Source organism: Streptomyces sp. Ac-502, from assembly GCF_045222935.1.
Classification (GTDB): Bacteria; Actinomycetota; Actinomycetes; order Streptomycetales; family Streptomycetaceae; genus Streptomyces; species Streptomyces monomycini.
Genome location: NZ_JBHFFO010000001.1, coordinates 5,454,592 through 5,512,262, shown reverse-complemented (window position 1 = coordinate 5,512,262; position 57,671 = coordinate 5,454,592). Strand labels below are relative to the sequence as shown.

Sequence of the window (57,671 nt, the reverse complement as noted above, 5' to 3'; positions counted from 1 at the left end):
TACACCCTCGAACTTCAGCGGCACGGCATGGAGTCCGTGGAACGCGAGGTCCGGTGGCTCAACGAGCTGATCGAGAGCGAGCGCGCCGGGCGCGACCAGCGCGCCGTCGACCCTGCCGAGCAGCACCAGAAGGACACGTCAGGAGACGCGGACGGCCTGCCCCGGCGTCGGGGTGGTTCCCGGCCGGGCCCGTCCGATGACACCACCACATGAGGTCCCGCAGTCAGCGGAACCTTGTCGAGATCACAGGGAGCAACCGGAATGGGTTCGGTTCGCGTAGCCATCGTCGGCGTGGGCAACTGCGCCGCCTCGCTGGTACAAGGCGTCGAGTACTACAAGGACGCAGACCCGGACACCCGCGTGCCCGGCCTGATGCATGTGCAGTTCGGCGACTACCACGTGCGTGACATCGAGTTCGTGGCCGCTTTCGACGTCGACGCCAAGAAGGTCGGCCTCGACCTGGCGGACGCCATCGGTGCCAGCGAGAACAACACCATCAAGATCTGCGACGTGCCGAACTCCGGCGTGACCGTCCAGCGCGGCCACACCCTCGACGGCCTGGGCAAGTACTACCGCCAGACCATCGAGGAGTCCGACGAGACGCCGGTCGACATCGTCCAGGTCCTCAAGGACCAGCAGGTCGACGTCCTGGTGTGCTACCTGCCCGTCGGCTCCGAGGACGCCGCGAAGTTCTACGCGCAGTGCGCCATCGACGCCAAGGTCGCCTTCGTCAACGCCCTCCCGGTCTTCATCGCCGGCACCAAGGAGTGGGCGGACAAGTTCACCGAGGCGGGTGTGCCGATCGTCGGTGACGACATCAAGTCCCAGGTCGGCGCCACGATCACGCACCGCGTGATGGCCAAGCTCTTCGAGGACCGGGGCGTCGTCCTGGACCGCACGATGCAGCTGAACGTCGGCGGCAACATGGACTTCAAGAACATGCTCGAGCGTGAGCGCCTGGAGTCCAAGAAGATCTCCAAGACCCAGGCCGTCACCTCGCAGATCCGCGACCGCGAGCTGGGCGAGGACAACGTCCACATCGGTCCGTCGGACTACGTCGCCTGGCTGGACGACCGCAAGTGGGCCTATGTGCGCCTGGAGGGCCGCGCCTTCGGCGACGTCCCGCTGAACCTGGAGTACAAGCTGGAGGTCTGGGACTCCCCGAACTCCGCCGGTGTCATCATCGACGCCCTGCGTGCCGCGAAGATCGCCAAGGACCGCGGCATCGGCGGCCCGGTGCTCTCCGCGTCCTCGTACTTCATGAAGTCGCCGCCGGTGCAGTACTTCGACGACGAGGCGCACGTGAACGTCGAGAAGTTCATCAAGGGCGAGGTCGAGCGCTAAGCTCCGCGCCCGCCCCGTGCTCACAGGCCCCCGGAAATTCCGTCCGGGGGCCTGTGAGCTGTGTGAGGCTGGGCCTCATGCCCGTTGTGCGCGACCTCCGCATGCTGCTCCAGCTGCGCGACTTCCGCTCCCTGCTGGCCGTGCGGCTGCTCTCCCAGGCCGCCGACGGCGTCTACCAGGTCGCGCTCGCCACGTACGTCGTCTTCTCACCCGAGAAACAGGCTTCTCCCGCCGCCATCGCCTCGGCCATGGCCGTCCTGCTGCTCCCGTACTCGCTCCTCGGCCCCTTCGCCGGCGTCTTCCTCGACCGCTGGCGCCGCCGGCAGGTGCTGCTGTACGGCAACCTGCTGCGCACCGCACTGACCGTCGGGACCGCGGCCCTGATCACCGCTCAGGTACCGGAATGGCTCTTCTACGCGTCCGCTCTCTCCGTCATGGCCGTCAACCGCTTCGTGCTGGCCGGACTCTCGGCCGCTCTGCCCCGCGTGGTCGACGGTCCGGAACGCCTGGTGGTGGCCAATTCGCTGTCCCCGACCGCCGGCACCCTCGCGACCACCGCGGGCGGTGGCCTCGCCTTCGCGGCCCGGCTCGCGGGCGTCGAGTCGAACGCGGTCGTCGTGGTGCTGGCAGCGGCCCTCTACCTCTGCGCTGCCGGAGCCTCCCTGCGGATGGCCCCAGGACTGCTCGGGCCCGACCCCGCACGACTCCGGTCGCGGTTGGGCACCGCCCTGACGAGCACCGCCCGTGGCCTGGGCGAAGGCCTGCGCCACCTGGCCGAGCGCCGCACCGCCGCGGTGGCGCTGACAGCGATGACCGTACTGCGCTTCTGCTACGGAGCGCTGACGGTGACGGTGCTGATGCTGTGCCGGTACGCCTGGTCCGCCAACGAAGCGGACGGTCTGGCACTCCTCGGAATCGCTGTCGTGGTGTCCGGGGCAGGCTTCTTCACCGCCGCGGTCGTCACCCCTCCGGCCGTGACCCGGTTCGGCCCCCTGGCCTGGATGGCGTGCTGTGCGGGACTGGCAGCCGTGCTGGCTCCCGCTCTGGAGCTGACCTTCGCCTACGTCCCGATACTGGTGGCCGCCTTCGTGCTCGGCCTCAGTACTCAGGCAGCCAAGATCGCCACGGACACGGTGGTGCAGTCCTCCGTGGACGACGCCTTCCGCGGTCGCGTCTTCGCCGTCTACGACATGCTCTTCAACGTCGCCTACGTCGGTGCCGCGGCCGTGACGGCGCTGATACTGCCGCCGGACGGCAGGTCGAGCCTGCTCGTCATCGGCGTGGCCCTGCTGCACGCGACGACCGCCGCGACGCTGGTGCGCTTCCTGCGACGGTAGGGCAGCGGCCTCTTGGCGCTGGACCCTCACGCCACCTTCCCGCCTGACGCGCGGCGCCTGGGCCCCCTCGTGCCCCGAGACGTTACGTGCTTCGCACACACACATGACGCATCGCTCATCAGGGGGACCTCCATGACCATGCCGCCGCCTACGGGCCAGAACCCGTACGGACAGAATCCCTATGGGCAGGGTCCCTACGGGCAGAATCCGCCCCCGCAGGCACCGACCGCTCCGTACGGGCAGCCGCCGCAAGCGCCGAACCCTACGGCCAGTCTCACCGCAGCAAGGTCGTCCTCTGCCTGGAGGACCTCAAGAAGTAGGCGGCCCGACTGGTTTCACGTGAAACACATCCCGCCTTCCGTGCCGTGTTTCACGTGAAACAGCGGACTCAGCTCTGCGCGGCCCACCACTCCCGCAGGGCCACGACGGCCTGGTCCCGCTCCATCGGCCCGTTCTCCAGCCGCAGTTCGAGCAGGTGCTTGTACGCCTTGCCGACCGCCGGGCCGGGAGCGACACCGAGGATCTGCATGATGTCGTTGCCGTCCAGGTCCGGCCGGATCGAGTCCAGCTCTTCCTGCTCCTGCAGACGCGCGATCCGCTCCTCCAGGCCGTCGTAGGCACGGGAGAGCGCGTTGGCCTTGCGCTTGTTGCGGGTGGTGCAGTCCGAACGCGTCAGCTTGTGCAGGCGCCGCAGCTGCGGTCCCGCGTCCCGCACGTAGCGGCGGACCGCGGAGTCGGTCCACTCGCCCGTCCCGTAGCCGTGGAAGCGCAGGTGCAGCTCCACCAGGAGCGAGACATCCTTGATCATGTCGTTGGAGTATTTCAGCGCGGTCATCCGCTTCTTGGTCATCTTCGCCCCCACGACCTCGTGGTGGTGGAAGGAGACCCGCCCGTCGCTCTCGAAACGCCGCGTCTTCGGCTTGCCGATGTCGTGCAGCAGCGCCGCCAGCCGCAGCACCAGGTCCGGGCCGTCCTCTTCGAGGTCGATGGCCTGCTCCAGCACCGTCAGCGAGTGCTCGTAGACGTCCTTGTGACGGTGATGTTCGTCACTTTCCAGCCGCAGGGCGGGCAGCTCCGGCAGCACCCGGTCGGCGATCCCCGTGTCGACCAGCAGCCTGAGGCCCTTGCGCGGGTGTGCGCCCAGCAGCAGCTTGTTCAGTTCGTCCCGCACCCGCTCGGCGGAGACGATGTCGATGCGCTCGGCCATGGCCTTCATGGCGGAGACGACGTCCTCGGCCACCTCGAAGTCCAGCTGGGCCGCGAACCGGGCGGCCCGCATCATCCGCAGCGGGTCGTCGGAGAACGACTCCTCCGGCGTCCCCGGCGTCCGCAGGACGCGCGCCGCCAGGTCCTCCAGACCGTTGTGCGGGTCGATGAACTGCTTCTGCGGCAGCGCCACCGCCATGGCGTTCACCGTGAAGTCCCGGCGCACCAGGTCCTGCTCGATGGAGTCGCCGTAGGACACCTCGGGCTTGCGCGAGGACCGGTCGTACGCCTCGGAGCGGTACGTGGTGACCTCGATGTCGAACGAGTCCTTCTTGCAGCCGACCGTGCCGAAGGCGATACCGACCTCCCACACCGCGTCCGCCCACGGCCGCACGATTCGCAGCACGTCCTCGGGGCGGGCGTCGGTGGTGAAGTCCAGGTCGCTGCCGAGCCGGCCGAGCAGCGCGTCCCGCACCGAACCGCCGACCAGGGCAAGCGTGAACCCGGCCTCCTGGAAACGGCGGGCCAGGTCGTCCGCGACAGGGGAGACCCGCAACAGTTCACCGACGGCACGGCGCTGCACCTGGCTCAGTGCGCTCGTCGGCTGCGAGGTCCGCTCGGACCGCGGGGCGAGGAAGTCATTGTTGGCGTTCGGCACAACAGAACAGGGTACGGGTCCGCGCCCGGCGAGGCGTCCTGTCGCCCGCCTCGCCGGGCATCCCCGGGAAAAGGGGACAAGGTCCGCCGACCGCCCGGCCATCGGGCGATCTTGTGGAGCAGTCCCCAGCACTTCGGCACAGCAGGTCTCGTTACCATGCGTGGACGCACATTCCGACGACCACTGACGACGACGAGGGACGGGCGAACGCGTGGCCGAGGCGGCAGGGTTCCAGGGGAGTGAACGGCCGCGCCGTCGGTGGTTGCGCCGGGCCGCGGCACTGATCGCCGGAGTGCCTTTGCTGGCGGCGACGGCGCAGTTCACGGCCGCACCCGAAGCCCGTGCCGCCGGTCCGCGCACCGTCGACGTCTCCATCGACGCGCTCACGCCCACCGTGCCGAAGAAGGACGACACCCTCACCGTCTCCGGCACGCTCACCAACCGCAGCGACGCACCGATCACCGACGCTCACGTCGGCCTGCGGCGGGGCCAGGCCCTCACCAGCCGCAGCGCCATCGACACGGCCGCCAAGCGCACCGGCTTCTCGTCCGGCGCGGACGGCGAGGAGATCAAGAACCGCACGCAGAAGATCGACAAGCTGGCCCCGGGCGTCAGCCGCACCTTCACCCTCCAGGTCCCGGTCAAGGACCTCGGCCTCGGGGGCGACGGTGTCTACCAGCTCGGTGTCTCCCTGTCCGGCCGCTCCGGTGACTCCTCGTACGAGCAGGTGCTCGGTGTCCAGCGCACGTTCCTGCCCTGGCAGACCTCCGACGTGGCGAAGAAGTCCCAGCTCACCTACCTGTGGCCGCTGATCTCCTCGACACACCTCACCGCGGAGACCGACGCGAACGCGGAGCAGACCCCCGTCTTCCGCAACGACAACCTGGCCGCGGAGATCGCTCCCGGCGGGCGGCTCCAGCAGCTCGTGGCGCTCGGCAAGGACCTCCCCGTCACCCTCGTCATCGACCCGGACGTGCTCGCCTCCGTCGAGGCGATGAGCAGGACCTACAAGGTCGAAGGCCCGAACGGCCCCACGGCGGGCAAGAATCAGGCCGTCGCCAAGCAGTGGCTGGCCCAGGTGGAGGAGGCCGCCAAGACCCACGAGGTCGTCGCCCTCCCCTTCGCCGACCCCGACCTGGCCTCCCTCGCCCACCGCGGCAAGGAGGTCCCCAGCGCCCTGGGCCACCTCGGCCCCGCCACGACGCTGGCCGCCACGGCCGTGGAGACCATCCTGGGCGTCAAGCCCCGTACCGACTTCGCCTGGCCCGCGGAAGGCGCTGTCGACTCCTCGATCATCGATGTGGCCACCTCCGGCGGCGCGCACAACATCATCGCCCGCAGCGACAGCCTCCAGGAGAACGACCTCTCCTACAGTCCGACGGCGGCCCGCCCCATCGGCGGCGGAAACACCGCTATCGTCTCGGACGCCCGGCTGTCCACCGCCTTCGAGGGCGACCTGTCCAAGGCCGAGAACTCCACCCTCGCGGTCCAGGAGTTCCTCGCCCAGAGCCTGATGGTCAACGGCCAGGAGCCCGAGCGGCAGCGCAACATCGTCGTCGCCCCGCAGCGCACACCGTCGGTCAGCCAGGCCCAGGCCATGGCCGCCGGCGTGAAGAGCCTGGTGCCCGGCCGCTGGGCCGAACCGCTGAACCTGGCGGGCGCCGCCAAGGCCACGCCGGATCCCGACGCCAACCGCGTCGTGCCCCCCGATCCGCGTATCCGGCCTCGCTGCGCAAGCAGGAACTGCCGACCGCGGCCTTCGAGGAGATCCAGGAGACCCAGAGCACGCTGGACGACTTCGAGCCCGTCCTGTCCCAGCCCCGCCGCGTGGTGACGCCGTTCGGCAACGCCATCATGCGGGAGATGTCGACCGAGTGGCGGGGCGACGACGCGGGCGCCGCGGTCTTCCGCAGCTCCGTACGCACCTACCTCGACGGCCTGACGAAGAACGTGCAGCTGATCCAGAAGTCGGACGCGACGCTCTCCGGGCGCAGCGCGACCATTCCGGTGACGGTGCAGAACAACCTGGTGCAGGGCGTCAAGGATCTGACGCTGGAACTGTCGTCCTCGCAGCCCAACCGCCTCGACACGGGTGAGCCGCAGGAGATCACGGTCGACGGTGGCCACAGCCAGTCGTTCAAGTTCGACACGACGGCGAACGCCAACGGTCCCGTGCAGGTGACGGCGCAGCTCTACACCTCCGAGGGCAAGCCGTACGGCCTGCCGATGACCTTCCATGTCAACGTCACCGAGATCACTTCGACGATCATGCTCGTGATCGCCGGCGGTGTGCTGCTGCTCGTCCTCGCCGGAGTGCGCATCTACCTCCAGCGCAAGCGTGCCGGGTCCCGGCACGGCGAGGAAGGGACCGACGGCGGCGGGGGCACCGACGGGACCGACGGGGGCGAGGGGTCCGGCGGGGCCGGCGGCGAGGGGGCCGACGGTGGCAGCGGGAACAGCGGCGGAACGGCCGACGGCGGTACGGACGGTGACGGGCCGGTGCAGCCGGGTGACCCCGGGCCGGACACCGGTTCGGGAAGCACGGGCCCGTCCGGATCAGGTGAGAAAGTGGACCGTTGACAGATGGCGGGGCCGGATGGCCGGCGACGGATGAGGTGGGGCAGCGATGAATGCGCCGTACGACGGTGACCGCGGCAGGGGTGCGCGCGGCACTCCTGCGGGTCAGGGACCGCCGACGCCTCAGGGGCAGCCGCCCCAGGACCCGTACGTGCAGGACGCGTACGCCAACGACCCGTACCGGTCGCAGGACCCCACGACCCAGGACCCGGTGAACGACGTCCTCTACGACCGCTCGGCCCACCCCCCGCCGGCTTCCGGCCAGGCCCCGCACCCGCTCTACCAGCAGCCGCCTGCCCCGCAGCACACCCCGGACCCCCAGGTGTGGGCCCCGCCCCCGCCTCCCGAGCCCCAGGGCCCGACCCGGCACCTGCCGTACGGTGACGACGCCGCCACGCAGTTCGTGGGGGTGGACGACCTCATCACGCAGGCCGCCGACGAGCGCCCCGGGCAGGACGCCTTCGCGCACCTGTACCGGGACCAGCAGCAACCGTACGAGCCGCAGCGCCCGCAGGAGCCCCAGCGTCCGTACGAGCCTCAGAGCCCCTATGAGCAGCAGCGCCCGCAGGAGGCGCAGCAGCAGCCGTATGGTCAGCAGCCCCCGTACGGACAGCAGCGCCCTCAGGAAACGCAGCAGCCCTACGGACAGCAGCAGCCTTACGGCCAGCAGCGCCCGTACAAGCCGCAGCAGCCGATGGCGCCGCAGGCGGACCCTCTCGCGCAGACCGCCGCCGTGCCGGAGCAGCCGCCTGCCCCGGTGCCCGCGCCGGAGCCCGCCAAGCGCTCCGGCGGACGCGCGTCCAGCCTGCTGAAGTCCAGCGCCGTCATGGCCGCGGGCACGCTGGTCTCCCGCATCCTCGGCTTCGTCCGCAACCTCGTCATCGCCGCGGCGATCGGCGTCGGCACCCTCAACGACTCGTACCAGGTCGCCAACACCCTGCCGACGATGATCTACATCCTGGTCGGCGGCGGTGCCCTGAACGCCGTCTTCATCCCGCAGCTGGTGCGGGCCATGAAGAACGACGAGGACGGCGGCGAGGCGTACGCCAACCGGCTCCTGACCCTGGTCACCGTACTGATGGCCGGTGTCACCACGGTCTGTGTGCTGGCGGCGCCGCTTTTCATCAGCATGATGTCGCCGAAGATCGCCTCGGACCCCGAGCAGATGGACGTCGCGGTCGCCTTCGCCCGCTACTGCCTGCCGACCATGTTCTTCATGGGCGTGCACGTCGTGCTGGGACAGATCCTCAACGCCCGCGGCCGGTTCGGCGCGATGATGTGGACCCCGGTCCTCAACAACATCATCGTGATCGCCACCTTCGGCGCGTTCATCTGGGTCTTCGGCAGCTTCTCGCACAGCGGCGTGGGCGCGGGCAACGTCTCAGCCGACGCGGTACGGCTGCTGGGCATCGGCACCCTGCTCGGGCTGACCGTGCAGGCGCTCGCGATGTTCCCCTACCTCCGGGACGCCGGTTTCCGGCTCCGTCCCCGCTTCGACTGGCGTGGACACGGGCTCGGCAAGGCCGCCCGGCTCGCCAAGTGGACCTTCTTCTTCGTCCTCGCCAACCAGCTCGGCCTGATCGTGGTGACCCAGATCGCCACCTGGGCCGGTTCGGTGGCCGAGAGCGAAGGCCACTCCGGCACCGGCATCACCGCCTACAACTACGCGTTGCAGCTCTGGCAGATGCCGCAGGCCATCATCACCGTCTCGGTCATGACCGCCGTCCTGCCCCGCATCTCCCGGGCCGCCCACGACGGGGACGTCACCGCCGTCCGCGACGACATCTCCTACGGGCTGCGGACCTCGGCGGTGGCCATCGTGCCGTGTGCCTTCGCGTTCGTGGCGCTCGGTGTGCCGATGGCGACGCTGATGTTCTCCAGCGCCGGCACCGGCGCCACCAACATCGGTTACGTGATCATGGCGTTCGGCCTGGGCCTGATCCCGTACTCCGCGCAGTACGTCATCCTGCGGGGTTTCTACGCCTACGAGGACACCCGCACGCCGTTCTTCAACACGGTGATCGTCGCCGTCGTCAACGCGGCGGCCTCCGGGCTGTGCTTCCTCCTCCTGCCGGCCCGCTGGGTCGTGGTCGGCCTCGCGGCCTCCTATGGCCTGGGGTACGCCGTCGGCGTCGGCGTGGCCTGGCGGCGTCTGCGCACTCGGCTGGGCGGCGACCTGGACGGATCGCACGTCATTCGTACGTACGCCCGTCTCGCCGGCGCCTGTGTGCCCGCCGCCCTGGTCGGCGGCGCGGCCGCATACGGAATCACCCTGGCGCTCGGCAGCGGCGTGACCGGTTCGCTGGCCGCCTTGGCCGGTGGCGGTGTCACACTGATCGCCGTCTTCTTCCTCGCCGCGAAACGGATGCGGGTCGAGGAGATGAACGCCATGGTCGGCATGGTGCGCGCCAAGCTGGGGCGCTGAGCGGGCACAACCATCGACCGCAACCGTGTGTCGTGCATAGTGGCGGACTGTGGGCACAATTGTCTTGGCTCGTAGAGCCTGCAACGGATGGGGAGGCAGGAACGACGGTGGCGGAACGGAGCACGGCTGCCGTCGACGTGGCCGACACGAGCGGTGACGAACCGCTGACCGCCCAGGCGGGACAGGCCACGGACGACGGTGCGGAGGCCGAGAGCGTAACCGGCACGGACCAGGACACCGCACGCACCGGCGAAGAGCCTGCCGCGGTGGCCGACACCAAGCCGCCCGAACTGCACAGCGGTCACAAGCTCGCCAGACGCTACCGCCTGGAGGAGTGCGTCACCCGTCTGGACGGATTCAGCAGCTGGCGTGCGGTCGACGAGAAACTGCGCCGTGCCGTCGGCGTACACATCCTGCCCGCGGACCACCCGCGTGCCCGCCCCGTGCTGTCCGCCGCGCGCTCCGCCGCGCTGCTCGGCGACCCCCGCTTCGTGCAGGTCCTCGACGCCGTCGAGGAGAACGACCTCGTCTACGTCGTGCACGAGTGGCTGCCGGACGCCACGGAACTGTCCGCGGTGCTCGCGAGCGGCCCGCTGGAACCGCATGACGCCTACCAGCTCGTCAGCCAGGTCTCCCAGGCCATGGCCGCCGCCCACCGGGAAGGGCTGGCCCACCTCAGGCTCAACCCCAGCTCCGTGCTGCGGACCGAGTCCGGGCAGTACCGCATCCGCGGCCTGGCCGTGATGGCCGCGCTGCGCGGCATCAGCAGCGAGCACCCGCAGCGCACCGACACCGAGGCGATCGGCGCGCTGCTGTACGCCGCCCTCACCCAGCGCTGGCCGTACGAGAGCGACGCGTACGGCCTGTCGGGGCTGCCCAAGGACGTCGGCATGATCCCGCCGGACCAGGTACGGGCCGGAGTGCACCGCGGCCTGTCCGAGCTGGCCATGCGGGCGCTGGTCAACGACGGTGCCACCGCCTCCCGCCAGGAGCCGGCCTGCACGACTCCGGAGGAACTGGCGAAGGCCGTCACGGCCATACCGCGCATCCGCCCGCCGGAGACGTCCTTCACCGCGCCGCCGCCCTACCAGCGCACCGCTTTCCAGCAGGGCTCGTACGGGCAGCCCCCGTCGCGCAACGGCGGGGCGCCGGCCCGGGCCGCAGCGGTGCCCGCTCCGCCGCCACCGCTGCAGAGCCGCACCGGCCGGGCACTGAAGTGGTGCGTGTCCGGACTGCTGATCGCGGCACTGGGGCTCGGGAGCTGGCAGCTGGCGGACACCCTCATCAAGGGCGAAGGCCAGGAGAGCCAGGAGAACACCCAGCCCGAGAGCGGCAAGCAGCAGAAGCCCGCACCGAAGCCGATCAAGATCGACAGCGCTACGGAGTTCTCCCCCGCTCCAGCAAGCCCGTCGGCGGGGACCGGACCCCGGCGTCGAACGCCGTGGACGGGGACCCGGGCACCGCCTGGGTGACCGGGCTGTTCAAGGGCTGGGCGAACTTCGGCAACCTCCCGTACCGCGCGGACGGCAGCGGTCTGGTCGTCGACCTCGGCAGCGTCCAGGACGTCTCCGAGGTGCAGGCCAGCATGTACCGGGCGGGGCAGACGGCCGAGGTGCTCGCCGCCGATCCCGAGGCGTCCGACCCGACGACGCTCGACGCGTTCACGCAGCGCCTCTCGAAGCTGGAGAAGGCCGGCTCCTCGCTGTCCGCGAAGGTGGACAAGCCCGTCAAGACGCGTTACGTCCTGGTCCACATCACCGAGTTGCCCAGCGACGAGGCGGAGGACGGCTACCGGGGCGGCATCTCGGAGATCAAGGTCAGCGGCTGACCTCTTCGGGCACCCTTCGCGGGGCGCTCGAAGGGCTCGTCCCGGCCCCCGCTCCTGCGGGATCCGGCCAATTCATGAAGACAGGGCACGTGCTGCATCGGCAGCACGTGCCCTGTTTTTTTGCGGAGCGGCGGGTGACTTCCGGCTCGAATTCCGGCAATTACCCGTGAATCCGGCTGCTGTCACCGGGGCAGGCCGGTGAGCAAACCGGGGCTCCGGCCGTCGCATCGGCCGGGGCCCCGGAAAAACGGAACCTACTTACCCTTCAGTTCCACTTGGTGCAATACACCTGATTGTTGCCGAAGTACCCACAGGCCCGCACCGAGTACCCGGGGCCGTCGTTCTGGAGGTTGTTGTTCGCGATCGATGCCGTATCGCCCGGGTCGAGGGTCACCTCGCGCTTCTGCACCAATTCCTTCCAGGTCTTTCCGCCGTCGCGGGAGACGTCCATCCAGAGCGCCCCCTCGCTGTCGCTCCCGTTCGACGTCATGCTGGCCATCGTCCAGTCGTGACCGTCCGTGCAGCGGTAGACGAGGAGCTTGACCGTGGCGTGCCCGCCGTAGGTCTTCACCGACAGCGTCTTGCGGTAGCTACAGCTGCCCTTGGAGTACGCGGACGCCGAACCCGGCATCGCCCCCACGGCGATGACCGAGGCCACCACGACCAGCAGAAGGCGCTTGAGGTTTTTCATACAGAAATTCCTTGAATCTGTGTCGACAGACGAGAAGCGGCCGGCCGGTCCGTTCCACAGCGGCCGATTCCAGCGGTCAGGTTTTGTGCAGCATCTTGATCGTTCCAGTCGTCACCGCGACTCGGCAACTTTCGCATTCCGCACTTTTATGCCGGTGAAGTGATGGCGTGCTCGGCACCGAACAGTGCGCGGCGCCCACGGTGGCCGAGCCTGTCCCCCCATCTGACCGGCGTTTACTTTCGCAGCCCGGCGGGCTTCAATGGAGCCACCTATCCGCTACCCGCCGCGAGCAGGGGGACATGTGGGGCCTGAGACGGGCGGCTCTGACGTGGTGAGCGACGCCGACCTCCTCGCGCGCCACGTGGCCGGCGACCCCGAAGCCTTCGGCGAGATAGTCCGGCGTCACCGTGACCGGCTCTGGGCGGTGGCGCTGCGCACCCTCGGTGACCGGGAAGAAGCGGCGGACGCCGTGCAGGACGCCCTCGTCTCGGCCTACCGGGCCGCTCATACCTTCCGCGGCCAGTCGGCCGTCACGACCTGGCTGCACCGCATCACGGTCAATGCCTGCCTGGACCGGGCGCGCAAGGCGGCCTCCCGCCGTACGTCTCCGGTCGCCGAGACGGAGCGACTGGAGCAACTGCTGGAACCGCACGAGTCCGCCGCCGTGCCGGCCGAGCGGCAGGACCTTTACCGGGAACTGCTCGGCGCGTTGCGCACGCTGCCCGAAGAACAACGTGCGGCGCTGGTCCTCGTTGACATGCAGGGATATCCGGTGGCCGAGGCCGCCGCGATCCTCGACGTCCCCACGGGGACGGTGAAGAGCCGCTGTGCGCGGGGCCGGGCCCGGCTTCTTCCGATGCTCACCCATCTGCGCCCGGGTGAAGGGGATAACAGACCCGTCAGCGGGGGAAGGAACCGGGCGCAGGGGACATCCGTCCCAGAGGCGGCAGGGCCGAAGGACACAGATGCCGTGAAGGGCGGAGGTGGGCGCTCGTGACTTCGACGACCAACACGGACGAGCACCCGGAGGTCTCCGAGATCTCCGCGCTCACGGACGGGCTGCTCTCCCCGTCCCGCACCGCGGACCTACGGGATCACCTCGCGTGCTGTGAGCTGTGCGAGGACGTCCACGCTTCCCTGGAGGAGATCCGCGGCCTGCTGGGCACCCTTCCGGGACCCACGCGGATGCCGACCGACGTGGCGGAGCGTATCGACGCGGCGCTGGCGGCCGAGGCGCTGCTCGACTCCACCGCTCCGGATCAGGAGTCGGCCGTGCGGGAAGTCCCGGCAGCTGTGACCGTTCCTGTTTCACGTGAAACCGACAGCGCTCCCCCCACCGCTCCTCCCTTGTCCGTCACCCGGCCCGCAGGGCATCCGCGGGCGGCTTCCGGCCCTGGGCGCCGAGCGGCCGGTGCCCGGCCCCGGGGCCGGCGGTGGCCGAGGGCACTGCTCGGCGCGGCGGCCGCCGCGGCGGTCATCGGCGTCGGCGGGATCGTCATCCAGGACGCGACCACCGGCAGCGGCCAGGGGACGGCACAGGAGTCGCATACCGAGGCCGCGAAGAAGAGCGCGGGGGGCCCGTCCGGGCTGACGTCCGCCACCCTGGAGTCACGGGTCCACGACCTGCTGGCCTCGTCGCACACCAAGAAGACGCCGGACGTCGGCACGCAGAGTTCCCCCGACACACCGCTGCGGGGTGCGACGGACACCGTGCCGTCCTGCGTCCAGCGCGGCACGGGGCGGCCGGAGACTCCCCTGGCGTCCACGCACAGCACCTATGAGGGCCAGGACGCGTATCTCCTGGTGCTGCCGCACCCGACCGACGCCGACCGCGTCTCCGCCTACGTCGTCTCCGCCTCCTGCGTCTCCGCGTCTCCGCCGGCTCCCGGCAAGGTGCTGCTGGCCCACTCGTACCGGCGAGCCTGAACCGGCGGCAAGGGCGCCGGGGCTCCGCGGGAATGCTTGCCCCGTAGGATCCGTTGGGTGGGGTGAGAGTTCACCGAGAGCCCCAGCAAGCAGTCGGCAGAGACAAGGAAGACACCCGTGAGCGACGTCCGTAACGTGATCATCATCGGCTCCGGGCCCGCGGGCTACACCGCCGCGCTCTACACCGCCCGTGCCTCCCTGAAGCCGCTGGTTTTCGAGGGCGCCGTCACCGCCGGTGGCGCGCTGATGAACACCACCGAGGTGGAGAACTTCCCCGGGTTCCGCGACGGCATCATGGGCCCCGACCTGATGGACAACATGCGTGCCCAGGCCGAGCGCTTCGGCGCCGAGCTGGTCCCGGACGACGTGGTCTCGGTCGACCTGACCGGTGAGGTCAAGACCGTCACCGACACCGCCGGCACCGTCCACCGCGCCAAGGCCGTGATCGTCACCACCGGCTCCCAGCACCGCAAGCTGGGCCTGCCCCGTGAGGACGAGCTCTCGGGCCGCGGCGTCTCGTGGTGCGCCACCTGCGACGGGTTCTTCTTCAAGGACCAGGACATCGCCGTGGTCGGCGGCGGCGACACCGCGATGGAGGAGGCCACCTTCCTCTCCCGCTTCGCCAAGTCGGTCACGATCATCCACCGCCGTGACACGCTGCGGGCCAGCAAGGCGATGCAGGAGCGCGCCTTCGCCGACCCGAAGATCAGCTTCGTCTGGGACAGCGAGGTCGCCGAGCTGCACGGCGAGAACAAGCTCTCCGGCCTGACGCTGCGCAACCTGAAGACCGGCGAGACCTCGGAGTCCCCGGTGACCGGCCTGTTCATCGCGATCGGCCACGACCCGCGCACCGAGCTGTTCAAGGGCCAGCTGGAGCTGGACGACGAGGGCTACCTCCAGGTGGAGGCCCCGAGCACCCGTACGAACATCACGGGTGTCTTCGCCGCCGGCGACGTCGTCGACCACACCTACCGCCAGGCGATCACGGCGGCCGGTACCGGCTGCTCCGCGGCCCTGGACGCCGAGCGGCACCTCGCCGCGCTCTCGGACAGCGAGGACGTCCCGGAGCCGGAGAAGACCGCCTCCGCCTGACTCCGCCCCTGACGCCCCCGAGCCCCATTCCACCCAGTAAGGAGACTGCCATGGCCGGTGCCACGGTGACCGTGACGGACGCCAACTTCGAAGAGGTCGTTCTCAAGAGCGACAAGCCCGTACTCGTGGACTTCTGGGCCACCTGGTGCGGCCCGTGCCGCCAGATCGCCCCGTCGCTGGAGGCCATCGCCGCCGAGCACGACGAGATCGTCATCGCGAAGCTGAACACCGACGAGAACCCGACCACCACCGCCAAGTACGGCGTCATGTCGATTCCGACGATGAACGTCTACCAGGGCGGCGAGGTCGTGAAGACCATCGTCGGCGCCAAGCCGAAGGCGATGCTGGAGCGCGAGCTGGGCGACTTCCTCGCCTGATCGCACTCCGCGACCCGCACGAACGCGAACGGGCCCGCCCCTCCGGGGGCGGGCCCGTTCGCGTTCGTAGCGGCCCGTTTCTAGAGCGGGCGCAGAGCCGGTTCCTTCTGCACCGCTCCCAGGAGACGGTCCAGGGCCATCTCCACGTCTTCCTTCCACGAGATCGTGGTGCGCAGTTCCAGCCTCAGGCGGGGGAAGCGGGGATGCGGGCGGACCGTCTTGAAGCCGACGGCCAGGAGGTGGTCGGCGGGGAGCACGCACGCGGGCTCCGACCACCGGGCGTCGCCGAACGCCTCGACCGCCTTGAAGCCGCGGCGAATGAGGTCCTTGGCCACCGTCTGCACCATCACCCGGCCCAGCCCCTGCCCCTGGTAACCGGGCGTCAGCCAGGCCGTGAGGAGCTGTACGGCGTCGGGGGACACCGGGCTCGTGGGAAAGGCCGTGGAGCGCGGCACGTACGCGGGCGGGGCGTACAGCACGAAACCGACCGGGACGTCGTCGACATGGACCACACGGCCGCAGGAGCCCCACTCCAGGAGGACGGCCGAGATCCAGGCTTCCTTCTCCAGCTCGGGCCGGCCCGCTCTTACCGCGGCTTCACCGCTGACGGGGTCGAGTTCCCAGAAGACGCAGGAGCGGCAGCGTTTGGGGAGGTCCGGAAGGTTGTCCAGCGTGAGCGGTACGAGCCGACGGCCCATGAAGACAGGTCCTCGCTTCCCTCACCCGCCGCACCGCGCGATGCCGTCCGCACGTCCCGCTCTCTGAGCAGGCCACCGACGAAACCACCGACTGCTCCCAGGCCGAAGCCCGCTGCCAGCAGTCCGGTGCGGCTCACCGTTCGCATGGCTTACTCCTTGTTGTGGGGGTTTCCCCGTGGATGTGCGCCATACCCGATCGCATCGTATCCACGGTCCGCGTGTGCGGGTACCGCCACACAGCAAAGGGCGGGCCGTGTTCCACAATCCGCTGGGAACACGGCCCGCCCTCCGGGCCGGAGAACTCGGCTCAGTCCTCGTCGCCGTTCTCCTCGGCGAGGCTCTTGTCGAGCACCCGGCCTTCGCCGGGGGCCAGGGTGCCGAGGATGCGCTCCAGGTCTTCTATCGAGGCGAACTCGACGACGATCTTGCCCTTCTTCTGCCCGAGGTCGACCTTCACCCGGGTCTCGAAGCGGTCGGACAGCCGCGAGGCGAGACCGGTCAGGGCGGGGAGACCCGGCCGCCGGCCCGTGGCTTCTTCGCCTTGGTGGTACCGGCGGGCCCGGAGCCCATCAGCCGCACGATCTCCTCGACCGAACGCACCGAGAGTCCCTCGCGGACGATGCGGCGCGCCAGCTCCTCCTGCTCGTCCCCGTCGTCCACGCCCAGCAGGGCACGTGCGTGGCCTGCGGAGAGCACCCCGGACGCGACCCTGAACTGCACGGACGTCGGGAGCTTCAGCAGCCGCAGGGTGTTGGAGACCTGCGAGCGCGACCGGCCGATACGGTCGGCCAGCTCGTCGTGGGTGCAGCTGAAGTCCCGCAGCAGCTGGTCGTAGGCCGCGGCCTCTTCCAGCGGGTTCAGCTGGGCCCGGTGAAGGTTCTCCAGCAGTGCGTCCAGCAGCAGCTTCTCGTCGTCGGTCGCGCGGACGATCGCCGGGATCCGCTCCAGGCCGGCCTCGCGGCAGGCCCGCCAGCGTCGCTCGCCCATGATGAGCTCGTACCGCTGGGGACCGGTCTGCCGGACAACCACCGGCTGGAGGAGACCGACCTCCTGGATGGAAGTGACCAGCTCGGCGAGTGCCTCCTCTTCGAAGACCTCACGCGGCTGCCGCGGGTTGGGCGTGATCGCATCGAGCGGCAGCTCGGCGAAATGCGCCCCTGCGACCTCCCCCGTCACGTCTGCCACCGCTTCAGGCTTGGCCGGCTCGTCCGTTTCACGTGAAACGGTCCTGGCCGCGATCGAGGTGACCTTGGCCGCCGCCACCCCGCGATCCGGCGGCATCGTCGGCACCGCGGACGGCGATGTCGCTCCCCGGCCCACCACGGGCGCGGCGTTCTCCGCTGCCTGCGGTGCCGCGGGGATCAGCGCACCGAGCCCGCGGCCCAGTCCTCTACGTCGTTCGCTCACTGATTCCCCTCCGACATGCTGTGCTGTGGTTCGTAGTTCACGGTGAGGCCCTCGGTGCCGGTACCGGCCTGGGCGACTCCCCGCAAGGCGATCTCCCGGGCCGCTTCCAGGTAGGAGAGCGAACCGCTGGATCCCGGGTCGTAGGTGAGGACCGTCTGCCCGTAGCTGGGCGCCTCGGAGATACGCACCGAACGGGGGATGCTGGTGCGCAGCACCTCGCTGCCGAAGTGGTTACGCACCTCCTCCGCGACCTGGGAGGCCAGCCGGGTACGGCCGTCGTACATGGTGAGCAGGATCGTCGACACGTGGAGCTTGGGGTTGAGGTGCCCGCGCACCAGGTCGACGTTGCGCAGCAACTGGCCGAGCCCTTCCAGCGCGTAGTACTCGCACTGGATCGGGATCAGCACCTCGGCACCCGCGACCAGCGCGTTGACGGTCAGCAGACCGAGTGAAGGCGGGCAGTCGATGAGGATGTAGTCCAGCGGCTGTTCGTAGGCCTTGATGGCCCGGTCCAGCCGGCTTTCCCGCGCCACCAGCGAGACCAGTTCGATCTCGGCGCCGGCCAGGTCGATCGTGGCCGGCGCGCAGAACAGCCCCTCCACGTCGGGCACCGGGACCACGACGTCGGCCAGCGGCTTGCTCTCCACCAGCACGTCGTAGATGGAGGGGACTTCGGCGTGATGGTCGATGCCCAGGGCCGTGGAGGCGTTGCCCTGCGGGTCCAGGTCGACGACCAGGACCCGGGCACCGTGCAGAGCCAGTGAGGCAGCAAGGTTGACCGTGGTGGTGGTCTTGCCGACCCCGCCCTTCTGGTTGGCGACCACCATGACCCGGGTGTTCTCGGGACGGGGCAGGGCTTCTCCGGTGCGGCCTAGCGTCTGAACCGCCAGCTGAGCTGCACGACCGATCGGGGTGTCGTCCATGGGGGACGGCGTTTCACGTGAAACGTCATCCCCGAGCGACTCGCTACGGGGACCGGGGACCGGGTCGGTCATCGGGCCCGCGATGTTGGCGTCGGACCGCAAGGATTCACTCTCCTCGACATCAGGCTCGCAGTGCTCAGAGCCTGCCATGCTTTCGGTGTCGTGAACCAGTGAGGTCCGCTCTCCTGTGGATGAACCCACCTCTGTGGATACTTCCGTGACCCGTGGGGGTGTCCGGTCACGCGGCGCGGCAGCCGCGCGACCACGGCTGATGATTCCATGCAGCAGAGAACGACGTTTCACGTGAAACACGATGCCAGCGTTGCGTCCGTTTTGTACGCGACACTCCGCTTTATGCCGTTTTGTTAGTTTCGCTGGGGCAGTCAGCTGGGCCAACGCCCCGCTCAGCGGCGCCGCCCCCGCTGTGCCCGGCTGGGCCTGGCCGCCTTCGCGCGCTTGGCCGCGAACCGCACACCGCCCGGGCTTTCGCCGACCTCGACACGGACCACGGTCGACAACGGATCCACGACCCCCTCGCCGACCTGCACGACCGAGGTCTCCACGACACCGAGCTTGCTCAGCGCGGCACGGGCCCCCTTCAGCTCTTCCTCGGCGGTGTCTCCCTTGAGCGCCAGCATCTCGCCGTAGGGACGCAGCAGCGGAACACCCCAGCCCGCCAGCCGGTCGAGCGGCGCCACCGCGCGCGCGGTCACCACGTGCACCTGCGGAAGCTTGCCCATGACCTCCTCCGCACGGCCGCGCACCACCGTGACGTGGTCCAGCCCGAGCAGCTCGACCACCTCCAGCAGGAAGTTCGTCCGCCGCAGCAGCGGCTCCAGCAGCGTGATCTTGAGGTCCGGCCGCACCAGGGCCAGCGGAATGCCCGGCAGACCCGCACCCGAGCCGACATCACAGACGGTGACGCCCTCGGGCACCACCTCGGAGAGCACCGCGCAGTTCAGCAGGTGCCGCTCCCACAGCCGCGGCACCTCACGCGGACCGATCAGACCTCTGCGTACGCCCGCGTCGGCGAGCAGCTCGCCGTAGCGCACGGCCTCCGGAAAAAGCTCACCGAACACCTCACGCGCCACATCCGGCGCCGGTGGGAGCTCCGCTGCTGCGTCCGTCACGGGAAACGCCCTTCCTCTGGACTGTTTTATAAGGCTGACAAGATGTGGCCCCGCCTGCGAGACAGACGGGGCCGGTGACATCAAGGCTGTGCGGGCTCTGGCCGTCAGGCCGGAAGGACCACCACACAACGCTGGGGCTCTTCGCCCTCGGACTCGCTGCGCAGCCCCGCGGCCGCCACCGCGTCGTGCACGACCTTGCGCTCGAAGGGGGTCATCGCCTTCAGCTTCACCGGCTCGCCGGTGCCCTTGGCCTCCTCCGCCGCCTTGGCGCCCAGCTCCGCGAGTTCCTCGCGCTTCTGGGCCCGGTACCCGGCGACGTCCAGCATCAGGCGGCTGCGGTCGCCGGTCTCCCGGTGCACCGCGAGCCGGGTCAGCTCCTGGAGCGCCTCCAGCACCTCACCGTCCCGGCCCACCAGCTTCTGCAGGTCACGGCTGGTCGAGTCGCTGATGATCGACACAGCGGCGCGGTCGGCCTCGACGTCCATGTCGATGTCGCCGTCGAGGTCGGCGATGTCCAGCAGACCCTCGAGGTAGTCGGCCGCGATCTCACCCTCCTGCTCCAGGCGGGTGAGGGTGTCGGTCCCCTCGGCGGCCGGGGTCCCCCCTGTCGACGACGAGGGGCGGGTCGTGTCCGTCACGGAAGGACTCCTTCTTACTTCTTGGACGGGTGCTTGGGCCGCTGCTGGCCCTTGCGCTGTCCGGACTTGGCGTTACGGGAGCCGGAGGCGGAGGAACCGCCCTTCGGCTTGCTGTCCTGAGGTGCCTGCTTCTCCAGCGACTGCTTCTTCGAAGCGTCCGCGCCGGAGGCGTCGGAAGCGCTGGAGCCGGCCCCCGCACGGGTGCGCCGCTGCGCACCGGCACCACCGGCGGGCTTGCTGCCGCCGGCCTGCTTGGCGCCGCCGGTGGTGGTGGGCTGGGTCTGACGCCGGGACTTGCTCTGCCGCTTGGGCTGCTGCCGGTTCTGGCGCGCCTCCTCGGCGACCTTCTTGGCCTCGACCTCGGCCGGGTCCTCCTTGAGCTTGCCCTTGGCGCGCAGACGCTGCTGACGCTCCTCGAAGGCCTTGCTGCCCGGGGTGGGGTTCCGGCGGATGACGAACATCTGCTGACCCATGGTCCAGACGTTGGTGGTCAGCCAGTACAGGAGAACGCCGACAGGGAAGCCGGGGAAGCCGATACCGAAGACGGCGAACATGACCGGGAAGACGTACATCAGCATCTTCTGCTGCTGCATGAACGGCGTCTTCACCGTCAGGTCGACGTTCTTGGTCATCAGCTGGCGCTGCGTGTAGAACTGCGACGCCGACATCAGAACGATCATGATGACGGTGACCACGCGGACGTCGGTGACCGACGCCCCCAGAGACTGGATCTTCTCCGGGGTGTCCAGGAACTTCGCGGCCAGCGGCGCGCCGAAGATGTGCGCCTTCTGGGCGCTCTCCAGCAGCGACTGGTTGATGACACCGACGGTCTGGTTGTTCGCGATGTGGCTGAGGACCTGGTACAGCGAGATGAAGAACGGCGACTGCGCCAGGATCGGCAGGCAGCTGGAGAGCGGGTTGGTGCCCGTCTCCTTGTACAGCTTCATCATCTCTTCGGACTGACGCTGCTTGTCGCTCTTGTAGCGCTCCTGGATCGCCTTCATCTTCGGCTGGAGCGCCTGCATGTTCCGCGTCGACTTGATCTGCTTCACGAAGAGCGGGATCAGGCAGATACGGATCAGCACCACCAGCGAGACGATGGACAGACCCCACGCCGCGCCACTGTTCTCGTCGAAGATGAGGCTGTAGAACGAGTGGAACTGGACGATGATCCAGGAAACTGCGTAATAGAGAGGACTGAGGATCGTGTCCACGAATCAGGCTCCTTGGGCGGTGGGCTGAGTCTCAGGCTGTGCGGCAGGCTCAGGGACGGCGGACCCGCCCAGGCGGCTTCTCAGCCGCTGATGCCAGACCGGACGCTTCCGGGGTGGTACGTGGTCGACGCCACCGGGCGACCACGGGTTGCAACGCAGGATGCGCCAAGCCGTCAGCGCGGTCCCTTTCACCGCGCCGTGCCGGTCGATGGCCGTATAGCCATAGTGGGAGCACGACGGGTAGTACCGGCAGACCGGCCCCAGCAGAGGGCTGATGGTCCACTGGTACAGCTTGATCAACAGCAGCAGCGGGTACTTCACCGCGGCTCCCTCCCCTGACCTCGGGTGGGGGAACTCCATCCAGCAGCCGCTGCAGCGCGGTGTCCAGGTCACGGGCCAGCTGATCATGGTCCGCGTCGCCCGCGCCGGGCAGCGCCCGTACGACAACCAGGCTACCGGCGGGCAGCCGGTCCAGCCGGTCGCGCACGAGGTGGCGCAGCCGGCGCTTGACCTTGTTGCGGACCACGGCACCGCCGATGGCCTTGCTCACGACGAAACCCGCACGCGCCGGGGAGGGCTCTCCCCGCTGCGTGCGGGTCCGTTGCACCGCTGCGTAGATGGACGACGAGGAGCGGGCGCCCGGCCCTGCGTCCCCGGCGTACCGCGGTCGCAAAGTCCTCGCGCCGCCTCAGCCGATGCTCGGTAGGCAGCACGTCATGGACCTAGCTCAGGGCTCAGGCCGACAGGCGGGCGCGACCCTTGCCACGGCGGGACGCGAGGATCGCGCGGCCGGCACGGGTACGCATCCGCAGGCGGAAGCCGTGGGTCTTGGCGCGACGACGGTTGTTCGGCTGGAAGGTGCGCTTGCTCACTCGGGGGCTCCAGAGATGCTTGGTGTCTCCGGGGAGACAGGTGTGGGGCGTCGATTGGCTGTCACCGTGCGCCCACGAGTAGCTCGCAACGCCCGAGTGCACCGCTACTTCGATCACTAGAGCGCGATCTTTGCCCATCGGAGGCAGGCGGCAGCAGCCATCGACAACTCGACCTGGTTACGGTACGCGCGGCGGCGTCATCCGGTCAAACCGGCCCTCGGCCGGGACACACTATGCACAGCCTGTGGACAACAACTTGAATCACCAGGGTCGCCCTGACTACCGTGGGTCAACTCCGATTCCTTCCCGCCCGTCCTGAGAATCACACATTCGTGGGACCAGTGAGAGAGCGTGCTCTGTGGCCGACGTACCTGCCGATCTTGCCGCAGTGTGGCCACGCGTACTTGATCACCTCCTACGCGCGGAGAGCGACAGCCTCAAGCCGAAGGACCAGGACTGGCTGAAGCGGACCCAGCCGCTGGCCCTGGTGGCCGACACGGCCCTGCTGGCCGTACCCAACGAGTTCGCCAAGGGTGTGCTGGAAGGCCGGCTCGCGCCGCTCATCGGTGAAGCACTGAGCCACGAGTGCGGCCGCCCGATCAGGATCGCGATCACCGTCGACGACTCCGCCGAGGAACCGCAGCCTCAGCAGCCGATGCAGCAGTCCCAGCCGTCTGCGCACATGCAGCAGCGGCACCAGTCCCAGCATCCCCAGCAGTCCCAGCAGCAAGGGGGACAACCGGGACAGCAGCACGATGCGTACGGCGGCTACGACAGCCGGCAGAGCGAGGGCTACGACAGCCGTCAGGGCTACGGCCACCAGGACGACGACCTGCCCCACGTACGTCCCGCGTACCCGGAGTACCAGCAGCACCAGCAGCCCCGGCACGAGCCCGGCGCCTGGCCGCAGCACTCCGGCAGGGGCGGCCAGACCGGCCCCGGCCCGCGCGAGGACTACGGATGGCAGCAGCAGCGCCTCGGCGGCTTCCCCGAACGCGACCCCTACGCGACGCCGCCGCCCGCACACCGACAGCAGCAGCACCAGCACCCTCAGCGGTCACAGAACGACTACCGTTCGCAGGCTCCCGAGCACTCCGGCCCGCCGCAGCACCAGCACTCCGAGGGCCACTCCCCGTACGAGCAGCAGCCGCCGCAGCGCCGTGACCTGTCCGAGCACCAGCCTCCCGCGCACATCCAGAACCCCGGCCCCGGCGGTCTGCCCGCGCCCAGCGGCGCCCCCGGCCCGCTCGCCGCGCAGCCCGCGCCCGCGACCGGCCCCGGTGAGCCGACCGCCCGGCTGAACCCCAAGTACCTCTTCGACACCTTCGTCATCGGCGCGTCCAACCGTTTCGCGCACGCCGCCGCGGTCGCCGTGGCCGAGGCGCCGGCCAAGGCGTACAACCCGCTGTTCATCTACGGGGAGTCCGGCCTCGGGAAGACGCACCTGCTGCACGCCATCGGGCACTACGCGCGGAGCCTCTACCCGGGCACCCGGGTGCGCTACGTGAGCTCGGAGGAGTTCACCAACGAGTTCATCAACTCCATCCGCGACGGCAAGGCGGACGCGTTCCGCAAGCGCTACCGCGACATGGACATCCTGCTCGTCGACGACATCCAGTTCCTGGCCAGCAAGGAGTCGACGCAGGAGGAGTTCTTCCACACCTTCAACACGCTGCACAACGCCAACAAGCAGATCGTGCTGTCCTCGGACCGGCCGCCCAAGCAGCTGGTCACCCTGGAGGACCGGCTGCGCAACCGCTTCGAGTGGGGACTGATCACCGACGTCCAGCCGCCGGAGCTGGAGACCCGGATCGCGATCCTGCGCAAGAAGGCGGTCCAGGAGCAGCTGAACGCGCCGCCGGAGGTGCTGGAGTTCATCGCCTCCCGTATCTCGCGCAACATCCGCGAACTGGAGGGGGCGCTGATCCGGGTCACCGCCTTCGCCTCCCTCAACCGCCAGCCGGTGGACCTGGGCCTGACGGAGATCGTCCTGAAGGACCTGATCCCCGGCGGCGAGGACGCGGCACCCGAGATCACCGCGACCGCCATCATGGCCGCGACCGCGGACTACTTCGGGCTGACCGTGGACGACCTGTGCGGATCGTCACGCAGCCGCGTGCTGGTGACGGCGCGACAGATCGCGATGTATCTGTGCCGTGAGCTGACGGATCTGTCGCTGCCGAAGATCGGGGCGCAGTTCGGCGGGCGGGACCATACGACGGTGATGCACGCCGACCGCAAGATCCGGGCCTTGATGGCCGAACGGCGTTCCATCTACAACCAGGTCACCGAGCTGACGAACCGCATCAAGAACGGCTGACGCGGCATCGGCCACCGGCCGGCCGGAGTTTCCAGGGCGCCCCGGGACGTGACCGCTCCCGGGGCGCCCTTCGTCGCTCGGTGGGCTCCGCGGACGTACGGCGGGCTTCCCGGCCCGTACACCCCGTACGCCCCGTGTGCCCCGCACCCCCCGTACCCGTGCGGCGCGGCTCCTCGGCTCCGCGGCTCCTACAGCGGGGGTCTCCGTCACGCTCAGCGGGCTTCTCCGCCCGGTACGGGACGCCCGGCCTCGCCGTACGGAGACCTCTCCGCCGCGCCCCGCAGCCCCTCCGAACCCGTCCCCCGGCCGTCTCGGCACCGCCCCGACCCCGTCCCGACCCTGTGGAAGGCCACCGCTCTGTTCGATTCCGCGTCAGGTCACGGCCGTACTCCACAGATTGGCCAAGATTCTTCCGTCCACATGCTGGGGACTGGGAAGTTATCCCGGTGGCATCCACAGGGAGACTGGTCGCAGCGGCATCTGCCGAGGTCAGCGCCGTGTGGATTTGTGACTAACGCTCATCCACAGGGTGTGGACAGAGGATTCGTCCACAGGGGGCCGTCCGCGTTGTCCACTGCCCGCCCACAGGTGGCCCGCGCTTGTCCCCAACTTCTCCACACCCCTGTCCACTGTTCGGCAAGGCGACACCCGCGCTCACCGGGCCGAGTGAAAGGCGTCACACCAAGGTGCCGGATTGGGCTGTGGGGAACCGGGGTAAAGCTGGGGACAGGACTGGGGAGAAGTAGGGCTTCCCTGTGCATCGGGTGTGCATGAAGAGCGGCGATCCACAGACACGGCCGGTTGTCCACGGCTGCCGCCCACAGGACCGGTGGACAAAAAACCGTGTTGACCTGCGCAAATTCAGTTGTCCACGGTTTCCACAGGCCCTACTACTACGACCACAGATAGCTACCGGGGAACTCGTTTCGAAACGGGTCCTGTGCACAACTTGGGGATCGGTCGTCCGGCGCCTCTCGACCCGACTTGACCCCGAGCAGCAACAGCTGTCGGTGACGTACGTCAGACTGGTCCCCGGCGACCCAGCCGACGAAGAAGGCCAGCAGGGCGTAAGCCAGCAACAGCAGGAGGCGGTTTCCGGTGAAGATCCGGGTGGAGCGCGATGTACTCGCGGAGGCAGTGGCCTGGGCGGCCAAGAGCCTCCCGGCCCGTCCGCCGGTGCCCGTCCTCGCGGGCCTGCTGCTGAAGGCGGAGGAAGGCAGCCTGAGCCTCTCCGGCTTCGACTACGAGGTCTCGGCGCGCGTCTCCGTCGACGCGGACGTGGAGGAGGAAGGCACCGTCCTGGTCTCCGGCCGCCTGCTGGCCGACATCTGCCGTGCCCTCCCCAACCGCCCGGTGGAGATTTCCACCGACGGTGTACGGGTCACCGTCGTCTGCGGCTCCTCGCGGTTCACCCTCCACACCCTCCCGGTGGAGGAGTACCCGGCGCTGCCGCAGATGCCGACCGCCACCGGCACCGTGCCCGGTGAGGTCTTCGCCGCGGCCGCCGCCCAGGTCGCCATCGCCGCCGGCCGTGACGACACCCTGCCGGTGCTCACCGGTGTCCGGATCGAGATCGAGGGCGACACCGTCACGCTGGCCTCCACCGACCGCTACCGCTTCGCGGTCCGCGAGTTCCTGTGGAAGCCGGAGAGCCCGGACGCCTCCGCGGTGGCCCTGGTGCCCGCCAAGACGCTCCTGGACACCGCCAAGTCCCTCAGCAGCGGCGACAGCGTCACGCTGGCGCTGTCCGGCTCGGGCTCCGGCGAGGGCCTGATCGGTTTCGAGGGCGCGGGCCGCCGGACGACCACCCGGCTCCTGGAGGGCGACCTCCCGAAGTACCGCACGCTCTTCCCCACCGAGTTCAACTCGGTCGCCGTGATCGAGACCGCTCCGTTCGTCGAGGCCGTCAAGCGCGTGGCGCTGGTCGCCGAGCGGAACACCCCGGTGCGCCTGAGCTTCGAGCAGGGCGTGCTGATCCTGGAGGCGGGCTCCAGCGAGGACGCACAGGCTGTGGAGCGGGTGGACGCGGACCTGGAGGGCGACGACATCTCCATCGCCTTCAACCCGGGCTTCCTCCTGGAGGGCCTGTCGGCGATCGACTCCCCGGTGGCCCAGCTGTCCTTCACCACCTCGACCAAGCCGGCGCTGCTCAGCGGCCGCCCGGCCAAGGACGCCGAGGCTGACGAGGCGTACAAGTACCTGATCATGCCGGTGCGTCTGTCCGGCTGATCTTCTCTCCGGCTGACCGGCGGTCCGCACCGTCCGCCGACGGAAGTCACCCGGGAGTTTTCCCTCCGCCCCTGATACACGAGCGCTACGTGCGTGCGTCAGGGGCGGAGTTGTTTTCGGTGCAGCAGCCGGCAATCAGCGGATATCGGCTGCGGACAGCGCCGTAAGAGCGACGCCATTCCCTTACCGGCCCCACCCGGACGCCGTACCAGTTTCTGCATTTCCGCACCGAAGGGTATAAGTGCCGGAATTCGCGAGCGGCTGTTCTCAGCTGCGGAATGAAACCGATATCCGCAACCGTACGGCTACCCGCCGGCCCCGGCCCGGGCGCCCCGTTGCACCGGGTGGGTCCGGGGTCCGAAAGTAATCCACAGCCGGTGGACACAGTTTCGCCGCGCGGGCGCCGACGCTGGTCACGAGGTCGACAACCCCCAGCCTCCGGCTGCGACTGTGGAAAACCAGGCTGGGCAGCCGCGCCAGGTGACGACCTTCGGGCGAGCGGAAACCGGCCGCGTACAGGGCACGAAGAGAAGTGCGCCTCCTGCGGCCCTGCCCTTTCCGCGGGGAGCGCGTCGCCCCACGGAAACCGCAGACAGTCATTGCCGACCACCCCGGAGAAGCGTGCAATCCGGGAATTATCGCGGCAGTCACTGCCACCGGACACAAACAGCGCGAAGAACCGGGAACGTCACCCCGGCCCCACCCCCGGTTGTCCACAGGTGTGGGGGCCCGCGCCGCCGCGTCGTGGCTTCGCGCGTAAACTCGACACGTAGGGCGGGGATGTGCCGTAACGCAACGTAAGGGGTACTGATGGAGCTCGGTCTCGTCGGTCTCGGCAAGATGGGCGGCAACATGCGCGAGCGCATCCGCCGCGCTGGCCACACCGTCATCGGATACGACCGCAACCCGGACCTGGCTGATGTGAACAGCCTCAAGGAACTGGTGGACGGGCTCAAGGGTCCGCGCGTGGTGTGGGTCATGGTGCCCGCCGGCGACGCGACCCAGGCGACCATCGACGAGCTGGGCGAGCTGCTGTCCCCCGGCGACGTCGTGGTGGACGGCGGGAACTCCCGCTGGACCGACGACGAGAAGCACTCCGAGGAGCTGCGCGCCAAGGGCATCGGCTTCGTCGACTGCGGCGTCTCGGGCGGTGTCTGGGGCCTGGAGAACGGCTACGCGCTGATGTACGGCGGCTCCACGGAGGACGTCGCCAAGGTGCAGCCGATCTTCGACGCGCTCAAGCCGGAGGGTGACTTCGGTTCGGTGCACGCCGGCAAGGTCGGCGCGGGCCACTTCGCCAAGATGGTCCACAACGGCATCGAGTACGCCATGATGCAGGCCTACGCCGAGGGCTGGGAGCTGCTGGAGGCGGTCGACTCGGTCACCGACGTGCGCGAGGTCTTCCGGTCCTGGCAGGAGGGCACGGTCATCCGTTCCTGGCTGCTGGACCTGGCGGTCAACGCGCTGGACGACGACGAGCACCTGGACAAGCTGCGGGGCTTCGCCGCCGACTCCGGCGAGGGCCGCTGGACGGTCGAGGCCGCGATCGACAACGCCGTACCGCTGCCCGCGATCACGGCGTCGCTCTTCGCGCGCTTCGCCTCGCGCCAGGACGACTCGCCGCAGATGAAGATGATCGCGGCGCTGCGGAACCAGTTCGGCGGCCACGCCGTCGAGAACGCGAAGAAGTAAGCAGCACCAAGAAGCAAGCAGCCAGGTAGCAGAAGTCCGGTAGCCGGGGAGGTCGACGCGCCACATGCACGTATCGCATCTCTCGCTCGCCGACTTCCGCTCGTACGCCCGGGTCGAGGTCCCGCTCGACCCGGGCGTCACGGCTTTCGTGGGCCCCAACGGGCAGGGCAAGACCAACCTCGTCGAGGCGGTCGGCTACCTGGCCACGCTCGGCAGCCATCGGGTCTCCTCCGACGCGCCGCTGGTGCGGATGGGCGCCGAGCGGGCGATCGTGCGGGCCGCGGTCGTCCAGGGCGAGCGGCAGCAGCTGGTCGAGCTGGAGCTGAACCCGGGCAAGGCCAACCGGGCCCGTATCAACAGATCGTCGCAGGTCAGACCGCGTGACGTGCTGGGGATCGTCCGGACGGTGCTGTTCGCGCCGGAGGACCTGGCGCTGGTCAAGGGCGATCCGGGGGAGCGCCGCCGCTTCCTGGACGAGCTGATCACGGCGCGTTCGCCGCGGATGGCGGGGGTGCGCTCGGACTACGACCGGGTGCTCAAGCAGCGCAACACGCTCCTGAAGAGCGCGGCGCTGGCCCGGCGGCACGGCGGCCGTCAGATGGACCTGTCGACGCTGGACGTGTGGGACCAGCACCTGGCCCGGGTCGGCGCGGAGCTGCTGGCCCAGCGCCTGGACCTGATCGCCACGCTCCAGCCGCTGGCCGACAAGGCGTACGAGCAGCTGGCGCCGGGCGGTGGCCCGCTGTCGATGGAGTACCGCGGCTCGGCGGGCGACGGGATGGCCGGCGCCTCGACGCGGGAGGAGCTGTACGGGCTGCTGACCGAGGCGCTCGGCGCGGCCCGTAAGAACGAGATCGAGCGCGGGGTGACGCTGGTCGGCCCGCACCGCGACGACCTGCTGCTCAAGCTGGGGCAGCTGCCCGCCAAGGGGTACGCGAGCCACGGCGAGTCCTGGTCGTACGCGCTCGCGCTGCGGCTGGCCTCGTACGACCTGCTGCGCGGTGAGGGCAACGAGCCGGTGCTGGTGCTCGACGACGTGTTCGCGGAGCTGGACAGCCGGCGGCGGGAGCGGCTGGCGGAGCTGGTGGCGCCCGGTGAGCAGGTGCTGGTGACCGCCGCGGTGGACGACGACGTGCCGGGCGTGCTGTCGGGGGCCAGGTTCGCGGTGTCCGAGGGTGTCGCGGAGAAGGTCTCCTCGTGAGCGGGCGTCGGAGCCGGTGATGAGCGGCGAGCGGCCGGACCCGCCCTCCGAGGAGCCCTCGGAGCGGCCGCCCGGAGCCGACCAGCCCAAGCCCCCGGAGTTGTCCGGAATCGATCTGGCCCGGCAGGCGCTGGTCGCCGCCAAGGAGCAGGCGAAGGCGCGGGGCGCCGCGGCGCAGCAGAAGAAGCAGGCGCGCCGCGGCGGCCTGCGCTCCGGCGCGCGGGCGGACGGGCGCGATCCGCTGCCGCTGGGGGCGGCGATCAACCGGCTCATCACGGAGCGCGGCTGGGAGACCCCGGCCGCGGTGGGCGGTGTCATGGGGCGCTGGCCGCAGCTGGTGGGCCCGGAGGTGGCGCAGCACTGCGAGCCGCAGAAGTACGACGAGGAAGCGCGCGTGCTGACGGTGCAGTGCGACTCGACGGTGTGGGCGACGCAGCTGCGGCTGCTGGCGCCGCAGCTCGTCGCGCGGCTGAACCAGGACCTGGGCCAGGGCACCGTGAAGCTGATCAAGGTGCTGGGGCCGGGCGGTCCGGCGCGGCGGTACGGGCCGCTGCGGGCGCCCGGCAGCAAGGGCCCCGGGGACACGTACGGCTGAGGCGGACGCGTGGTACGGGTGAGACTCCGCTCACCGTAGCCGGAGGTTGACAGCCCGAAGCGCTGAACGCCCTCTAGAGCGTCCTGGGGCCCCGTCGCAGATATGGGGAGTCGGCCAACGGCACTTCAGGACGGCACATGACGACTCAGGGGCCCGCAAACCCCCATTAGTTTCGGCGCTACCGGTAGACTGGTAGCAATCCCGCCCACTCGCGGAACATGTCGAACGACGCAGCCGCCCTGCTTCTGATGGAGGCGGCTCGTGCTGTGCCAGAAAGGGCGCTTCGTGGCCGACTCCGGCGACCTCAACGAGAACAACACGGCTTCTACTGAAGAGGGGGTTACTGCCGGCGCCAGTGGCGACTCTTCGGAAGAGAAGTCGTACGACGCCAGCGCGATCACCGTCCTTGAGGGCCTGGACGCGGTCCGTAAGCGTCCGGGCATGTACATCGGCTCGACCGGTGAGCGTGGTCTGCACCACCTCGTGCAAGAGGTCGTCGACAACTCCGTCGACGAGGCGATGGCCGGGCACGCGGACACCATCGACGTGACGATCCTGGCCGACGGCGGCGTGCGCGTCGTCGACAACGGCCGGGGCATCCCCGTGGGCATCGTCCCGTCGGAGAACAAGCCGGCCGTCGAGGTCGTGCTGACGGTGCTGCACGCCGGCGGCAAGTTCGGCGGTGGCGGGTACGCGGTCTCCGGCGGTCTGCACGGTGTGGGCGTCTCCGTCGTCAACGCGTTGTCGCAGAAGGTCGCGGTCGAGGTCAAGACGGACGGCTACCGCTGGACGCAGGACTACAAGCTGGGTGTGCCGACGGCGCCGCTGGCCCGTAACGAGGCCACCGACGAGACCGGTACGACGGTCACCTTCTGGGCCGACGGCGACATCTTCGAGACGACCGAGTACAGCTTCGAGACGCTGTCCCGCCGTTTCCAGGAGATGGCGTTCCTCAACAAGGGCCTGACGATCTCGCTCACCGACGAGCGTGCGGCCCATGTGGACGAGGAGGGCAAGCCGCTCTCGGTCACGTACCACTACGAGGGCGGCATCGTCGACTTCGTGACGTACCTGAACCAGCGCAAGGGTGAGGTGGTGCACCCCACCGTCATCGACATCGAGGCCGAGGACAAGGAGCGGATGCTCTCGGTCGAGGTGGCGATGCAGTGGAACACCCAGTACACCGAGGGTGTCTACAGCTTCGCCAACACCATCCACACCCACGAGGGCGGTACGCACGAAGAGGGCTTCCGCTCGGCGATGACGGGACTGATCAACCGTTACGCCAGGGACAAGAAGCTGCTGCGCGAGAAGGACGACAACCTCACGGGTGAGGACATCCGCGAGGGTCTGACGGCGATCATCTCGGTCAAGCTGGGTGAGCCGCAGTTCGAGGGCCAGACCAAGACGAAGCTGGGCAACACCGAGGCCAAGACCTTCGTGCAGAAGGTGGTCCACGAGCACCTGACGGACTGGCTCGACCGCAACCCGAACGAGGCCGCGGACATCATCCGCAAGGGCATCCAGGCCGCGACCGCGCGGGTGGCGGCCCGCAAGGCCCGGGACCTGACCCGCCGCAAGGGTCTGCTGGAGACGGCGTCGCTGCCCGGCAAGCTGTCGGACTGCCAGTCCAACGACCCCACCAAGTGCGAGATCTTCATCGTCGAGGGTGACTCGGCCGGCGGTTCGGCCAAGTCCGGCCGTGACCCGCAGTACCAGGCCATCCTGCCGATCCGCGGCAAGATCCTGAACGTGGAGAAGGCGCGGGTCGACAAGATCCTGCACAACAACGAGGTGCAGGCGCTGATCTCGGCCTTCGGCACCGGGGTCCACGAGGACTTCGACATCGAGAAGCTCCGCTATCACAAGATCATCCTGATGGCGGACGCCGACGTCGACGGTCAGCACATCAACACCCTGCTGCTCACCTTCCTCTTCCGCTTCATGCGGCCGCTGGTGGAGGCCGGGCACGTGTATCTCTCCCGCCCGCCGCTCTACAAGATCAAGTGGGGTCGTGACGACTTCGAGTACGCGTACTCGGACCGGGAGCGCAACGCCCTGATCGAGCTCGGCAAGCAGAACGGCAAGCGGATCAAGGACGACTCCGTCCAGCGCTTCAAGGGCCTGGGCGAGATGAACGCCGAGGAACTGCGGGTGACGACGATGGACGTCGACAGCCGGGTGCTCGGCCAGGTCTCGCTGGACGACGCGGCGCGCGCCGACGACCTGTTCTCGGTGCTGATGGGTGAGGACGTCGAGGCCCGGCGCTCCTTCATCCAGCGCAACGCCAAGGACGTCCGCTTCCTCGACATCTGAGCCCTGTCGGCCCTCCCCCGCCCGACGGCGGGGACCGCAGCAGCCGCAGCTCGAAAGGATTTAGAACAGCAATGGCCGACGAGAATCCCCCTGTGACCCCGGACGGCGTGACCGTCGACGGCACCGCAGCCGCCATCGAAGGTGTCGGTATGCGTGTCGAGCCCGTCGGGCTCGAAACGGAGATGCAGCGCTCCTACCTCGACTACGCGATGTCCGTCATCGTCTCGCGTGCGCTGCCCGACGTGCGGGACGGCCTCAAGCCGGTGCACCGCCGCGTCCTGTACGCGATGTACGACGGCGGGTACCGCCCCGAGAAGGGCTTCTACAAGTGCGCCCGCGTCGTCGGCGACGTGATGGGTACGTACCACCCGCACGGTGACTCCTCCATCTACGACGCCCTGGTCCGGCTGGCCCAGCCGTGGTCGATGCGGATGCCGCTGGTGGACTCCAACGGCAACTTCGGCTCGCCGGGCAACGACCCCGCCGCGGCCATGCGGTACACCGAGTGCAAGATGAAGCAGCTCTCCATGGAGATGCTGCGGGACATCGACGAGGAGACCGTCGATTTCCAGGACAACTACGACGGCCGCAACCAGGAGCCGACGGTCCTGCCGGCGCGCTTCCCGAACCTGCTGATCAACGGCAGTGCCGGTATCGCGGTCGGTATGGCGACCAACATCCCGCCGCACAACCTGCGCGAGGTAGCCGCCGGTGCCCAGTGGGCGCTGGAGAACCCGGAGGCGTCCAGCGAGGAGCTGCTGGAAGCGCTCGTCGAGCGCATCAAGGGCCCGGACTTCCCCACCGGTGCGCTGGTGGTGGGCCGCAAGGGCATCGAGGACGCGTACCGTACCGGCCGTGGCTCGATCACCATGCGTGCGGTGGTCGAGGTCGAGGAGATCCAGAACCGCCAGTGCCTGGTGGTCACCGAGCTGCCGTACCAGGTCAACCCGGACAACCTCGCGCAGAAGATCGCCGACCTGGTCAAGGACGGCAAGATCGGCGGCATCGCCGACGTCCGTGACGAGACCTCCTCGCGTACGGGCCAGCGCCTGGTCATCGTCCTGAAGCGGGACGCCGTCGCCAAGGTCGTGCTGAACAACCTCTACAAGCACACCGACCTGCAGACGAACTTCGGCGCGAACATGCTCGCCCTGGTGGACGGCGTGCCGCGCACCCTGTCGCTGGACGCGTTCATCCGCAACTGGGTCAACCACCAGGTCGAGGTCATCGTCCGGCGCACCAAGTACCGGCTGCGCAAGGCCGAGGAGCGGGCCCACATCCTGCGCGGTCTGCTCAAGGCGCTGGACGCGATCGACGAGGTCATCGCGCTCATCCGGCGCAGCGACACGGTCGACGTGGCGCGCGAGGGCCTGATGGGCCTGCTGACCATCGACGAGATCCAGGCCAACGCGATCCTGGAGATGCAGCTGCGCCGGCTGGCCGCCCTGGAGCGCCAGAAGATCACCGCCGAGCACGACGAGCTGCAGGCGAAGATCAACGAGTACAACGCGATCCTCGCCTCCCCGGAGCGCCAGCGCCAGATCATCAGCGAGGAGCTGGCGGCGATCGTCGACAAGTTCGGCGACGACCGGCGCTCGAAGCTGGTGCCCTTCGAGGGCGACATGTCCGTCGAGGACCTGATCGCCGAGGAGGACATCGTCGTCACGATCTCCCGTGGCGGCTATGTGAAGCGGACGAAGACCGACGACTACCGGTCGCAGAAGCGCGGCGGCAAGGGCGTTCGGGGCACGAAGCTGAAGGAAGACGACATCGTCGACCACTTCTTCGTCTCCACCACCCACCACTGGCTGCTGTTCTTCACCAACAAGGGCCGGGTCTACCGGGCCAAGGCGTACGAGCTGCCGGACGCCGGACGGGACGCGCGCGGCCAGCACGTGGCCAACCTGCTGGCCTTCCAGCCGGACGAGCAGATCGCGCAGATCCTGGCGATCCGTGACTACGAGGCCACGCCCTACCTGGTGCTCGCCACCAAGGGCGGTCTGGTGAAGAAGACGCCGCTCAAGGACTACGACTCGCCGCGCTCCGGCGGTGTCATCGCCATCAACCTCCGGGAGACGGAGGAGGGCGCGGACGACGAGCTGATCGGTGCCGAGCTGGTCTCCGCCGAGGACGACCTGCTGCTCATCAGCAAGAAGGCGCAGTCGATCCGGTTCACCGCCACGGACGAGGCGCTGCGTCCGATGGGGCGTGCCACCTCGGGTGTCAAGGGCATGAGTTTCCGCGAGGGCGACGAACTGCTCTCGATGAATGTGGTGCGGGCCGGTACGTTCGTCTTCACCGCCACCGACGGCGGTTACGCCAAGCGGACCTCGGTGGACGACTACCGCGTGCAGGGCCGCGGTGGCCTCGGCATCAAGGCCGCGAAGATCGTGGAAGACCGGGGTGAGCTGGTCGGCGCCCTGGTGGTCGAGGAGACGGACGAGATTCTCGCCATCACGCTCAGCGGTGGCGTGATCCGTACGCGGGTCAGCGAGGTCAGGGAGACGGGCCGTGACACCATGGGCGTCCAACTGATCAACCTGGGCAAGCGCGATGCCGTGGTCGGTATCGCACGTAACGCCGAGGCCGGTCGCGAGGCCGAGGAGGTCGACGCGGGTGTGGAGCCCGGGTCGGCCGACGAGGCGGCGGAGACCGAGGCCGCGGTGGCCGAGGGCGGCGAGCCCGCGGCGGAGTAACGCGAGGAGTAGGTCGTGAGTGGAGCCACGGGCGCTGCGGCGGGTGGACCGGGAGACAGGAAGAGCTCCCGTTCGGGACCCGCGACCGTGACGGAGGACGGCGCCCGTGGCTCCGCCGCGTCCGGCGACCCCGCGTCCGAGGGCTCCTACCAGGGGGAACCGTGACCGACCGGCGTAAGCCGCAACCGCAGCAGCCTCATTCCGCCGCGCAGCCGCAGCCCCCGGCCCAGGGGCAGGGCCCGGGGTCCGGGGCGCAGGGCGGGGGCACCCAGGGCGGCCAGCAGCCGTACCAGCCGCCTCAGGCGTACCGATCGGGTGCGGGACAGGGCGCGGGGGCTCAGCAGGGGTGCGCCGGCCGCGTACGGGCGCCCGTACGACGCCGCGTACCCGCAAGGCCCGGCTGCGGGTCGCCCGGACCGACCCGTGGTCGGTGATGAAGGTCAGCTTCCTGCTCTCCATCGCGCTGGGCATCTGCACCATCGTGGCGGTCTCGGTGCTGTGGATGGTGATGGACGCGATGGGCGTCTTCACCACCGTCGGCGGCACGATCAGCGAGGCGACGGGCTCGGGCGACGGCGGTGGTTTCGACCTCCAGTCGTTCCTGTCGCTGCCGCGGGTGCTGCTCTTCACGTCGGTCATCGTGGTGATCGACGTCGTGCTCGCCACCGCCCTGGCCACGCTCGGAGCCTTCATCTACAACATCTCGGCCGGGTTCGTGGGCGGCGTGGAGCTGACCCTCGCCGAGGACGAGTGACGGACGCGGGCGTCCTCGGAAGGGGCCGTGCGGCGGCCCCGTCCGGGGGCCCGGGGGCTCCCGGCGCACGATTTTGGGAATGCCTCTGAAGTGCGCTAATCTTTCGGTGCAGCGCGGGGCTATAGCTCAGACGGTTAGAGCGCTTCCCTGATAAGGAAGAGGCCACAGGTTCAAGTCCTGTTAGCCCCACCAGCGCGAGAGAGGCCCCACCGGAGACGGTGGGGCCTCTCTCGCGTCCGGGGTGGTCGCGGCCGGACGGCGGTGCCGGGCGGTGACGGGCGGTGCGTCATTGCGCATTGGTCGGGCCCTAGGTCACCGATCGGTATCGGCCGGTGTGTATCATCGGCCCCCAGAGGTCCCCTACGTCAACGAAAGACGAGGTCGCGCGGTGAAGAAGCTTCTCCTGGTCGCACTGGCCGCCATCGGCGGGCTCCTCGTGTACCGCCAGATCCAGGCGGATCGCGCCGAGCAGGATCTGTGGACGGAGGCGACCGACTCCGTGCCCGCAGGTTCGGGTGTGTGAGACGCGGAGCAGTTCGTAGTCAACGTACGTACCCCGGCCACCGTGTGATGGTGACCGGGGTCTCGTGCGTCCGGGGGCGGGACGGCGCGCGACGCGGCCGTCCCGACGGGTTTGCCAAAGCACATAAGTAGCTTGCAAAAGCAAATGTGGTGAGGGGTGGCTCGTGGCAAGGGGGCGTACGCGACGGAGTGGGCGCGCCGGGAGGCTGGTGCCCGTCCTGGTGCCCGTACTCGTATCCGTACCGGTGCTGGCGGGGTCCGCGGCGGCAGGGCCCGCGGACGGGTTACGGAACAGCCCGCCCGCCTACAGGACGGCGGCCGGCGCCCAGCCCGTACAGGGCACCCAGAGACCGTCCGGCGCGCCGCGTATCGACCCCGGGACGTACACCGACACCCTCGCCCGCGGCGACGAGAAGCACTACGCGGTGCGGCTGGACGAGACGTCCAGCGCCTACTTCTCCGCGGTGGCCGCGCCCCGGCCCGGCAGCGAGGTCGCGGACCACACCGACAGCCTGAAGGTCAGCCTCCGCGACGCCGACGGCAACACCTGCTCCCCCGGCGGGAGTACGGCCTTCCACGGCCGTGGCATGGCGTACCCGATAGCCGACTACGCCACCCGGCGCGCCGACGGGCCGCGGACCAACTGCCAGAAGGCGGGCGCCTACTACTTCGTGGTCAAGCGGGTCGGCAAGGCGTCGGCACCGGGGGCGGACCGCTGGCCCGTAGAGCTCCGCTTCCAGCGTGAGCCCGGGATCACGGGCTCACCACCCGCCCAACCCGCCCCGGGCACCTGGTCCACGGCAACCCCCGTACCGCTGACCGGCGGTACGAAGAAGGACGCCGAGGGCGGCACCGGCTTCAACGACGCCGGACCGATCGGCAAAGGGGTGTGGCAGGACCGCATCAGGCCGGGGAGACCCGGTTCTACCGGGTGCCGGTGGACTGGGGGCAGCAGCTGAGCGTGAGCGTCGAGCTGCCGGGCGGGACGCTGGCGGACGGAGGCGCCGCGCTGCGCGGGCGGGGCGCGGTGGCGGGCTCACGGCTCGTGGCGAGCGCGCTGGGGCTGGGGGTCTACAACCCGGCGCGCGGCCCGGTCAGCGACACCCGCTTCATCGCGTACGACGGCAAGCTGGCCGCCGCCAAGCTCGCCACCGCACCGGTGGCCTACGGCAACCGCTACAACGCCACCGCCCCGGTCAGCGCGATGCGCTTCGCGGGCTCGTACTACCTCGCCGTGTCGCTGCACCCGGACGCCGCGAAGTACTTCGAGGACGGCACCCCGATCACACTGCGCGTCGACCCGGCGGGGCGCCCACAGCGCGGGCCCGACTACCGAGAGAAAACCGACGACTTCTCTGTGTCGCCGCAGCAACGCGCTGCTGACGAGGAAGGGATGACGACGCAACAGGTGGCGTCGAGCAGCAGGATGCGCGTATTGGGGTATGGCGGCATCAGTACGGGTGCGGTGCTGCTGCTGGCGCTGGGGGTGTGGACGGTGGCAGCGCGCTGGAGGGTTGCTGGGGAGCGCGGGCAGCAGTGATCTGCGCCCGTTAGTCCCGGGCGCCTGCCAGGCGGCGGCACACCGCGCGTCAGCCGGCAGCTAGAGCCCAGACATCGGAGGCGGCGGCATACCGCGTGTCAGCTGACGGCTAGAGCCCAGACACCGAACGCGATGCAGAGCAGCGCCACGACGATCACCGGGACGGCGACCTTAGGCGGAGGCCCGGGGGCCGCCGCGGTGCGGCCCGGTGCCGGCGGGCCGGTGCCCGGCCGGAGGGCGGGATGGGATGGGGGCGATCGGGGGTATAGGGGCGGGTGTCCGGGGGAAAGGCGGTGGGGTGGTGGGGAGTTGTGGGGCGGGCATGCCGGTGGAGGGCGGCGCCAAGGGGGAACTGCCGGTGTCGGACATGCGCACCGGAGGCGGGGTGGGCGGAGTGGTGGGCGCGGGCGGTGGTGTCGAGGGCGCGGCACCCGGCTGCTCCGGTTGCCCTGACCCCTCCCGAAGCTCCCTCTGCCCGTGTATCTGCCTCTGTCCCTGCCCCCGTGCCTGTTCCTGCCCCCGTGCCTGTCCCTGCCCCCGTGCCTGTCCCTGCTCCTGCGACTCCGCCTGCCCCAGCCCCTCCTCCGGCTCCGTCAGCCCCTCCTCCGCCCGCTGCGGCGACCGCTCCCGTAGCGGACCGTCCGGCCCGAACCCGGCAGGCAGCGGCCCGATGTGATCGAAGACCTCGACGACCTCGTCCTCGATCGTCGCCTCCGGCAGCAGCTCGGACGCCGCGAGCAGTGCCTTGCGGGCGCCTACGGCCGTCTTGAAACGCAGGTCGGGGTCCGGCTGCAGCAGATTCGCCAGTACCTGCCACAGCGGCTCCGCGATGTCCTCGGGCGCCTCCGGCGTGCCGTGCTCGGTGAAGTGCTCGACCAGGCTCTGGGTGTCCGGCTTGGCGCCGGTGAGCAGGTTCACCGCGACCAGGCCGACCGCGAAGAGGTCGCCGGGAAAGTCGGGCTCGGCGCCCAGCATCTGCTCCGGCGCGAAGTAACCGGGCGTACCCACGACGTAATTGGCGTCCGTCAGCCGCGGCTCACCCTTGCGCATCGCGATGCCGAAGTCGGACAGCCGCACGTGCGGCCGGCCGGTCCCCGTCGACTCCAGCAGGACGTTCGCGGGCTTGATGTCGCGATGCACGATGCCTTCCGCGTGGACCGCGGTCAGCCCCGACAGCAGCTGGTCGAGCAGTACGCACACGAGTCGTGGCGGCAGCGGCCCGTAGTCCCCCACGAGGTGTGCCAGTGAGCCGCCGTGCACCAGGTCCATGGTGAACAGGACCTTGTCGTCGTCCGCGGCCCAGCTCGCGGGGGCCAGCACGTGCGGGTGGTCGATCCGTACGGCCTGTTCGCGTACGAACCGCAGCAGCGTGTGCGCGTCGCTCTGCTGGAGCACCTTGGCCGCCACGTAACGGCGGCGCCGCTGGTCCCAGGCGCGCCACACGGCTCCCACACCGCCCCGCCCGATCGGGTCGATCAGCTCGTACCGACCGGCGAAGACCTCACCCATTGCGCCCCGTCCGCCTACCGAACCACCGAACTGCCCGACTCCCGGGGGCCGTCGCGCGCCACCCCCGGCTGCCCGCCGTCTAACTCTGGTGGGCCTCGTAGTGGGAGACCGCGTCCGCGGTGCGCCCCGCTCCGTAGACCCTGAGGAACTCTGCCAGTTCGGGGTGGGTGGGGGCGAGGGTGTTGGCGGCGTCGATGATGTCACCGGCGGCCGAAACCGAGCGCAACAGCGACTGGATCTCGCGCACCACGCGCCGTACGGTCGTCGCCCCCGTGGACGACGCGGTCTGCGTGGTGTTGTTCAGCACCGACCCGCCCGCGGTCTTCTTGATCTCGTCCATCCGGTCGGTGGCCTCGGCGGCACTCACACTGCCGTCCGCCACCTGCCCCGCCAGCTCCTGGAGGGCCTGGACCCGCTGGACGACGGCCGGGTTCCCGATCTTGGCCCGCTGACCGCTCATGAGCTGGGACAGCATGGGCGCGGAGAGTCCCAGTACGGACGCGAGACGGGCCTGGTTGAGACCGAGATCGTCGATGAGACGGCGGAACAACGCTCCCAGGGGCTCGCCGTACCAGCTGCGCTGCAGCTCCCGAGCGCGCGCGGTGGCTTCTTGCTGTGCTGCGTCCATGGCGTCTCCCCTGTCTCCCCGATCGCGCTTCGCTGCCGCGAATCTCGCGAAGCATCCTACGGAGAGCACCTGCGCGCGGCGATACCCGGTCGGGAAACCTCCCGGGCACCGGGTACCCTGGTTCGCGACGGGGCCTTAGCTCAGTTGGTAGAGCGCTGTCTTTGCATGGCAGATGTCAGGGGTTCGACTCCCCTAGGCTCCACAGAGAAAGTCCCCTTGACCTGCAGGAATGCGGTCAAGGGGACTTTGCGTGCTTCCTGCCGGTCAGGCGCTCCTGGCCGGGGTGCCCTTGTGGGGCGCGAGCTCGTCGGCCGGGGGGAGCTGCTTGCCGGTGCGGGCCGAGCGCCAGGGGAGCTTGCCCTGCGTCACCGCGAGTACGGCGCCCAGCACCAGTACCAGTGCCCCGGTGCCCTGGAGCCAGCCGAAGGACTCGCCCAGGAGGAGGGTGGCGCACAGGGTGTTGATCACGGGGACGTTGAACATCATGAGGGAGGCCTTGGCCGGGCCGACGGTGCCGACGCCCCGGTAGTAGAGGAGATTCGCCACGGCCGCGGCGCCGATCGCCAGGAAGGCGGTGTTCAGCCAGACGCTGGTCGGCAGTTCGCCCCACGCCACGTCGGTCATGTCGGGTGCCGCGAGGACGCCGAGGAGCACGGCGCCCGCGCAGGTCGCGTACGTGGTGGCCTTCAGCGGTTCGATGCCCTTGAGGACGCGTGGTCCCGCCAGGGTGTAGGAGGCCCAGCACACGGCGCTCAGGAGGAAGAGGGCGTCGCCGAGGAGCCGGGACGACCCGCCGCCCCCGCTGCCGCCGGCCCCGAGGAAGAAGATCGCCGCGCCGGTGAGTCCGAGGGCCAGGCCGGTGACGCGGGCCCAGGTCGCCTTCTCCTTCTTGGTCACCAGCAGGAACGTGCTCGTGAGGACCGGGCTCATGACCGGGATGAGAATGCCGGCGTCCAGGGACGGGGCGAGCGACAGGCCCCAGAAGAAGAACCCGTTGTAGGCGAAGACGCCCAGCACGCCGGCGGCCGCCGCGAGCCATCCGTTGCGGGCCGGTACGCGCGTCGTACGGCTGCCGAACATCGCCACGGCGAGCAGCAGGGCCAGCGCACCGCCGCCGAACCGCAGGAAGGCTCCGACGGCGTGCGGTACGTGCTCCACCACCGACTTGGAACTGGAGAAGGAGCTTCCCCAGAGCACCATCGTCACCATCAGCAGTGTGTACGGGTTGCTGATCCTGTTCATCGTTACCATGCGCCGACCCTGCCCGACGGATCTTCCCCCTGACTTGAACGCTCGTGCGCGGCCACAATGAGTGCATGAGGAACGGAAACGGCTGGGTGCGGTACTGGCGGGACGGGACCCGTCCGCTGGAGGCCATGCACGCGCACTTCCTCGACCACGTGTACGCGCCGCACAGCCATGACACCTACTCCTTCGGCATCACCGATCTGGGCGCGCAGACCTTCCGCTGCCGCGGGGCGCACCACACCAGCGGCGCCGGCATGGTGATGGCGTTCAACCCCGACGAGGTGCACGACGGCCAGGCCGCCGCGGAGCTCGGCTATCAGTACCGCATCGTGCACATCGGCCCGTCCGTGGTGCGCGACACCCTCGGCGACGCGGCCGGTGACGGGGCCGCGGGGTCGATGCCGTTGTTCGTCCGCCCCGTACTGACGGATCCCCTGCTCACCGGGGCGCTGGCACGTCTGCACGAGGCGCTGGTGCACGGTTCCGGCGACCTGGCGAGGGAGGAACTCCTGACGGCCACCGTCCTCGCGCTCGCGGAGCGGGGCGCGACGCGGGCACCACGGAGGCGGGCCCTGGGGGGCGAGGCACAGCGCCGGGCCGCCCGGCAGGCGCACGCCCTGCTGAACGACCTCTTCCTCGAACCGGTGTCGGCGGAGCAACTGGCAGCGGCGGCCGGCTGCAGCCGTTTCGCGCTGTACCGGGCCTTCCGCTCGGAGTTCGGCATGGCGCCGAGCGACTACCAGCGCCTCCTGAGGCTCCGTCGGGCACGGCAGCTGCTGGCACACGGCCTGTCCCCGGCGGACGCCGCGGCGTCCGCCGGTTTCTCCGACCAGGCGCACTTCAACCGGTGGTTCAAGCGGGCGTACGGCATCACTCCGGCGATCTACCAGCGGGCCGCTCACTGACCCCTTCGGCACCCGACAGGGTGAGGGACGGGGTTTCGGGGGCGCGCTGTGCGGCCGGCCCGGCGGGCTGGTCCGGGGAAGCGGACGGCTGTTCCGGGGAGGCGGACGGCCGGGACGGCGGTTCGCGCAGGGCTCCGGTGGCCTTGAGCAGGGGTGTGGTCATCACGGTGGTGGTGATCGCCACGATGGTCAGCAGCCCGAGCATCTTCTCGTCGATGATCCCCGCCTCGTACCCGATCTGGAGCACCACCAGCTCGGTCAGCCCGCGGGCGTTGAGCAGTACGCCCAGGGTGAGCGCCTCCGACCAGGGCAGCCCCGTGCAGCGGGCGCACAGGCTGGGGCCGGCCACCTTTCCGACGGTCGCGACGACCAGCAGGGCGAGCAGGACCAGGCTGGCCCCGCCGTCCAGGCTCAGCGAGCCCAGGTCCACGCCGAGCCCGAAGCCCAGGAAGAAGAACGGCAGCAGTACGGTCTTCGCCGTGTCTGCCAAGGGGGCCACCGCTGCGCTCGCCGCCCGGTTCCCGTGGGGCCAGATCAGGCCGACCAGCAGGGCTCCGATGAGCTGGTGGATACCGAGGGCCGCCGTGAGGGTCGCGGCCACGCCCACCGCGACCACGAGAAACACCATGAGGGTCGGCGCCTTCGCGCGGGCGTCCGCAAGGTACGGCAGTTTCGTCAGGAGCCGGCGCAGCGGCCAGACGAAGACAGCGATCACCGCGACCACGGCCAGGGCTTTGGCGACGACGGTCATGGGGTCGCCGCCGTGGGCGAGCGACAGGATCAGGGACAGGAGCAGCCAGCTGCCCGCGTCGCCCACGGCCGCCGCGAACAGGCTGAGCCGGCCCGGCCGCGTGCGGGTGAGCCCCAGATCGCTCAGGATGCGCGCGAGCACGGGGAAGGCGGTGATGCTCAGCGCGCAGCCGATGAACAGGACGAAGGCGAGGGGCGGCACGTCATCGGCCAGGTAGCCGTCCATCAGCGGCAGTGCGACCAGGGCACCGGCCGCGAACGGGACGAGCAGCGACGACTGGCTGATCAGCACGGCGCGTGGCGCCGCGCCCCGCAGTCGCATCGAAGCGAGCTCCTGCCCGACCCCGAACATGAACAGGACGAGGCCCAGTTGGGCCAGGCCGTTGAACATCGGGACGACTGCTGCGGGAAACAGCCAGCCGGCCACACCGGGAGCGAGGGATCCCAGTAAGGACGGGCCGAGGAGAATTCCGGCGACTATCTCTCCGGTAACGCGTGGCTGCCCCAGCTTCGATGCCACGTATCCCAGTATGTGAGACGCGACGAGAACTGCCGCGGCGCCGAGGAAAAAGTGTCCGGCCGTGTCCAGGGTCGATGAATCCGGGCTGGCGGATTTCTTGGTGGACTGCGTGCCGCCTACCTGCAGGGTGACGGCAGTAATCACAGCAAGGGGCAGTAAAACGGTCAGAACGACTGTGCCTTGCGTGCGGAATCTCAGCTTCCTGCGGCTGGATCCCGCCAGTTCGGTCCCGGCCAACTCTTCCCCCAAGGTGGCTAGTTCATTCGGGTGCCGCAGCGAGGAGCCAACCGCACGGCCAAGGGGGCGTCCAGCCGGAGTGATCAGGATCACATGTCCTTGTCCCGGCCATATTTGCCGTGCGATTGTTTCGCTCGTCGTGAATGGCGAGGTCGTTGAATCTCACATTCTGATACGGCATTCGTTGAGCATGAGGGGGCTTCATGGTGCAATCGGATTGTTTTATACGGGCCGAAGTCGGCCTATTGGGCCTGTTCAAAGAATCCGCAAGCACGCATCCGGAGCGCTGCGCGCTGTCCGCCGACGGCAGGCGTTTCACCTACCGCCGACTCGACGAGTGGTCGGACACCATCGGGTGGCTGCTGCACGAAAAGGGAGTACGGGCGGGCGACCGTGTCGCCCTGCGCATGCTCCCCGGGGCCGACGCGGTCGCCGCCATGATCGGCGTCCTGAAGGCGGGGGCCGCCTACGTCCCCCTGGACGTCCGGCACCCGCCGGCCCGGAAGAGCTTCATCATCGCCGACAGCGAGGCGACCGCGATCATCGGTGACCCCGGTGAGGACCTCGCCGCCACCACGGTGACCAGCGTGATCACCACCCAGGAGATCGCCGAACTCGCCGACCGGGCCGGGCGGAGGACACCGGGCCCGGTGCCCGGCCCGCAGGCCGACGCCTACGTCATCTACACCTCGGGCACGACCGGCGCCCCCAAGGGCGTACCCGTACGCCATGGACACGCCGCGGCCCTTTTCACCGCCTCACGGGCCGTCTTCGATGTCGACGAACACGACCGGTGGCTCCTTTTCCACTCGATCGCCTTCGATTTCTCGGTGTGGGAAATCTGGGGGCCCTCACCACGGGGGCCGAACTGGTGGTCCTGCCCCACTGGGCCGCACGGTCGCCCGACACATACCTCGGCGTGATCGGCGACGAGGGCGTCACCGTGCTCAACCAGACCCCCACCGCATTCACCACCCTCGCCGAAGCGGCACTGCGCTCCGGCCGGGATCTGAGCGGTCTGCGGTACGTCATCTTCGGCGGGGAGAAGCTGGTACCCGCCACGCTGCGTCCCTGGGCCAAGCGGTACGGCCTGGAAAGCCCCCGGCTGGTGAACGGCTACGGCATCACCGAGACCACCGTCTTCACCACGTTCCACGAGGTCGGCGAGGACGATCTGGACTCCGACAGGTCCGTGATCGGCACCGCCCTGCCCGGTTTCGGGCTGCGGGTGGCCGACGAGAGCGGCCACGAGGTGGCGGACGGCGAGACGGGGGAGCTGTGGCTCGCCGGCCCCCAGGTGACCGACGGGTACCTCAAGCGGCCGGACCTCACCGCGGAGAAGTTCGTGCCGGTCGCCTCCCCGGACACCGGGGCGCCCGTTCTCCACTACCGGTCCGGTGACCTGGTGCACCGCCTGCCCGACGGCAGTCTCGCCTACATCGGGCGGGCCGATCTCCAGGTCAAGCTGCGTGGCTACCGGATCGAGCTCAGTGACATCGAGGCCGCGGTCCGCCGGCACGAAGGCGTACTCGACGCGGTCGTCCACGTACGGCAGTTCAAGGCCGGTGATGACCGGCTGGTCTGTGACTTCGTCGCACGGGACGAAGCGCAGGCGCCGAGGGCGGCCGATCTGCGCGCACACGTCAAGGATCTGCTGCCCGCCTACATGCATCCCGCCCGCTACCAGCGGCTGCCGGAGCTGCCCAGCACCGTCAACGGGAAGGTCGACCGGGCTGCCGTCGCCCGGTCATGGAACGAAACGGTCGTCACACATGAGTGAAATGACACAGGACAAGCCGATTCTCGACGAGGCCCGGAGCCTGATCCCGGCCTGGGCCACGGAACTCCTGGAGGAGCCGGCCACCGTCGAGGACAACTTCCTCGACCTGGGCGGCCACTCCGTCCTCGCCCTCGAACTGAGCCATCGCATCAAGGAGCGCTTCGGCGCCGAGGTCGACATTCAGATTCTCTTCGAGAAGAACCTCGGAGAGATCGCCTCAGAGGTAGCTCGTCTCACCGGTACCCCCGTACAGAGCGGATGACAGCGATGACCGTTTCTCAGCAGACCACGTTCTCCCTGACCGAAGCCGAGGTCGAGCAGTTCGAGCGGGACGGCTTCCTCGGACCCATCAAGATCTACGAGGTCGAGGAGATGGAGGAGCGCTGGAAGACCATCCAGCGGCAGCTGCGCGACCGCTCGCAGGCCATCTACCCGGAGGGCTCCGGCAAGGCGAGCAGCATCTCCAACTACGACCGGCACCTGGACATCGACCTGCTGTCCGAGCACATCATGAAGCGGGAGATCGTCGACCGGGTCGCCTCGCTCCTGGGCCCCGACCTGCTCTGCTGGCGCAGCGAGTTCTTCCCCAAGTACCAGGGCGACGAGGGCACGGACTGGCACCAGGCGGCGACCTTCGCGCACGCCAGTGGCACGCCGCAGATCGTGTGGCCCTCGGAGGACGGCCGGCCGGCCTTCGGCGGCACCGTCACCGTGTGGACCGCGTTCACGCACTCCACGAAGGAGAACGGCTGCCTCCAGCTGATGCCCGGCACGCACAAGGTCATGAACTACGACGAGTCGAAGGGCATGGAGTACAACGCGGAGGCGGCGAACTCCCGGGAGAAGGACGGCATCAAGCGGGGCTTCTTCGGCTACGACTACCGGCAGCTGCAGAAGGACCCGAACTGGAAGCCGGACGAGTCCCAGGCGTTCCCGCTGGTGATGAAGCCGGGCGAGTGCGTGATCTTCTGGTCGACCCTGATGCACGCGTCCCTGCCGCACACCGGGACCAAGAAGGACTACCGCATGGGCTACGCCGCCCGGTTCGTCCCCACGCAGGTGCAGGTCTACCCGGGCACCGACGAGGTGAGCGAGTACGGCGGCGGCATCGTGCTCGACAAGTACGGCACGGTCCTGGTGTCCGGTGAGGACACGTACGGGCACAACCGTGTCGCGAAGGAGAGCCAGCGGGGGTTCCAGTTCACCCCCCACCAGCAGAGCTGACGGGCCCCGGGGTGGAGGCGGCCTGCGGGCCGCCTCCACCCGCGCCTTTCGCCCGCCCCTACGGGAGACGGACACCCATGACGCCTCATCCGCTCGTTCTGCTCCACCACGCCGGCGGATCCGCCGCTTACTTCGATCCCCTGGTGAAGGCACTGCCGCCGGAGATCGGGCCACTGGCCGTCGATCTCCCCGGCCGGGGCCGCCGATGGCGGGAAACGCCCGTCACCACCATCGACGAGGCCGTGAACTCCCTGCTGGACACCGTTTCCGCCATCGACGGCCCGTTCTCCGTCTTCGGGCACAGCCTCGGTGCCTATGTCGGCCTCGCCCTGGCGGCCCGGCTGGAGGAGACGGGGGCCCGCAGCCAGTGCGCCACCCTGTTCGCGTCGGCGAACTCGGGTCCGCGGGGTGCCGTCCTGCCCTTCGAAGGTTCTCCCCTCACCACGACCGACGAGGAGATCTTCGAGATCACCGCCAAGTCCGGGGGCGGCCTGTCGCAGCAGATCCTCGACCACCCCCGACTGCGCCGCAGGACCGCCGATCTCCTGCGCGCCGACTTCTCGGTCTCGGAGTCGTTCCTGTCCAGGCAGCGGCGCACCGTCACCGAGGCGGACATCGTCGTGTGCTACGGCACCGACGACATCTTCACGGCCGAACAGCTCGGCCAGTGGCGCCTGAACACCACGGCGTCGACCGAGACGCGGCTCTTCCCCGGCGGGCACTTCTACATCGAACAGAACGTCCCCGGACTGGTGGAGACCATCGCGGGCCGGCAGTACGCACGGGTCACCTGACCGGGTCCGCGGCCGCCGTGAGGGGCGCCGACCGGCCTCCCGTGGCTGGTTTCAACGGGCGTCGTCCGGCCGGACCTTGACCGTATAGTGGGTCGACCGACAGGCACCGACCGCACGAGCAGCGTCTCCCGCAGCCGTGTCCGGCCGGGGCGCACACTCCGCCGGGGCCACCACGAACCGCCGTGCGGGCAGGCCCCGTTCGCAGGCCGTGAGGGGTGTGGCCGTGAGCCTCCAGGGATCGATCCCATCACGCAGACCGACCGGAGTTAAGCCGCCGATGACATCGCCGCAATACCGCCAGGTGCCCGCCCAGGTCGACCTGCCCGCCCTTGAGCACGAGGTGCTCGACTTCTGGCGCGAGAGCAAGGTCTTCGAAAAGACTCTGGAACAGTCCCAGGGACGCCCCGAGTGGGTGTTCTACGAGGGTCCGCCGACCGCCAACGGCATGCCCGGCGCCCACCACATCGAGGCCCGCGTCTTCAAGGACGTCTTCCCCCGCTTCCGCACCATGCGGGGCTACCACGTCGGCCGCAAAGCCGGCTGGGACTGCCACGGCCTGCCGGTCGAGCTGGCCGTCGAGAAGGAGCTGGGCTTCAACGGCAAGAAGGACATCGAGGCGTACGGCATCGCCGAGTTCAACGCCAAGTGCCGCGAGTCGGTGACCCGCCACACCGATGCCTTCGCCGACCTGACCACCCGGATGGGGTACTGGGTCGATCTGGACGACGCGTACCGGACGATGGACCCCCGTACATCGAGTCGGTCTGGTGGTCCCTCAAGCAGATCTTCGACAAGGGCCTGCTGGTCCAGGACCACCGTGTCGCGCCCTGGTGCCCCCGCTGCGGCACCGGCCTGTCCGACCACGAGCTGGCCCAGGGCTACGAGACGGTCGTCGACCCCTCCGTCTACGTCCGCTTCCCGCTGACCTCGGGCCCGCTGGCCGGCCAGGCGGCACTCCTGGCCTGGACGACCACCCCCTGGACCCTGATCTCCAACACCGCCGTCGCCGTCAACGCCGAGGTGACCTACGTGGTCGCCACCGACGGCACGGAGCGCCTGGTCGTCGCGGAGCCGCTGATCGAGCAGGCGCTGGGCGAGGGCTGGGTCACCACCGGCGAGTCCTTCACCGGCGCCGAGATGGAGCGCTGGTCCTACCAGTCGCCGTTCTCCGTCGTCGCGCTCGAAGGCGCCAATTTCGTGGTGAACGGCGACCACGTCACCACGGAGAGCGGCAGCGGTCTCGTCCACACGAACCCGGCCTTCGGCGAGGACGACTACCGGGTGTGCAAGGCGTACGGCCTGCCGGTCGTCAACCCGGTATGCCCCGACGGCACCTTCGAGGAGGGTCTCGGCCTCGTCGGCGGCGTCTTCTTCAAGAAGGCCGACGAGCTGGTCCTGGCCGACCTCAAGGAACGGGGCCTGCTGTTCCGCCACGAGACCTTCGAGCACCCTTACCCGCACTGCTGGCGCTGCCACACGGCACTGCTGTACTACGCGCAGCCGTCCTGGTACATCCGTACGACCGCGGTCAAGGACCGCATGATCGAGGAGAACGGGGCGACGAACTGGTTCCCGGAATCGGTCAAACACGGCCGCTTCGGCGACTGGCTCGACAACAACATCGACTGGGCGCTGTCCCGCAACCGCTACTGGGGCACCCCGCTCCCCATCTGGCGCTGCGCGGACGACCACCTCACCTGCGTCGGCTCCCGCGCCGAGCTCACCGAGCTGACCGGCACCGACCAGTCGGACCTCGACCCGCACCGCCCGTACATCGACGATGTCGTCTTCACCTGCACCGCCGAGGGCTGCACGCAGACGGCGAAGCGTGTACCGGAGGTCATCGACGCTTGGTACGACTCGGGCTCCATGCCGTTCGCGCAGTACGGGTACCCGTACCGGAACAAGGAGCTGTTCGAGAGCCGCTACCCGGCGCAGTTCATCTCCGAGGCGATCGACCAGACCCGCGGCTGGTTCTACACGCTGATGGCCGTCGGCACGCTGGTCTTCGACAAGTCCTCGTACGAGAACGTGGTCTGCCTGGGCCACATCCTCGCCGAGGACGGCCGCAAGATGTCCAAGCACCTGGGCAACATCCTGGAGCCGATCCCCTTGATGGAGCGGCACGGCGCGGACGCGGTGCGCTGGTTCATGGCGGCCGGCGGCTCCCCTTGGGCGGCCCGCCGCGTGGGCCACGGCACCATCCAGGAAGTCGTCCGCAAGGCCCTGCTGACGTACTGGAACACGGTCGCCTTCCAGGCGCTGTACGCCCGGACCTCCGGCTGGGCCCCGTCGGCGGCCGACCCGGCCCCTGCCGACCGCCCGGTCCTCGACAAGTGGCTGCTCTCCGAACTCCACACACTGGTGGCCGACGTCACCGAGGCCATGGAGTCGTACGACACCCAGCGGGCCGGCAAGCGCCTCTCGGCCTTCATCGACGACCTGTCGAACTGGTACGTACGCCGGTCGCGGCGCCGGTTCTGGCGGGGCGACGAAGGGGCGCTGCGGACCCTGCACGACGTGCTGGAGACGGTCGCCCGGCTGATGGCCCCGCTGACCCCGTTCATCACGGAACGGGTCTGGCAGGACCTGGTGGTGCCGGTCACGCACGATGCGCCTGAATCCGTCCACCTCTCCACCTGGCCCGAGGCGGACCGCTTTGCCGCCGACCCGGAGCTGTCCCGGCACATGCTGCTGGTCCGCCGTCTGGTGGAGCTGGGCCGGGCCACGCGCGCGGAGTCGGGAGTCAAGACCCGCCAGCCGCTCTCCCGCGCGCTGGTGGGCGCGACCGGCTTCGCGGCGCTCTCCCCGAGCTCCAGGCCCAGATCACGGAGGAACTGAACGTTTCCTTCCTCGCCTCGCTCTCGGAGGTCGGCGGCTCGCTCGTCGACACCACGGCCAAGGCGAACTTCCGGGCCCTGGGCAAACGATTCGGCAAGGGCGTCCAGGACGTGGCGAAGGCGGTGGCGGCGGCGGACGCGGCGGCCCTCTCCACGGCCCTGCGCTCCGGCGAGGCGACGCTGGAGGTGAACGGCGAGACGATCACCGTGACCCCTGAGGAGGTCATCATCACGGAGACGCCGCGCGAGGGGTGGTCGGTCGCCTCGGACGCGGGCGCGACGATCGCCCTGGACCTGGAGATCACCCCGGAACTGCGGCGCGCCGGCCTGGCCCGCGACGCCATCCGGCTCATCCAGGAGGCCCGCAAGAACAGCGGCCTGGACGTCGCCGACCGGATCGCGCTGCGCTGGACCTCCGTCTCCCCTGAGACGGCCACGGCGCTCACCGAGCACGCCGAACTCATAGCGGACGAGGTCCTGGCCGTCGATTTCGCGCCGGGCGACGCGGACCCGTCCTACGGCGAGACGTTCAAGGATGACGCTCTGGGCCTCGGGTTCCGCCTCCGCAAGGCGTAAGTCCGCTGTTCCGGACCACCGGCCCGGACCGCAGGCCCTTGGACGGGGCTGTGGCCCGGGCGGGTGTCGTGCGGCGGGGCGGCGTCGCCCCAAGACATCAGGTGGTGCCTCCGCCGCGCTCCTCCGCCTCGGCCTCGGCCTGCTTGGCCTGGACCTCCGGGTCCAGGGCGGCCGCCTCCGCGGTGTCGTCCACGGCGGTCAGGGTGGCGCGTTCGCTGACCTCGGTGGGGGCGGGGGCTCGACCAGCCAGTCCGGGTTGGCCTGCTTGTCCCACCACTTCCAGGCGGCGTAGGCACCGCCGGCGAGGAGACCGACGACCGCGATCCGCTTGGCGGCCTTGCCGGCGCGGCGGCGGCGGTTGTGCTTCTTGACGAGCTTCTCGATCTCCTTGGCCGACACCTGGCCACGGAGAGCCGCGATGGCGGCCGTGCCGCGTGCCACGGCCTGCTCGCGGACCGGTTCCGCGGCGGCGCGTGCGCTGTGCACGGCGTGCTCGACGCGCGGGGCGGTGTAGTCGGCGGCCTGGCGGGCCGCCTCGCGGGTGCGCTTGGCGGCGCGGCTCGCGGCCGCGTCGACCTTCGGCGGCAGGGCGCCGCGGGCGTGCTCGATGCGCGGCTGCAGGTGGGCGTCGTACTGGCTGCGGGCCTGGTGAGCGGCCTCGGCCACCTTGGGTGCCAGTCGCGTGCGGGCCTCGTGCGCGTAGTGCGTGGCGGTGTCCTTGGCCGTACCGGCATACGGAGCCACCACCTCCGCCGCGTGTCGCACGCTGTCCTTGGCCGAACTGGTCGCCGCGCGCACGCTGTCCTTGCGGGTCACGGGATCCTCCTCCTCGGTGGCGTGTCCGGGGGCTCGGGGGTTGTCCCCCGATGTCTGCTGTGTCGCCTGTCCACCCGGTTCAAGATCATGCCTGCCAGCGCGACATACGGCATGCGCGGGCGGGCATCCGGGTCATTGGGGGCCATACGGAGCCTTGCGATGACAATGCCACGGTTTTCCGGGCCGTGCGCCGGTTCGGCCGGTACTGGTGGCGGAAAGGGGAATCGAACGCGGTGGTGTCCCGGTGCGGGGCACACGTCCGTGCGAGGATCGGGAACCGTCAGTGCAGACTTATGGAAGGTAGATCGTGGCTGAAGAGCTCTACGCCACCCTGAAGACCAATCAGGGCGACATCGAGATTCGGCTCCTGCCGAACCACGCTCCGACGACGGTGAAGAACTTCGTCGAACTCGCCAAGGGCGAGCGCGAGTGGACCCACCCGGAGACCGGCAAGAAGACCACGGAGAAGCTGTACGACGGCACCGTCTTCCACCGGGTGATCAGCGGCTTCATGATCCAGGGCGGCGACCCGCTGGGCAACGGCACCGGCGGCCCGGGGTACGAGTTCAAGGACGAGTTCCACCCGGACCTGGCCTTCAACAAGCCGTACCTGCTCGCCATGGCCAACGCCGGCCCGGGCACCAACGGCTCGCAGTTCTTCATCACGGTCTCCCCGACCACCTGGCTGACCGGCAAGCACACCATCTTCGGCGAGGTCACCAGCGACGCGGGCAAGAAGGTCGTGGACACCATCGCGGCGGCCCAGACCAACCCGCGCACCGACCGCCCGGTCAACGACATCGTGATCGAGTCGGTCGTCGTCGAGACCCGCTGACGCGCGGTACCGCGTCGACCGCGGACGTCCGGCCCGGGAGACCCGCAGCGGCCCCGGACCGCGGACCCGCGGGAACCATTGCGCCCCGCCCGGTCGTAGATCGGGTGGGGCGCGCACTTCGTCGTGCGGTGACGTCCGCACGGAATCGGACGAGTAACCGAGGGGACCATGGACCAGGCGCCGGGCAGCCCACAGGAGCCGCAGGACGCGCGGGCGGGCGACGCCGCGCCCGGCTGTTACCGCCATCCGGACCGTGCGACGGGCATCAGCTGTACGCGCTGCGAGCGGCCGGTCTGCCCCGAGTGCATGGTCAGCGCGTCGGTCGGGTTCCAGTGCCCGGACTGCGTACGCGGCGGCAGCGGTACGGGCCGTACGGCGCAGGCCACCGCCCCCGGACGCTCGCGGGCGGCTCGCTCGCCGCGGACCCCCGCCTGGTCACCAAGATCCTGCTCGGCATCAACGTCGCGGTGTTCATCGCGGTGCTGGCGGTGGGCGACAGCCTGGTCCAGAACCTGGAGATGATCGGCGGGGCCTTCGTCCCCGAGGACCTGACGTTCATCGGTGTCGCCGAGGGCGAGTTCCACCGCCTGCTGACGGCGGCGTTCCTGCACCAGGAGCCGATGCACATCATCTTCAACATGCTGTCGCTGTGGTGGCTGGGCCCGCCGCTGGAGGCGGCCCTCGGCCGGGTCCGCTTCATCGGGCTCTACCTGCTCTCCGCGCTCGGCGGCAGCGCCCTGTCGTACCTGCTCGCCGCGCAGAACCAGCCCTCGCTGGGGGCGTCCGGCGCGGTCTTCGGGCTGCTCGGCGCGACGGCCATACTGATGCGCCGCCTGAACTACGACATGCGGCCCGTGCTGATCCTGCTGGCGCTCAACCTGGTCTTCACGTTCGCATGGCCCAACATCGCGTGGCAGGCGCATGTCGGCGGGCTGGTCGTGGGCGCGGCCGTGGCGTACGGGATGGTGCACGCGCCGCGGGGGCGACGGGCGCTGGTGCAGGGGCTGACGTTCGCGGTGGCGTTCCTGGTGATCGTCGCGGTGGTGTGGGTGCGGACCGTCCAGCTGGTGGGGTGAGGGGGCGGCGGGCGCGGAGAGCGCCGGGATCGGTCCGGGCGGGGTGCGGTACGTGGTCTTTCCGTGCCGGATCGTGAGGGCGCCGGGAGGCGCTTCGGGTACGGGTTGATCACGCTGCGGGTACCGGCCGTCCACGCTTCGGGTACGGGTTGTCCACAGCGCGTGTCGGATCTTGTGCACCGGGTGGGGAACGCCTGTTCCACCCTGCACAGGGACGCGTTTTCCCAGCCAGGACGGGGCGGGGCAGCGGTCCGGGTGACGGACCGCTGGTCACACCGGCGTCAACGGCCGGGAAGTTATCCACAGATCTTCTGAAGTTTTCCCCGGCTGTGGATAACTGTGTGGATGGCCTTGGGCATGGCTTGCGCGGCGACGCTCGCGCAGGGGCGGCGCGCTGGCCGTCCGGCCGGGTGCGGACGTCCCGCAGAGCGGGGCCGCCCGCCGGGCGACACCGTCCCCGATGACCGGTGTCACCGGGGACAGCTGCTGGTCCGGACTACTTCCACTGGGTGGACACGCCGAAGCCCACCGCGATGAAGCCGAACCCGCACACGATGTTCCAGTTGCCCATCGCCTTGACGGGCATGTCGCCCCCGGTCACATAGAAGAGCACGATCCACACCAGACCGATCAGAAACAGCGCCAGCATCACCGGGGCGACCCAGCCCCGGCCGGAACTCATGCGCAGACTGGTCGTCTGCTTCGCCGGCGGCGGCGTGAAGTCGTCCTTCTTGCGGATCCGTGACTTCGGCACGAGGAACTCTCCTGTCGATGATCTGCGTGACCGCACTGAGGGCGGATGGTGCTGACGCGGGCCGGGCGGGGACGCGCCGGGGAGCGGATTCCCTCCCCGGGCGTCCGTTAGCGTAGTGCTTCCGCGGCGTCGTAAGGAGCAAGGGTACGTTGAGCACTTCCGCTGACTCCCCGGACGCCCGCCGCGCCGCCGCCTGCGGCCGGTGCGTCTGTTGACCCTGGGCGTCTTCGCGCTCGCCGGACTGATCTTCTGGCTGAGTTTCGACACCGCGCGCGGCACGGACCTGCGCTCCGACGACTCGATGCTGCGCCTGTCCGACCTCATCCAGGAACGCAGCCACAAGAACGGCGCCCACGACGAGCGCAACGCCGCGCTGCGCGACGAGGTCGACTCCCTCGCGCACCAGGACAGCGGCAACTCGGCGGCCGAGAACGCCAGGCTCGCGGCGCTGGAGAAGAACGCCGGCACCAAGCCGGTCGACGGCCAGGGCATGACCGTCACCCTCACCGACGCCCCGCCCAACGCCACCGCGAAGATCCCCGGCGTGCCGGAGCCGCAGCCCAACGACCTGGTCATCCACCAGCAGGACCTGCAGGCCGTGGTCAACGCCCTGTGGCAGGGCGGTGCCAAGGGGATCCGGGTCATGGACCAGCGGCTGATCTCCACCAGCGCGGTGCGCTGCGTGGGCAACACCCTGATCCTCCAGGGCCGGGTCTACTCGCCCCCGTACAAGGTCACCGCCGTCGGCGACCGGGAGAAGCTGAGCAGGGCGCTGACCGCTTCGCCGGCCATCCAGAACTACATGCAGTACGTCAACGCCTACGGGCTCGGCTGGAAAGTCGACCAGCACGAGACGGTGACTCTGCCCGGCTACTCCGGCACAGTGGATCTCCACTACGCACAGCCTGTGAAGCCGTGACCCGCCGGCCGCCCGCACCGGCGCCGGCGGCCGGGGAGGGGGCGGTCCGCGATGACGGCACGGTCCAGGGCGGCGGCGCGGCCCGGGGCGGAAGGCCGGGTCGGCCGGGGCCGGCGGCCCGTCACGGTGGCGCGGCTGGTCGTACGGACGTTCAGCGAGGTGTGCGTCACCGTCGGCGCGCTGATCGTGCTGTTCGTGGTGTACGTCCTGTTCTGGACCGGCGTACGGGCCGACAGCGCGATGGACGGTGAGATCGGCGCACTCCAGGACCGGTGGTCCACCGGCCCGCTCGCCACCGCGTCCCCGGACGGCGCCGCCGGGCAGCCCGGCAGAACCGGGAAGCGACCGCGGTACGAGAACGGCAAGTCCTTCGCCGTGATGTACATCCCGCGGTTCGGCGCCGACTGGAGCAAGCCCGTACTGGAGGGCACCGGGACGGACGTCCTGAAGAGGGGCTGGGCCACTACGACCGCACCGCGCGGCTCGGCGGGACGGGCAACTTCGCGGTCGCCGGACACCGCCGCACCTACGGTGACCCGTTCAAGGACTTCCCCGAACTGCGGCCGGGCGACGCGGTGGTGCTCACGGACGGCGCGACCTGGTACACGTACCGGATCGACCGGCGCCCCTACACGACGGTGCCCACCGACATCGGGGTGATCGACCCCCTACCGCGCAAATCGGGATACAACGGGCCGGGCCGGTACCTCACCCTGACGACCTGCGAACCGGAGTGGGGCCACAGTCACCGGCTGATCGTCTGGGCACACCTGGATTCCACCCAACCCGTGGAGCGCGGAAGGCCGTCGGCTTTGACCGGCTGACCCCCGGCCGCCGCCCTCGCCCTTTAGTCTGGTGGGGCGATCGACATCGATCGACACGGTCATCGTCATCGGCAAGTAGGGGCAGCGACAGCATGTACGGCTGGATCTGGCGGCATCTGCCGGGCAACGCATGGGTGAGGGCGCTGATCTCCCTCGTGCTGGTGCTGGCGATCGTCTATGTGCTCTTCCAGTACGTCTTCCCGTGGGCGGAGCCGCTGCTCCCCTTCAACGACGTCACGGTCGACCGAGGGATGGGAGCCGTCCGATGACCGCGAGGATTCTTGTCGTCGACAACTACGACAGCTTCGTCTTCAACCTCGTCCAGTACCTCTACCAACTCGGGGCCGAGTGCGAGGTGCTGCGCAACGACGAGGTCGAGCTGCGGCATGCTCAGGACGGCTTCGACGGCGTACTGCTCTCTCCCGGCCCCGGCGCCCCCGAGCAGGCGGGTGTCTGTGTCGACATGGTGCGGCACTGCGCCGACACGGGCGTGCCGGTCTTCGGGGTCTGCCTCGGGCTGCAGTCGATGGCGGTCGCCTACGGCGGTGTGGTGGGCCGGGCCCCCGAGCTGCTGCACGGCAAGACCTCGCTGGTCTCCCACGAGGGCGCGGGCGTCTTCAAGGGCCTGCCCACCCCCTTCACCGCCACCCGCTACCACTCCCTGGCCGTACAGCCCGGCACCGTCCCCGACGAGATGGTGGTCACCGCCTGGACGGGCGATGACGCGGAGACCGGCGTGGCGATGGGGCTGCGGCACCGTGAACTTCCCGTCGAAGGCGTCCAGTTCCACCCCGAGTCTGTCCTGACCGAGTGGGGCCACCGGATGCTCGCCAACTGGCTGGTGGAGTGCGGCGACTCCGGTGCGGTGGAGCGTTCGGCGGGGCTCGCCCCGGTGGTCGGCAAGGTCGGCGCGTGACTGACCTCCGCCGCGGGCGCGAGGGAAGGTCCTCCGAGCCGTCGCGTGACGCCGACGGCCCGTACGACCGTGAGGCGTTCGAGGCGGCCGTCGGGCAGCTGGACGATCCGTTGACGGACCCGCTCCCCGGCCGCCCGCCGGCGCAGGAACCGGCATCGGGGCGATTGGGCCCCGGGCGGAACGAGCGTCCGCGGCCGGAGGGGTCCGGCCGGTCGGAGCGGGGGCAGACTGCTCAGCCGGTGCGACCCGCACAGCCGGTGCAGCCCGCCTCCGGGCGGAGCGGTTCTCCGTGGTTCCGGCCGCATCAGGCTC

At 69.7% G+C, this 57,671-nt stretch carries 44 protein-coding genes, 2 tRNA genes and 9 pseudogenes (2 of these 55 only partly in view); 38 read left to right on the top strand and 17 right to left on the bottom strand.

Annotated features, from left to right (window positions below; genetic code table 11):
• The 3 genes from ACEXOX_RS24915 to ACEXOX_RS24905 all read left to right on the top strand — a co-directional run.
• Positions 1-213, top strand: the end of a protein-coding gene (locus tag ACEXOX_RS24915; RefSeq protein WP_030017081.1) for a PadR family transcriptional regulator. Its footprint begins 459 nt before the window's first position; only the last 213 of its 672 coding nucleotides appear in the window; its start codon lies beyond the left edge, outside the window; it ends in the stop codon at positions 211-213.
• A 48-nt stretch (positions 214-261) separates the two neighbouring features.
• Complete coding sequence (locus ACEXOX_RS24910) at positions 262-1,344, top strand: inositol-3-phosphate synthase (RefSeq protein WP_406523368.1); 1,083 nt, start codon at positions 262-264, stop codon at positions 1,342-1,344.
• A gap of 77 nt (positions 1,345-1,421) precedes the next feature.
• Entirely contained in the window at positions 1,422-2,681 is a 1,260-nt protein-coding gene (locus ACEXOX_RS24905) for an MFS transporter (RefSeq protein WP_406523366.1), read from the top strand.
• A 388-nt stretch (positions 2,682-3,069) separates the two neighbouring features.
• On the opposite strand, the gene ACEXOX_RS24900 is transcribed toward ACEXOX_RS24905, so the two are convergent.
• Positions 3,070-4,545: a CCA tRNA nucleotidyltransferase gene (locus ACEXOX_RS24900; RefSeq protein WP_406523364.1), complete on the bottom strand. Its 1,476-nt coding sequence runs from the start codon at positions 4,543-4,545 to the stop codon at positions 3,070-3,072.
• A gap of 211 nt (positions 4,546-4,756) precedes the next feature.
• Here ACEXOX_RS24900 and ACEXOX_RS24895 point away from each other — a divergent pair.
• The 3 genes and pseudogenes from ACEXOX_RS24895 (at position 4,757) to ACEXOX_RS24885 (ending at position 11,375) form a co-directional block, all read left to right on the top strand.
• Positions 4,757-7,125 (top strand): annotated as a pseudogene (locus ACEXOX_RS24895) (DUF6049 family protein).
• A gap of 46 nt (positions 7,126-7,171) precedes the next feature.
• On the top strand, positions 7,172-9,547 hold the full coding sequence (gene murJ / locus ACEXOX_RS24890) for a murein biosynthesis integral membrane protein MurJ (RefSeq protein WP_406523362.1): 2,376 nt from the start codon (positions 7,172-7,174) through the stop codon (positions 9,545-9,547).
• A gap of 107 nt (positions 9,548-9,654) precedes the next feature.
• Positions 9,655-11,375, top strand: a pseudogene (locus tag ACEXOX_RS24885) (protein kinase family protein).
• A 265-nt stretch (positions 11,376-11,640) separates the two neighbouring features.
• On the opposite strand, the gene ACEXOX_RS24880 reads toward ACEXOX_RS24885, so the two are convergent.
• Positions 11,641-12,066: a hypothetical protein gene (locus tag ACEXOX_RS24880; protein ID WP_030017073.1), complete on the bottom strand. Its 426-nt coding sequence runs from the start codon at positions 12,064-12,066 to the stop codon at positions 11,641-11,643.
• A 259-nt stretch (positions 12,067-12,325) separates the two neighbouring features.
• Here ACEXOX_RS24880 and sigM point away from each other — a divergent pair, with 259 nt between their 5' ends.
• The 4 genes from sigM (at position 12,326) to trxA (ending at position 15,461) form a co-directional block, all read left to right on the top strand.
• Positions 12,326-13,063, top strand: a complete 738-nt coding sequence (gene sigM / locus ACEXOX_RS24875) for an RNA polymerase sigma factor SigM (protein WP_275127640.1) — start codon at positions 12,326-12,328, stop codon at positions 13,061-13,063.
• Positions 13,060-13,992 (top strand): anti-sigma factor family protein, encoded by a 933-nt coding sequence (locus ACEXOX_RS24870; RefSeq protein ID WP_406523361.1) that lies wholly within the window; start codon positions 13,060-13,062, stop codon positions 13,990-13,992. The genes sigM and ACEXOX_RS24870 overlap by 4 nt, the downstream gene beginning before the upstream one ends.
• 117 nt (positions 13,993-14,109) lie before the next feature.
• Positions 14,110-15,084 (top strand): thioredoxin-disulfide reductase, encoded by a 975-nt coding sequence (gene trxB, locus ACEXOX_RS24865; RefSeq protein WP_406523360.1) that lies wholly within the window; start codon positions 14,110-14,112, stop codon positions 15,082-15,084.
• Positions 15,085-15,134: 50 nt separating this feature from the next.
• Positions 15,135-15,461 (top strand): thioredoxin, encoded by a 327-nt coding sequence (trxA, locus tag ACEXOX_RS24860; RefSeq protein ID WP_030017069.1) that lies wholly within the window; start codon positions 15,135-15,137, stop codon positions 15,459-15,461.
• Positions 15,462-15,541: 80 nt separating this feature from the next.
• On the opposite strand, the gene ACEXOX_RS24855 is transcribed toward trxA, so the two are convergent.
• The 9 genes and pseudogenes from ACEXOX_RS24855 to rpmH all read right to left on the bottom strand — a co-directional run bounded on the left by ACEXOX_RS24855 (position 15,542) and on the right by rpmH (position 22,343).
• The gene (locus ACEXOX_RS24855; protein WP_125055287.1) at positions 15,542-16,159 is read right to left on the bottom strand and encodes a GNAT family N-acetyltransferase; all 618 of its coding nucleotides are present in this window, start codon (positions 16,157-16,159) and stop codon (positions 15,542-15,544) included.
• A gap of 307 nt (positions 16,160-16,466) precedes the next feature.
• Positions 16,467-17,566 (bottom strand): annotated as a pseudogene (locus ACEXOX_RS24850) (ParB/RepB/Spo0J family partition protein).
• Positions 17,563-18,639, bottom strand: coding sequence for an AAA family ATPase (locus tag ACEXOX_RS24845; protein WP_406523358.1), 1,077 nt, complete (start codon positions 18,637-18,639; stop codon positions 17,563-17,565). The pseudogene ACEXOX_RS24850 and the gene ACEXOX_RS24845 overlap by 4 nt, the downstream one beginning before the upstream one ends.
• Positions 18,640-18,893: 254 nt before the next feature.
• Positions 18,894-19,619: a 16S rRNA (guanine(527)-N(7))-methyltransferase RsmG gene (gene rsmG, locus ACEXOX_RS24840; protein ID WP_030017065.1), complete on the bottom strand. Its 726-nt coding sequence runs from the start codon at positions 19,617-19,619 to the stop codon at positions 18,894-18,896.
• Positions 19,620-19,723: 104 nt separating this feature from the next.
• Positions 19,724-20,257, bottom strand: coding sequence for a protein jag (locus ACEXOX_RS24835; RefSeq protein WP_406523356.1), 534 nt, complete (start codon positions 20,255-20,257; stop codon positions 19,724-19,726).
• 14 nt (positions 20,258-20,271) lie between these two features.
• On the bottom strand, positions 20,272-21,471 hold the full coding sequence (gene yidC, locus ACEXOX_RS24830; protein ID WP_406523354.1) for a membrane protein insertase YidC: 1,200 nt from the start codon (positions 21,469-21,471) through the stop codon (positions 20,272-20,274).
• A gap of 3 nt (positions 21,472-21,474) precedes the next feature.
• Entirely contained in the window at positions 21,475-21,792 is a 318-nt protein-coding gene (yidD, locus tag ACEXOX_RS24825; protein WP_406523353.1) for a membrane protein insertion efficiency factor YidD, read from the bottom strand.
• 34 nt (positions 21,793-21,826) lie between these two features.
• A pseudogene (rnpA, locus tag ACEXOX_RS24820) lies at positions 21,827-22,184 on the bottom strand (ribonuclease P protein component); the annotation flags it as partial.
• Positions 22,185-22,205: 21 nt separating this feature from the next.
• Positions 22,206-22,343 carry a 50S ribosomal protein L34 gene (gene rpmH, locus ACEXOX_RS24815; RefSeq protein WP_003949374.1) on the bottom strand — a complete coding sequence of 46 codons (138 nt, stop codon included), beginning with the start codon at positions 22,341-22,343 and terminating at the stop codon, positions 22,206-22,208.
• 358 nt (positions 22,344-22,701) lie between these two features.
• Between rpmH and dnaA the strand changes: the two genes are divergently transcribed.
• The 12 genes from dnaA (at position 22,702) to ACEXOX_RS24755 (ending at position 38,208) form a co-directional block, all read left to right on the top strand.
• Positions 22,702-24,663, top strand: coding sequence for a chromosomal replication initiator protein DnaA (gene dnaA / locus ACEXOX_RS24810; RefSeq protein WP_406523352.1), 1,962 nt, complete (start codon positions 22,702-22,704; stop codon positions 24,661-24,663).
• Between the two features lie 1,098 nt (positions 24,664-25,761).
• On the top strand, positions 25,762-26,892 hold the full coding sequence (dnaN, locus tag ACEXOX_RS24805; protein WP_406523351.1) for a DNA polymerase III subunit beta: 1,131 nt from the start codon (positions 25,762-25,764) through the stop codon (positions 26,890-26,892).
• 810 nt (positions 26,893-27,702) lie between these two features.
• The gene (gnd, locus tag ACEXOX_RS24800; protein ID WP_406523349.1) at positions 27,703-28,584 is read left to right on the top strand and encodes a phosphogluconate dehydrogenase (NAD(+)-dependent, decarboxylating); all 882 of its coding nucleotides are present in this window, start codon (positions 27,703-27,705) and stop codon (positions 28,582-28,584) included.
• A gap of 64 nt (positions 28,585-28,648) precedes the next feature.
• Positions 28,649-29,785 carry a DNA replication/repair protein RecF gene (recF, locus tag ACEXOX_RS24795; RefSeq protein ID WP_406523347.1) on the top strand — a complete coding sequence of 379 codons (1,137 nt, stop codon included), beginning with the start codon at positions 28,649-28,651 and terminating at the stop codon, positions 29,783-29,785.
• Between the two features lie 19 nt (positions 29,786-29,804).
• Positions 29,805-30,380: a DUF721 domain-containing protein gene (locus tag ACEXOX_RS24790; RefSeq protein WP_406523345.1), complete on the top strand. Its 576-nt coding sequence runs from the start codon at positions 29,805-29,807 to the stop codon at positions 30,378-30,380.
• A 261-nt stretch (positions 30,381-30,641) separates the two neighbouring features.
• Positions 30,642-32,696, top strand: a complete 2,055-nt coding sequence (gene gyrB, locus ACEXOX_RS24785; RefSeq protein WP_406523343.1) for a DNA topoisomerase (ATP-hydrolyzing) subunit B — start codon at positions 30,642-30,644, stop codon at positions 32,694-32,696.
• 71 nt (positions 32,697-32,767) lie between these two features.
• Positions 32,768-35,392 (top strand): DNA gyrase subunit A, encoded by a 2,625-nt coding sequence (gene gyrA, locus ACEXOX_RS24780; RefSeq protein ID WP_406523341.1) that lies wholly within the window; start codon positions 32,768-32,770, stop codon positions 35,390-35,392.
• Between the two features lie 346 nt (positions 35,393-35,738).
• Entirely contained in the window at positions 35,739-36,146 is a 408-nt protein-coding gene (locus tag ACEXOX_RS24775; RefSeq protein ID WP_406523339.1) for a DUF3566 domain-containing protein, read from the top strand.
• A 115-nt stretch (positions 36,147-36,261) separates the two neighbouring features.
• Positions 36,262-36,338 (top strand) — tRNA-Ile (locus ACEXOX_RS24770).
• 196 nt (positions 36,339-36,534) lie between these two features.
• Positions 36,535-36,669, top strand: coding sequence for a DLW-39 family protein (locus tag ACEXOX_RS24765; protein ID WP_003958712.1), 135 nt, complete (start codon positions 36,535-36,537; stop codon positions 36,667-36,669).
• Between the two features lie 220 nt (positions 36,670-36,889).
• Positions 36,890-37,627: a hypothetical protein gene (locus ACEXOX_RS24760; protein WP_406523337.1), complete on the top strand. Its 738-nt coding sequence runs from the start codon at positions 36,890-36,892 to the stop codon at positions 37,625-37,627.
• Positions 37,558-38,208 carry a hypothetical protein gene (locus ACEXOX_RS24755; protein WP_406523336.1) on the top strand — a complete coding sequence of 217 codons (651 nt, stop codon included), beginning with the start codon at positions 37,558-37,560 and terminating at the stop codon, positions 38,206-38,208. Before ACEXOX_RS24760 ends, ACEXOX_RS24755 begins: the two co-directional genes overlap by 70 nt.
• A 171-nt stretch (positions 38,209-38,379) precedes the next feature.
• On the opposite strand, the gene ACEXOX_RS24750 is transcribed toward ACEXOX_RS24755, so the two are convergent.
• Both ACEXOX_RS24750 and ACEXOX_RS24745 read right to left on the bottom strand, forming a co-directional pair.
• Entirely contained in the window at positions 38,380-39,717 is a 1,338-nt protein-coding gene (locus ACEXOX_RS24750; RefSeq protein ID WP_406523334.1) for a protein kinase domain-containing protein, read from the bottom strand.
• 79 nt (positions 39,718-39,796) lie between these two features.
• A complete protein-coding gene (locus tag ACEXOX_RS24745; protein WP_030017051.1) occupies positions 39,797-40,345 on the bottom strand; it encodes a DNA-binding protein in 549 nt (182 codons plus the stop codon).
• 129 nt (positions 40,346-40,474) lie between these two features.
• On the opposite strand from ACEXOX_RS24745, the gene ACEXOX_RS24740 reads away from it, so the two are divergent.
• Positions 40,475-40,547 (top strand) — tRNA-Ala (locus ACEXOX_RS24740).
• A 62-nt stretch (positions 40,548-40,609) separates the two neighbouring features.
• Here the strand turns inward: ACEXOX_RS24740 and ACEXOX_RS24735 are convergent.
• Positions 40,610-41,587 carry a DMT family transporter gene (locus ACEXOX_RS24735; RefSeq protein WP_406523332.1) on the bottom strand — a complete coding sequence of 326 codons (978 nt, stop codon included), beginning with the start codon at positions 41,585-41,587 and terminating at the stop codon, positions 40,610-40,612.
• Positions 41,588-41,661: 74 nt separating this feature from the next.
• Between ACEXOX_RS24735 and ACEXOX_RS24730 the strand changes: the two genes are divergently transcribed.
• A complete protein-coding gene (locus tag ACEXOX_RS24730; RefSeq protein ID WP_406523330.1) occupies positions 41,662-42,498 on the top strand; it encodes an AraC family transcriptional regulator in 837 nt (278 codons plus the stop codon).
• On the opposite strand, the gene ACEXOX_RS24725 is transcribed toward ACEXOX_RS24730, so the two are convergent.
• Positions 42,464-43,912, bottom strand: a complete 1,449-nt coding sequence (locus ACEXOX_RS24725) for a cation:proton antiporter (protein WP_406523328.1) — start codon at positions 43,910-43,912, stop codon at positions 42,464-42,466. The genes ACEXOX_RS24730 and ACEXOX_RS24725 overlap by 35 nt on opposite strands.
• A 296-nt stretch (positions 43,913-44,208) precedes the next feature.
• On the opposite strand from ACEXOX_RS24725, the pseudogene ACEXOX_RS24720 reads away from it, so the two are divergent.
• From ACEXOX_RS24720 to ileS, 6 genes and pseudogenes are all read left to right on the top strand, one after another.
• Positions 44,209-45,260 (top strand): annotated as a pseudogene (locus ACEXOX_RS24720) (AMP-binding protein); the annotation flags it as partial.
• Entirely contained in the window at positions 45,234-45,785 is a 552-nt protein-coding gene (locus ACEXOX_RS24715; protein WP_406526460.1) for an AMP-binding enzyme, read from the top strand. The pseudogene ACEXOX_RS24720 and the gene ACEXOX_RS24715, both read left to right, overlap by 27 nt.
• Positions 45,778-46,047, top strand: a complete 270-nt coding sequence (locus ACEXOX_RS24710) for a phosphopantetheine-binding protein (protein WP_406523326.1) — start codon at positions 45,778-45,780, stop codon at positions 46,045-46,047. Before ACEXOX_RS24715 ends, ACEXOX_RS24710 begins: the two co-directional genes overlap by 8 nt.
• 5 nt (positions 46,048-46,052) lie before the next feature.
• Complete coding sequence (locus ACEXOX_RS24705; protein ID WP_406523324.1) at positions 46,053-47,009, top strand: chlorinating enzyme; 957 nt, start codon at positions 46,053-46,055, stop codon at positions 47,007-47,009.
• A 77-nt stretch (positions 47,010-47,086) separates the two neighbouring features.
• Positions 47,087-47,803, top strand: coding sequence for a thioesterase II family protein (locus tag ACEXOX_RS24700; RefSeq protein ID WP_406523322.1), 717 nt, complete (start codon positions 47,087-47,089; stop codon positions 47,801-47,803).
• Between the two features lie 277 nt (positions 47,804-48,080).
• Positions 48,081-51,219, top strand: a pseudogene (gene ileS / locus ACEXOX_RS24695) (isoleucine--tRNA ligase).
• A gap of 97 nt (positions 51,220-51,316) precedes the next feature.
• Here the strand turns inward: ileS and ACEXOX_RS24690 are convergent.
• Positions 51,317-52,035: pseudogene (locus tag ACEXOX_RS24690) on the bottom strand (DUF5324 family protein).
• A 307-nt stretch (positions 52,036-52,342) separates the two neighbouring features.
• On the opposite strand from ACEXOX_RS24690, the gene ACEXOX_RS24685 reads away from it, so the two are divergent.
• Both ACEXOX_RS24685 and ACEXOX_RS24680 read left to right on the top strand, forming a co-directional pair.
• Entirely contained in the window at positions 52,343-52,870 is a 528-nt protein-coding gene (locus ACEXOX_RS24685; RefSeq protein ID WP_406523321.1) for a peptidylprolyl isomerase, read from the top strand.
• Positions 52,871-53,038: 168 nt separating this feature from the next.
• A pseudogene (locus ACEXOX_RS24680) lies at positions 53,039-53,946 on the top strand (rhomboid family intramembrane serine protease).
• Between the two features lie 496 nt (positions 53,947-54,442).
• Here the strand turns inward: ACEXOX_RS24680 and crgA are convergent.
• Positions 54,443-54,700 carry a cell division protein CrgA gene (crgA, locus tag ACEXOX_RS24675; protein ID WP_030017047.1) on the bottom strand — a complete coding sequence of 86 codons (258 nt, stop codon included), beginning with the start codon at positions 54,698-54,700 and terminating at the stop codon, positions 54,443-54,445.
• Positions 54,701-54,902: 202 nt separating this feature from the next.
• On the opposite strand from crgA, the gene ACEXOX_RS24670 reads away from it, so the two are divergent.
• The 6 genes and pseudogenes from ACEXOX_RS24670 to ACEXOX_RS24645 all read left to right on the top strand — a co-directional run.
• Positions 54,903-55,619, top strand: a complete 717-nt coding sequence (locus ACEXOX_RS24670) for a DUF881 domain-containing protein (RefSeq protein WP_406523319.1) — start codon at positions 54,903-54,905, stop codon at positions 55,617-55,619.
• A 51-nt stretch (positions 55,620-55,670) separates the two neighbouring features.
• Positions 55,671-55,902: pseudogene (locus ACEXOX_RS24665) on the top strand (hypothetical protein); the annotation flags it as partial.
• Positions 55,892-56,443, top strand: coding sequence for a class E sortase (locus ACEXOX_RS24660; RefSeq protein ID WP_406523317.1), 552 nt, complete (start codon positions 55,892-55,894; stop codon positions 56,441-56,443). The pseudogene ACEXOX_RS24665 and the gene ACEXOX_RS24660, both read left to right, overlap by 11 nt.
• A 92-nt stretch (positions 56,444-56,535) precedes the next feature.
• Entirely contained in the window at positions 56,536-56,712 is a 177-nt protein-coding gene (locus ACEXOX_RS24655) for a hypothetical protein (RefSeq protein ID WP_030017044.1), read from the top strand.
• The gene (locus ACEXOX_RS24650) at positions 56,709-57,359 is read left to right on the top strand and encodes an aminodeoxychorismate/anthranilate synthase component II (RefSeq protein ID WP_030017043.1); all 651 of its coding nucleotides are present in this window, start codon (positions 56,709-56,711) and stop codon (positions 57,357-57,359) included. The genes ACEXOX_RS24655 and ACEXOX_RS24650 overlap by 4 nt, the downstream gene beginning before the upstream one ends.
• 164 nt (positions 57,360-57,523) lie before the next feature.
• Positions 57,524-57,671: the 5' portion of a class E sortase gene (locus ACEXOX_RS24645; RefSeq protein ID WP_406526459.1), read on the top strand. Its footprint extends 1,322 nt past the window's final position; only the first 148 of its 1,470 coding nucleotides appear in the window; its start codon is at positions 57,524-57,526; its stop codon lies beyond the right edge, outside the window.

What these genes read in the sequence shown, in the direction of transcription:
- recF (WP_406523347.1), top strand. Translation starts at nt 28,649, where the DNA reads ATGCACGTATCGCATCTCTCGCTCGCCGACTTCCGCTCGTACGCCCGG.
- gnd (WP_406523349.1), top strand. Translation starts at nt 27,703, where the DNA reads ATGGAGCTCGGTCTCGTCGGTCTCGGCAAGATGGGCGGCAACATGCGC.
- ACEXOX_RS24845 (WP_406523358.1), bottom strand. Translation starts at nt 18,639, where the DNA reads ATGGCAGGCTCTGAGCACTGCGAGCCTGATGTCGAGGAGAGTGAATCC.
- ACEXOX_RS24650 (WP_030017043.1), top strand. Translation starts at nt 56,709, where the DNA reads ATGACCGCGAGGATTCTTGTCGTCGACAACTACGACAGCTTCGTCTTC.
- ACEXOX_RS24750 (WP_406523334.1), bottom strand. Translation starts at nt 39,717, where the DNA reads ATGGGTGAGGTCTTCGCCGGTCGGTACGAGCTGATCGACCCGATCGGG.
- ACEXOX_RS24745 (WP_030017051.1), bottom strand. Translation starts at nt 40,345, where the DNA reads ATGGACGCAGCACAGCAAGAAGCCACCGCGCGCGCTCGGGAGCTGCAG.
- sigM (WP_275127640.1), top strand. Translation starts at nt 12,326, where the DNA reads ATGGAGCCACCTATCCGCTACCCGCCGCGAGCAGGGGGACATGTGGGG.
- ACEXOX_RS24655 (WP_030017044.1), top strand. Translation starts at nt 56,536, where the DNA reads ATGTACGGCTGGATCTGGCGGCATCTGCCGGGCAACGCATGGGTGAGG.
- trxA (WP_030017069.1), top strand. Translation starts at nt 15,135, where the DNA reads ATGGCCGGTGCCACGGTGACCGTGACGGACGCCAACTTCGAAGAGGTC.
- ACEXOX_RS24735 (WP_406523332.1), bottom strand. Translation starts at nt 41,587, where the DNA reads ATGAACAGGATCAGCAACCCGTACACACTGCTGATGGTGACGATGGTG.
- ACEXOX_RS24730 (WP_406523330.1), top strand. Translation starts at nt 41,662, where the DNA reads ATGAGGAACGGAAACGGCTGGGTGCGGTACTGGCGGGACGGGACCCGT.
- ACEXOX_RS24880 (WP_030017073.1), bottom strand. Translation starts at nt 12,066, where the DNA reads ATGAAAAACCTCAAGCGCCTTCTGCTGGTCGTGGTGGCCTCGGTCATC.
- ACEXOX_RS24855 (WP_125055287.1), bottom strand. Translation starts at nt 16,159, where the DNA reads ATGGGCCGTCGGCTCGTACCGCTCACGCTGGACAACCTTCCGGACCTC.
- ACEXOX_RS24790 (WP_406523345.1), top strand. Translation starts at nt 29,805, where the DNA reads ATGAGCGGCGAGCGGCCGGACCCGCCCTCCGAGGAGCCCTCGGAGCGG.
- ACEXOX_RS24700 (WP_406523322.1), top strand. Translation starts at nt 47,087, where the DNA reads ATGACGCCTCATCCGCTCGTTCTGCTCCACCACGCCGGCGGATCCGCC.
- ACEXOX_RS24710 (WP_406523326.1), top strand. Translation starts at nt 45,778, where the DNA reads ATGAGTGAAATGACACAGGACAAGCCGATTCTCGACGAGGCCCGGAGC.
- gyrA (WP_406523341.1), top strand. Translation starts at nt 32,768, where the DNA reads ATGGCCGACGAGAATCCCCCTGTGACCCCGGACGGCGTGACCGTCGAC.
- ACEXOX_RS24705 (WP_406523324.1), top strand. Translation starts at nt 46,053, where the DNA reads ATGACCGTTTCTCAGCAGACCACGTTCTCCCTGACCGAAGCCGAGGTC.
- murJ (WP_406523362.1), top strand. Translation starts at nt 7,172, where the DNA reads ATGAATGCGCCGTACGACGGTGACCGCGGCAGGGGTGCGCGCGGCACT.
- ACEXOX_RS24910 (WP_406523368.1), top strand. Translation starts at nt 262, where the DNA reads ATGGGTTCGGTTCGCGTAGCCATCGTCGGCGTGGGCAACTGCGCCGCC.
- ACEXOX_RS24905 (WP_406523366.1), top strand. Translation starts at nt 1,422, where the DNA reads ATGCCCGTTGTGCGCGACCTCCGCATGCTGCTCCAGCTGCGCGACTTC.